General features: G+C 70.4%; 55 protein-coding genes and 1 riboswitch (2 of these 56 cut by a window edge). Of the genes, 24 read left to right on the forward strand and 31 right to left on the reverse strand.

What is annotated here, in order from left to right:
* The 4 genes from ACZ6MZ_RS31145 to hemL form a co-directional block, all read right to left on the reverse strand.
* On the reverse strand, positions 1-602 hold the 5' portion of the coding sequence (locus ACZ6MZ_RS31145) for a TlpA family protein disulfide reductase (protein WP_469355772.1). The gene continues 19 nt to the left of window position 1, outside the view; only the first 602 of its 621 coding nucleotides appear in the window; the start codon lies at positions 600-602; the stop codon falls past the left edge of the window.
* A 67-nt stretch (positions 603-669) separates the two neighbouring features.
* Entirely contained in the window at positions 670-1,923 is a 1,254-nt protein-coding gene (locus ACZ6MZ_RS31150; protein WP_469355774.1) for a polysaccharide deacetylase family protein, read from the reverse strand.
* 168 nt (positions 1,924-2,091) lie between these two features.
* Positions 2,092-2,775 carry a histidine phosphatase family protein gene (locus ACZ6MZ_RS31155; protein ID WP_384185910.1) on the reverse strand — a complete coding sequence of 228 codons (684 nt, stop codon included), beginning with the start codon at positions 2,773-2,775 and terminating at the stop codon, positions 2,092-2,094.
* Positions 2,772-4,133, reverse strand: a complete 1,362-nt coding sequence (gene hemL, locus ACZ6MZ_RS31160) for a glutamate-1-semialdehyde 2,1-aminomutase (protein ID WP_389785987.1) — start codon at positions 4,131-4,133, stop codon at positions 2,772-2,774. Before hemL ends, ACZ6MZ_RS31155 begins: the two co-directional genes overlap by 4 nt.
* 116 nt (positions 4,134-4,249) lie before the next feature.
* On the opposite strand from hemL, the gene ACZ6MZ_RS31165 reads away from it, so the two are divergent.
* Positions 4,250-4,810: a hypothetical protein gene (locus ACZ6MZ_RS31165; protein ID WP_384185913.1), complete on the forward strand. Its 561-nt coding sequence runs from the start codon at positions 4,250-4,252 to the stop codon at positions 4,808-4,810.
* 88 nt (positions 4,811-4,898) lie between these two features.
* On the opposite strand, the gene ACZ6MZ_RS31170 is transcribed toward ACZ6MZ_RS31165, so the two are convergent.
* From ACZ6MZ_RS31170 to ACZ6MZ_RS31185, 4 genes are all read right to left on the reverse strand, one after another.
* Positions 4,899-5,504 (reverse strand): HdeD family acid-resistance protein, encoded by a 606-nt coding sequence (locus tag ACZ6MZ_RS31170; RefSeq protein ID WP_389785989.1) that lies wholly within the window; start codon positions 5,502-5,504, stop codon positions 4,899-4,901.
* Between the two features lie 719 nt (positions 5,505-6,223).
* Positions 6,224-6,541, reverse strand: a complete 318-nt coding sequence (locus tag ACZ6MZ_RS31175; protein ID WP_469355777.1) for a hypothetical protein — start codon at positions 6,539-6,541, stop codon at positions 6,224-6,226.
* Positions 6,542-6,908: 367 nt separating this feature from the next.
* Positions 6,909-7,208 (reverse strand): hypothetical protein, encoded by a 300-nt coding sequence (locus ACZ6MZ_RS31180; RefSeq protein WP_389785994.1) that lies wholly within the window; start codon positions 7,206-7,208, stop codon positions 6,909-6,911.
* Between the two features lie 110 nt (positions 7,209-7,318).
* Entirely contained in the window at positions 7,319-7,732 is a 414-nt protein-coding gene (locus ACZ6MZ_RS31185) for a hypothetical protein (protein ID WP_389785997.1), read from the reverse strand.
* A gap of 144 nt (positions 7,733-7,876) precedes the next feature.
* Between ACZ6MZ_RS31185 and ACZ6MZ_RS31190 the strand changes: the two genes are divergently transcribed.
* Both ACZ6MZ_RS31190 and ACZ6MZ_RS31195 read left to right on the forward strand, forming a co-directional pair.
* Entirely contained in the window at positions 7,877-8,521 is a 645-nt protein-coding gene (locus tag ACZ6MZ_RS31190; RefSeq protein WP_389785999.1) for a hypothetical protein, read from the forward strand.
* A gap of 78 nt (positions 8,522-8,599) precedes the next feature.
* Positions 8,600-9,220, forward strand: a complete 621-nt coding sequence (locus ACZ6MZ_RS31195; RefSeq protein ID WP_389786001.1) for a hypothetical protein — start codon at positions 8,600-8,602, stop codon at positions 9,218-9,220.
* An 85-nt stretch (positions 9,221-9,305) separates the two neighbouring features.
* On the opposite strand, the gene ACZ6MZ_RS31200 is transcribed toward ACZ6MZ_RS31195, so the two are convergent.
* Positions 9,306-9,647: a MazG nucleotide pyrophosphohydrolase domain-containing protein gene (locus tag ACZ6MZ_RS31200; RefSeq protein WP_389786004.1), complete on the reverse strand. Its 342-nt coding sequence runs from the start codon at positions 9,645-9,647 to the stop codon at positions 9,306-9,308.
* 486 nt (positions 9,648-10,133) lie between these two features.
* Positions 10,134-11,051 (reverse strand): class A beta-lactamase, encoded by a 918-nt coding sequence (gene bla, locus ACZ6MZ_RS31205; protein WP_389786006.1) that lies wholly within the window; start codon positions 11,049-11,051, stop codon positions 10,134-10,136.
* Positions 11,052-11,232: 181 nt separating this feature from the next.
* On the opposite strand from bla, the gene ACZ6MZ_RS31210 reads away from it, so the two are divergent.
* Complete coding sequence (locus ACZ6MZ_RS31210) at positions 11,233-12,189, forward strand: LysR family transcriptional regulator (RefSeq protein WP_469355782.1); 957 nt, start codon at positions 11,233-11,235, stop codon at positions 12,187-12,189.
* The gene (locus ACZ6MZ_RS31215; RefSeq protein WP_469355784.1) at positions 12,186-13,088 is read left to right on the forward strand and encodes a serine hydrolase; all 903 of its coding nucleotides are present in this window, start codon (positions 12,186-12,188) and stop codon (positions 13,086-13,088) included. The genes ACZ6MZ_RS31210 and ACZ6MZ_RS31215 overlap by 4 nt, the downstream gene beginning before the upstream one ends.
* 39 nt (positions 13,089-13,127) lie before the next feature.
* Here the strand turns inward: ACZ6MZ_RS31215 and cobN are convergent, their stop codons facing one another.
* Positions 13,128-16,730: a cobaltochelatase subunit CobN gene (gene cobN, locus ACZ6MZ_RS31220; protein WP_469355786.1), complete on the reverse strand. Its 3,603-nt coding sequence runs from the start codon at positions 16,728-16,730 to the stop codon at positions 13,128-13,130.
* A 34-nt stretch (positions 16,731-16,764) separates the two neighbouring features.
* A riboswitch (cobalamin riboswitch) is annotated at positions 16,765-16,913 on the reverse strand.
* A gap of 222 nt (positions 16,914-17,135) precedes the next feature.
* Here cobN and cobG point away from each other — a divergent pair.
* The 3 genes from cobG (at position 17,136) to ACZ6MZ_RS31235 (ending at position 20,892) form a co-directional block, all read left to right on the forward strand.
* On the forward strand, positions 17,136-18,641 hold the full coding sequence (gene cobG, locus ACZ6MZ_RS31225; RefSeq protein ID WP_469355857.1) for a precorrin-3B synthase: 1,506 nt from the start codon (positions 17,136-17,138) through the stop codon (positions 18,639-18,641).
* A gap of 20 nt (positions 18,642-18,661) precedes the next feature.
* Entirely contained in the window at positions 18,662-19,288 is a 627-nt protein-coding gene (locus ACZ6MZ_RS31230) for a precorrin-8X methylmutase (RefSeq protein WP_383914189.1), read from the forward strand.
* 77 nt (positions 19,289-19,365) lie between these two features.
* Positions 19,366-20,892, forward strand: coding sequence for a precorrin-2 C(20)-methyltransferase (locus ACZ6MZ_RS31235; protein WP_469355859.1), 1,527 nt, complete (start codon positions 19,366-19,368; stop codon positions 20,890-20,892).
* On the opposite strand, the gene ACZ6MZ_RS31240 is transcribed toward ACZ6MZ_RS31235, so the two are convergent.
* The gene (locus tag ACZ6MZ_RS31240; RefSeq protein WP_469355788.1) at positions 20,829-21,641 is read right to left on the reverse strand and encodes a cobalt-precorrin-6A reductase; all 813 of its coding nucleotides are present in this window, start codon (positions 21,639-21,641) and stop codon (positions 20,829-20,831) included. The genes ACZ6MZ_RS31235 and ACZ6MZ_RS31240 overlap by 64 nt on opposite strands.
* Positions 21,642-21,658: 17 nt before the next feature.
* Here ACZ6MZ_RS31240 and ACZ6MZ_RS31245 point away from each other — a divergent pair, with 17 nt between their 5' ends.
* Positions 21,659-22,777, forward strand: a complete 1,119-nt coding sequence (locus ACZ6MZ_RS31245) for a cobalt-precorrin-5B (C(1))-methyltransferase (protein ID WP_469355790.1) — start codon at positions 21,659-21,661, stop codon at positions 22,775-22,777.
* A 58-nt stretch (positions 22,778-22,835) separates the two neighbouring features.
* Here the strand turns inward: ACZ6MZ_RS31245 and ACZ6MZ_RS31250 are convergent, their stop codons facing one another.
* The 4 genes from ACZ6MZ_RS31250 to ACZ6MZ_RS31265 all read right to left on the reverse strand — a co-directional run bounded on the left by ACZ6MZ_RS31250 (position 22,836) and on the right by ACZ6MZ_RS31265 (position 24,486).
* A complete protein-coding gene (locus ACZ6MZ_RS31250) occupies positions 22,836-23,114 on the reverse strand; it encodes a hypothetical protein (RefSeq protein ID WP_469355792.1) in 279 nt (92 codons plus the stop codon).
* Positions 23,115-23,193: 79 nt separating this feature from the next.
* Entirely contained in the window at positions 23,194-23,400 is a 207-nt protein-coding gene (locus ACZ6MZ_RS31255; RefSeq protein WP_469355795.1) for a DUF397 domain-containing protein, read from the reverse strand.
* A 31-nt stretch (positions 23,401-23,431) separates the two neighbouring features.
* Positions 23,432-23,656, reverse strand: coding sequence for a DUF397 domain-containing protein (locus tag ACZ6MZ_RS31260; RefSeq protein ID WP_469355796.1), 225 nt, complete (start codon positions 23,654-23,656; stop codon positions 23,432-23,434).
* Positions 23,656-24,486, reverse strand: a complete 831-nt coding sequence (locus tag ACZ6MZ_RS31265) for a helix-turn-helix domain-containing protein (RefSeq protein ID WP_469355798.1) — start codon at positions 24,484-24,486, stop codon at positions 23,656-23,658. The genes ACZ6MZ_RS31260 and ACZ6MZ_RS31265 overlap by 1 nt, the downstream gene beginning before the upstream one ends.
* 126 nt (positions 24,487-24,612) lie before the next feature.
* Between ACZ6MZ_RS31265 and ACZ6MZ_RS31270 the strand changes: the two genes are divergently transcribed.
* Positions 24,613-24,864, forward strand: a complete 252-nt coding sequence (locus ACZ6MZ_RS31270; RefSeq protein ID WP_469355800.1) for a hypothetical protein — start codon at positions 24,613-24,615, stop codon at positions 24,862-24,864.
* Between the two features lie 37 nt (positions 24,865-24,901).
* Here ACZ6MZ_RS31270 and cobM read toward each other — a convergent pair whose 3' ends face one another.
* Positions 24,902-25,654 carry a precorrin-4 C(11)-methyltransferase gene (gene cobM, locus ACZ6MZ_RS31275; RefSeq protein ID WP_469355802.1) on the reverse strand — a complete coding sequence of 251 codons (753 nt, stop codon included), beginning with the start codon at positions 25,652-25,654 and terminating at the stop codon, positions 24,902-24,904.
* A gap of 47 nt (positions 25,655-25,701) precedes the next feature.
* Positions 25,702-27,012 carry a precorrin-6y C5,15-methyltransferase (decarboxylating) subunit CbiE gene (gene cbiE / locus ACZ6MZ_RS31280; protein ID WP_469355804.1) on the reverse strand — a complete coding sequence of 437 codons (1,311 nt, stop codon included), beginning with the start codon at positions 27,010-27,012 and terminating at the stop codon, positions 25,702-25,704.
* A 181-nt stretch (positions 27,013-27,193) separates the two neighbouring features.
* Here cbiE and ACZ6MZ_RS31285 point away from each other — a divergent pair, with 181 nt between their 5' ends.
* The gene (locus ACZ6MZ_RS31285) at positions 27,194-27,583 is read left to right on the forward strand and encodes a DUF7144 family membrane protein (protein WP_469355805.1); all 390 of its coding nucleotides are present in this window, start codon (positions 27,194-27,196) and stop codon (positions 27,581-27,583) included.
* A gap of 75 nt (positions 27,584-27,658) precedes the next feature.
* On the opposite strand, the gene ACZ6MZ_RS31290 is transcribed toward ACZ6MZ_RS31285, so the two are convergent.
* Both ACZ6MZ_RS31290 and ACZ6MZ_RS31295 read right to left on the reverse strand, forming a co-directional pair.
* Positions 27,659-28,501 carry a CbtA family protein gene (locus tag ACZ6MZ_RS31290; RefSeq protein ID WP_469355807.1) on the reverse strand — a complete coding sequence of 281 codons (843 nt, stop codon included), beginning with the start codon at positions 28,499-28,501 and terminating at the stop codon, positions 27,659-27,661.
* A gap of 21 nt (positions 28,502-28,522) precedes the next feature.
* Positions 28,523-28,747 carry a CbtB domain-containing protein gene (locus ACZ6MZ_RS31295; RefSeq protein WP_384185959.1) on the reverse strand — a complete coding sequence of 75 codons (225 nt, stop codon included), beginning with the start codon at positions 28,745-28,747 and terminating at the stop codon, positions 28,523-28,525.
* Positions 28,748-29,078: 331 nt separating this feature from the next.
* Here ACZ6MZ_RS31295 and ACZ6MZ_RS31300 point away from each other — a divergent pair, with 331 nt between their 5' ends.
* Together ACZ6MZ_RS31300 and ACZ6MZ_RS31305 are read left to right on the forward strand one after the other, a co-directional pair.
* Positions 29,079-29,717, forward strand: a complete 639-nt coding sequence (locus ACZ6MZ_RS31300) for a histidine phosphatase family protein (protein ID WP_469355809.1) — start codon at positions 29,079-29,081, stop codon at positions 29,715-29,717.
* 150 nt (positions 29,718-29,867) lie between these two features.
* Complete coding sequence (locus ACZ6MZ_RS31305; RefSeq protein WP_469355811.1) at positions 29,868-32,654, forward strand: SpoIIE family protein phosphatase; 2,787 nt, start codon at positions 29,868-29,870, stop codon at positions 32,652-32,654.
* A gap of 71 nt (positions 32,655-32,725) precedes the next feature.
* Here the strand turns inward: ACZ6MZ_RS31305 and ACZ6MZ_RS31310 are convergent, their stop codons facing one another.
* Positions 32,726-33,295 (reverse strand): TIGR03086 family metal-binding protein, encoded by a 570-nt coding sequence (locus ACZ6MZ_RS31310; protein WP_469355813.1) that lies wholly within the window; start codon positions 33,293-33,295, stop codon positions 32,726-32,728.
* 63 nt (positions 33,296-33,358) lie between these two features.
* Here ACZ6MZ_RS31310 and ACZ6MZ_RS31315 point away from each other — a divergent pair, with 63 nt between their 5' ends.
* A complete protein-coding gene (locus tag ACZ6MZ_RS31315; protein WP_469355815.1) occupies positions 33,359-34,207 on the forward strand; it encodes a DUF6597 domain-containing transcriptional factor in 849 nt (282 codons plus the stop codon).
* A gap of 78 nt (positions 34,208-34,285) precedes the next feature.
* Positions 34,286-34,804 carry a GNAT family N-acetyltransferase gene (locus ACZ6MZ_RS31320; protein WP_469355816.1) on the forward strand — a complete coding sequence of 173 codons (519 nt, stop codon included), beginning with the start codon at positions 34,286-34,288 and terminating at the stop codon, positions 34,802-34,804.
* A gap of 39 nt (positions 34,805-34,843) precedes the next feature.
* Here ACZ6MZ_RS31320 and ACZ6MZ_RS31325 read toward each other — a convergent pair whose 3' ends face one another.
* Positions 34,844-36,100: a GDSL-type esterase/lipase family protein gene (locus ACZ6MZ_RS31325; protein ID WP_469355818.1), complete on the reverse strand. Its 1,257-nt coding sequence runs from the start codon at positions 36,098-36,100 to the stop codon at positions 34,844-34,846.
* 59 nt (positions 36,101-36,159) lie between these two features.
* Positions 36,160-36,663, reverse strand: coding sequence for an FBP domain-containing protein (locus tag ACZ6MZ_RS31330; protein WP_384185979.1), 504 nt, complete (start codon positions 36,661-36,663; stop codon positions 36,160-36,162).
* A gap of 130 nt (positions 36,664-36,793) precedes the next feature.
* Between ACZ6MZ_RS31330 and ACZ6MZ_RS31335 the strand changes: the two genes are divergently transcribed.
* A complete protein-coding gene (locus tag ACZ6MZ_RS31335; protein ID WP_386879247.1) occupies positions 36,794-37,528 on the forward strand; it encodes a Mut7-C RNAse domain-containing protein in 735 nt (244 codons plus the stop codon).
* 59 nt (positions 37,529-37,587) lie between these two features.
* Here the strand turns inward: ACZ6MZ_RS31335 and ACZ6MZ_RS31340 are convergent, their stop codons facing one another.
* The gene (locus ACZ6MZ_RS31340; protein ID WP_389786043.1) at positions 37,588-38,100 is read right to left on the reverse strand and encodes a hypothetical protein; all 513 of its coding nucleotides are present in this window, start codon (positions 38,098-38,100) and stop codon (positions 37,588-37,590) included.
* A gap of 87 nt (positions 38,101-38,187) precedes the next feature.
* Between ACZ6MZ_RS31340 and ACZ6MZ_RS31345 the strand changes: the two genes are divergently transcribed.
* The 3 genes from ACZ6MZ_RS31345 to ACZ6MZ_RS31355 all read left to right on the forward strand — a co-directional run bounded on the left by ACZ6MZ_RS31345 (position 38,188) and on the right by ACZ6MZ_RS31355 (position 40,487).
* The gene (locus ACZ6MZ_RS31345) at positions 38,188-38,538 is read left to right on the forward strand and encodes a YnfA family protein (RefSeq protein ID WP_384185987.1); all 351 of its coding nucleotides are present in this window, start codon (positions 38,188-38,190) and stop codon (positions 38,536-38,538) included.
* Positions 38,539-38,605: 67 nt separating this feature from the next.
* Positions 38,606-39,379 carry an SDR family NAD(P)-dependent oxidoreductase gene (locus ACZ6MZ_RS31350; RefSeq protein WP_389786046.1) on the forward strand — a complete coding sequence of 258 codons (774 nt, stop codon included), beginning with the start codon at positions 38,606-38,608 and terminating at the stop codon, positions 39,377-39,379.
* Positions 39,380-39,602: 223 nt separating this feature from the next.
* The gene (locus ACZ6MZ_RS31355) at positions 39,603-40,487 is read left to right on the forward strand and encodes a hypothetical protein (RefSeq protein ID WP_469355821.1); all 885 of its coding nucleotides are present in this window, start codon (positions 39,603-39,605) and stop codon (positions 40,485-40,487) included.
* An 83-nt stretch (positions 40,488-40,570) separates the two neighbouring features.
* Here the strand turns inward: ACZ6MZ_RS31355 and ACZ6MZ_RS31360 are convergent, their stop codons facing one another.
* Positions 40,571-41,764 (reverse strand): RtcB family protein, encoded by a 1,194-nt coding sequence (locus ACZ6MZ_RS31360; protein ID WP_469355823.1) that lies wholly within the window; start codon positions 41,762-41,764, stop codon positions 40,571-40,573.
* A 187-nt stretch (positions 41,765-41,951) separates the two neighbouring features.
* Between ACZ6MZ_RS31360 and ACZ6MZ_RS31365 the strand changes: the two genes are divergently transcribed.
* From ACZ6MZ_RS31365 to ACZ6MZ_RS31375, 3 genes are all read left to right on the forward strand, one after another.
* A complete protein-coding gene (locus ACZ6MZ_RS31365) occupies positions 41,952-42,839 on the forward strand; it encodes a DUF3558 domain-containing protein (protein ID WP_469355825.1) in 888 nt (295 codons plus the stop codon).
* A gap of 123 nt (positions 42,840-42,962) precedes the next feature.
* A complete protein-coding gene (locus ACZ6MZ_RS31370) occupies positions 42,963-43,697 on the forward strand; it encodes a DUF3558 domain-containing protein (RefSeq protein WP_389786104.1) in 735 nt (244 codons plus the stop codon).
* Positions 43,698-43,974: 277 nt separating this feature from the next.
* Positions 43,975-45,546, forward strand: coding sequence for a DUF2637 domain-containing protein (locus ACZ6MZ_RS31375; RefSeq protein WP_469355828.1), 1,572 nt, complete (start codon positions 43,975-43,977; stop codon positions 45,544-45,546).
* A gap of 105 nt (positions 45,547-45,651) precedes the next feature.
* On the opposite strand, the gene lysS is transcribed toward ACZ6MZ_RS31375, so the two are convergent.
* Entirely contained in the window at positions 45,652-47,442 is a 1,791-nt protein-coding gene (gene lysS / locus ACZ6MZ_RS31380; RefSeq protein WP_469355829.1) for a lysine--tRNA ligase, read from the reverse strand.
* 171 nt (positions 47,443-47,613) lie between these two features.
* On the opposite strand from lysS, the gene argS reads away from it, so the two are divergent.
* Positions 47,614-49,392 carry an arginine--tRNA ligase gene (gene argS, locus ACZ6MZ_RS31385; protein WP_469355831.1) on the forward strand — a complete coding sequence of 593 codons (1,779 nt, stop codon included), beginning with the start codon at positions 47,614-47,616 and terminating at the stop codon, positions 49,390-49,392.
* Between the two features lie 75 nt (positions 49,393-49,467).
* Here argS and ACZ6MZ_RS31390 read toward each other — a convergent pair whose 3' ends face one another.
* Positions 49,468-50,772, reverse strand: a complete 1,305-nt coding sequence (locus tag ACZ6MZ_RS31390) for a helix-turn-helix domain-containing protein (protein WP_469355833.1) — start codon at positions 50,770-50,772, stop codon at positions 49,468-49,470.
* Between the two features lie 185 nt (positions 50,773-50,957).
* On the opposite strand from ACZ6MZ_RS31390, the gene ACZ6MZ_RS31395 reads away from it, so the two are divergent.
* Positions 50,958-51,671, forward strand: coding sequence for a DUF4232 domain-containing protein (locus ACZ6MZ_RS31395; protein WP_469355835.1), 714 nt, complete (start codon positions 50,958-50,960; stop codon positions 51,669-51,671).
* An 85-nt stretch (positions 51,672-51,756) separates the two neighbouring features.
* Here the strand turns inward: ACZ6MZ_RS31395 and hemB are convergent, their stop codons facing one another.
* The 4 genes in view from hemB to ACZ6MZ_RS31415 are tightly spaced (each overlapping or abutting the next) and all read right to left on the reverse strand, a layout consistent with a single transcriptional unit that may run on beyond the window.
* Positions 51,757-52,746: a porphobilinogen synthase gene (gene hemB, locus ACZ6MZ_RS31400; RefSeq protein ID WP_469355837.1), complete on the reverse strand. Its 990-nt coding sequence runs from the start codon at positions 52,744-52,746 to the stop codon at positions 51,757-51,759.
* Positions 52,743-54,398: a bifunctional uroporphyrinogen-III C-methyltransferase/uroporphyrinogen-III synthase gene (locus ACZ6MZ_RS31405; RefSeq protein WP_389786065.1), complete on the reverse strand. Its 1,656-nt coding sequence runs from the start codon at positions 54,396-54,398 to the stop codon at positions 52,743-52,745. The genes hemB and ACZ6MZ_RS31405 overlap by 4 nt, the downstream gene beginning before the upstream one ends.
* Positions 54,395-55,354, reverse strand: coding sequence for a hydroxymethylbilane synthase (gene hemC, locus ACZ6MZ_RS31410; RefSeq protein ID WP_469355839.1), 960 nt, complete (start codon positions 55,352-55,354; stop codon positions 54,395-54,397). Before hemC ends, ACZ6MZ_RS31405 begins: the two co-directional genes overlap by 4 nt.
* Positions 55,351-55,508, reverse strand: the 3' end of a protein-coding gene (locus ACZ6MZ_RS31415; RefSeq protein WP_389786070.1) for a glutamyl-tRNA reductase. The gene runs 1,198 nt beyond the window's last position; the window shows 158 of its 1,356 coding nt (coding positions 1,199-1,356); its start codon lies beyond the right edge, outside the window; it ends in the stop codon at positions 55,351-55,353. Before ACZ6MZ_RS31415 ends, hemC begins: the two co-directional genes overlap by 4 nt.

Raw genomic sequence — 55,508 nt, forward strand, 5'->3', positions numbered from 1 at the left:
GGGTCGATCATCATGCGCAGGGCCTCCGCGTCGAGCGCCTTCAGCGCGCGGGCCGCGATCTTCCCGTCCCGGTCGAGCACGATCGTGGAGGGGACGGCCTGCGGATTGAGAGTGCCCTTGGGGAAACCGCTGACGATGAGCTTGCCCACCGGGTCGTACAGACTCGGGAAGCTGACGGCGAAGTCCTTCTCGAACGCGAGCGCGTTGCCCTTGTTCCCGTCCCGGGTGTTGATCCCGACGAACGCCACGCCCTTGGACTCGGTCTCCTTGGCGACCTTCACCAGGTGCGGCACCTCGGCGCGGCAGGGCCCGCACCATGAGCCCCAGACGTTCAGCACGACGATCTTGCCCTTGAGGTCGCCGATCGCGAGCTTCTCGCCGTCGAGGGTCTGCCCCGCGATCTCGTTCACCGGCTTGCGGTCGGCCTTCGCGACGGTGGAGATGCCACCGGTGTTCGTCACGAAGTTGGTGTCCCCACCGCCGCCCGATGTGCCACCGCCGGTGCACGCCGAGAGCGCCAGCCCCGCCGCGACGACCATGACCGGCAGAACGGCGCGGAGTCGACGGTCGGAGCGGCGTCGGGGAGAGCGGCCTGAGTTCATGTGAAAAGTTTCGCATGGGCGTTTCGGGGATCTTGCGCACCCCCCTCGATGCCCGGATAGCCCCTTGTCAGGCCGCCTTAAAGAAAGCGTTCCAACCACCGGCCGGGGACTGTCCGACCTCCAGGGTACGGAGCTTGGCGAGTACGGCGGGGTCCTGGACGTCGAGCCAGTCGGTGAACTGGCGGAACGACACCAGCCGCACATCCTTCTTGCCCGCCATGCCCTTCAGGGCTTCCTCGACGGCGTCCATATAAATCCCACCGTTCCACTGCTCGAAGTGGTTTCCGATGAAGAACGGCGCGCGATTCGATTCGTAAGCCCGGCGAAAACCGGCGAGATAAGCGCCGGTGGCCTGCTCACGCCAGCCCGGATAGCGCGAGGGAATTCCCTTGGTCGAATTCTGTGACTGATTGGCAAGGATGTTGTAGTCCATGGAGAGGACTTCGAAGGTGTGCCCGGGGAAGGGGATGCCCTGGAGAGGAAGATTCCAGATGCCCTGCAGCTTGTCCGGCCACTTCTGGGTGCCGCCGGGGGAACTGGCGTCGTAGCGCCAGCCGAGCTTCCTCGCGGTCGGCAGCAGGTGGTCCTGGCCGAGCAGACAGGGCGTACGGCCGCCGATCAGTTCCTTTCGGTAGTCGAAGGGCAGCGGATCGAGGTCGGTCCAGCCGCTGTTCGTACGCCACTCGGTGACGAAGGACACAGCCTGGTCGATCTCACTGCGCCACTGCTCCGGGGTCCAGTGGTCCACCGAGCCGGAGCCGCCGCAGAAGTGCCCGTTGAAGTGCGTACCGATCTCATGGCCGTCCAGCCATGCCTGACGGACGTTCTTGAGGGTTTCCTTGATGTGGTCGTCGGTGAGGTAGCCGATGTCGGAAGCACCGACGCGATTGTTCGGCGGCCGGTAGAGCGTCTTCTTCGATTCGGGCAGCAGATAGACGCCGGAGAGGAAGAACGTCATCGCCGCGCCATGGTCCTTGGCGACGTCGAGGAAGCGCGGGAAGAGGCCGTTGCCGACCTCGCCCGCACCGTCCCAGGAGAAGATCACGAACTGCGGCGGGGTCTGGCCGGGTTCGAGCGGGACGGGCGGGGGCGGCTGGTGCGGCTGTTTTCCTGTGTCGGAGGTGGAACCGTCCCCGATGAGCCGGACCTCTTTGCCTGTGGGACGGGCACTGCCCGTCGCGCCTCCGCCGTTACCTCCGCCCTTGCCGACCTCCGACCGGTGTGGCCCGCCCTGTCCGGTGGTGCCGCAGCCCGCGATTCCCATCGCGCCCGCGGCCCCAATTCCGGCTCCGAGCAGACCCCTTCGGCTGATGTGCCGCATACAGTTCCCATCTGCGCTCGCTCGTCCGCCTGCCGCTCATACGAGTCTTACAAGCGGCAACAGGTGGGATGACGTACCGAACACACAGGTTCCAGGAATTGTCATATCTTTACTTATGTAACGGCAGATGTGACAGAACCCGTCGACGCGGCCTGAGGCCAGGGGTGTTCAGGCTCCGAATGCCTTGGCTCCGCCCTTCACCGGCTTGGCACCGGCGAGGAGATGAGCGGGGACGAGATCGCGGGCCGGCTCGGAGTAGCCGACGGAGACGATCTTGTCGCCCTGATAGGTGAAGCTGGTCAGCGACGCGAGCGTGCACTGCCGCCGGCGCGGGTCGTGCCAGAGCCTGCGCCGTTCGACGAAGCTCCGCACGATCCAGATCGGCAGCTGATGGCTGACGCAGACCGCCTCATGACCACGGGCCGCGTCGCGCGCGGCGCTCAGGGCGCCCATCATCCGTACGACCTGGTCGATGTACGGCTCACCCCAGGACGGCCGGAAGGGGTTGGTGAGGTGCTTCCAGTTGGCGGGCTTGCGCAGCGCGCCGTCGCCGACCCCGAAGTTCTTGCCCTCGAAGATGTTCGCGGCCTCGATCAGCCGGTCGTCGGTGTCGAGGGTCAGACCGTGGGTCTTGGCGAGAGGGGCCGCGGTCTCCTGGGCGCGCTCCAGCGGAGAGGCGACGACGTGAGTGATGTCACGGTCCGCGAGATGCTCGGCGACGCGGTCGGCCATCTGCCGGCCCAGCTCGGAGAGGTGGTACCCGGGGCGGCGGCCGTAGAGGACACCGTCGGGGTTGTCGACCTCGCCGTGGCGCATGAGGTGGACGACGGTCAGTTCGCTCTGGTCGCTCATGCGGCGCTCTCCGTGTCCGGGCTCGTGTCGGGGTCCGTGTCGGGGTCCGTGGCTTCGGCGGCGGCGCGGGCGGCCGCCGGCAGTGCGGCGGCGATCCGCTCGATCGCGCGCTCGTCGTGGGCGGTGGAGACGAACCAGGACTCGAAGGAGGACGGCGGCAGATACACCCCGTCGGCGAGCATCGAGTGGAAGAACGCGGTGAAGCGGAAGGACTGCTGCTTCTTGGCGCCCGCGTAGTCGCGGACCTCGTCGGCCGTGAAGAAGACGGAGAACATATTGCTCGCCGCCTGGACGCGGTGAGCGACGCCCTCCTTGCTGAGCGCCTCGGTCACCAGCCCCTGGATCTGCCGCGAGACGGCGTCGATCTTCTCGTACGCGGCGTCGTCGAGCAGCCGCAGCTGCGCGAGGCCCGCGGCGGTGGCGACCGGGTTCCCGGAGAGCGTGCCGGCCTGGTAGACGGGCCCCGCCGGGGCGAGCCGGCCCATGATGTCGGCACGCCCGCCGAACGCGGCGGCCGGGAAGCCGCCGCCCATGACCTTGCCGAAGGTCATCAGGTCGGGCGCGACGCCGTCGATGCCGTACCAGCCGGCCTTCGACGTACGGAAACCGGTCATCACCTCGTCGGAGATGAACAGCGCGCCGTCGGCGGCGCAGATCTCCTTGAGCCCGGCGTTGAAGCCGTCCCCCGGCGGTACGACGCCCATGTTGCCCGGCGACGCCTCGGTGATCACACACGCGATCTCGCCGGGGTGCGCGGCGAAGGCCTGCCGTACGGCGTCCAGATCGTTGTACGGCAGGACGATCGTGTCGCCGGCCTGCGCGCCGGTGACGCCCGGGGTGTCCGGCAGCCCGAAGGTCGCGACGCCGGAGCCGGCCGCGGCGAGCAGGGCGTCGACATGACCGTGGTAGCAGCCGGCGAACTTCACGACCTTCGCGCGCCCGGTGAATCCACGGGCGAGCCGGATCGCGGACATGGTCGCCTCGGTGCCGGACGACACGAGCCGTACCTGCTCGACGGGGGCGATCCTGGCCACGATCTCCTCGGCGAGCGCGACCTCGCCCTCACCCGGCGTACCGAAGGACGTACCGCGGGCGACCGCCGCCTGGACCGCTTCGATGACATCCGGGTGGGAATGACCGAGAATCATCGGCCCCCAAGAACATACGAGGTCGACATATTCGCGACCGTCCGCATCGATGAGGTATGGACCGTTACCGGACACCATGAACCGGGGCGTACCGCCCACCGCGTGGAAGGCACGGACAGGAGAGTTCACGCCGCCGGGCGTCACGAGGGCCGCGCGGTCGAAAAGCGTCTGCGAAACTGGGGCGTCATAGGGGAAGCTCACGGAATCCATGGTGTCAGAGCCTCGGACGTTCTTGCGGACAGGTGTTTCACCGCACGTTCGTGGGGGAGGTCACTGTCACGATGATCGGGTTGCGCGGCCGTGGCTGCGAGTGGTCGGGTGGAGATATGCATCGCGGTGGCGGACTGGGCGAGGGGACCGATGACCTCGGTCCCGAGCCTGCCCGGCGGGGGAAGCACCGGAGACACGAGGCCCGGGAGCAGCCCACGGGGAGCAGGAGTGGTGGCCGGGTGGGGGTGACGTACAAATACTTCGGCGCGCCCGACGGTGCCACAGCCGCGCGCGTCCCCATATCCATGCGCCCTGAGGAGCTGGGCGGCGACGAGCTGGGCATGGGCGGCATGTTCACCAAGATCAAGCCCGAGACGATAGCCGCGATGGTCCTCACGGGCATACAGGGCATGCCCCTGTACAAGGTCCCCCCGCTGGAACTGGTCGTCCTCCACCCCGACTACGCGGTGGTCAAACTCCCCATGACGGTCGTCGACCCCCTGCGCGACGTGGGCGAGGAATCGGTCGGCGCGGCGGCCTTCATATGGTCCACGGTCCCGGACCGCGGCGGCCCGCGCGACGCGTTCAACGTCTACCAACTGCTCCACGAGTGGCAGGACTTCAGCCACCGCCTGCACGACGCGGGCCACCAGCCGTACTGCCTGGTCTGGCCCTGACCGAGCTGCTGCTCCTGCTGCTCTCGCTCCTCCTGCTCCTGCTGCTCCTGGCACGAGATCCCGCTGCTCGACCGCGCCACCGCAGGCGTCAGTGTGTGGTCAGGCTGCTCGCATCGGGGGGTCGGTGGCCCACCAGGGATCTGACGCGGAAGGCGTGGACCAGCTCGGCCGCACCGAGGACGACCAGCCACACGCCGGAGACCAGGGTGAGGACGGCGAGCGAACCGAACGGGGACACGATCAGCACGACGCCCGCCACGATGGTGAGGGCGCCGAAGAAGAGCTGCCAGCCGCGGGCAGGCAGCCCCTCGGTCGAGACCGCCACGGTCACCAACATGATCCCGCGCAACAGCCAGCCGAATCCGATCCACAGGGCCAGCAGCAGCAATGACTCGGCCTCCCCGCGGAAGCAGATCAGCCCGAGCAACACGCTCAGCGCCCCGGTGATGAAGTGCAGCGCCCGCATACCGCCCGGCACGTGTGAGCCGAAGGCGGCGGCCAGTTGCAGGATGCCGCTGGCCAAGAGGTAGATACCGAACAGGACGCCGACCACCAGCAGCGTCTCCCCCGGCCAGGCGAGAACGAAGACACCCAACGCAATCGCGGCGATCCCGGCGGCGAGGAGGACCTTCCAGGCGGACTGGCCGAGGGCGCCGAGGGCGCCGCCCGGTACTTCGCCGGCATGAAGGGTCATGGCACACCCCGCCTTTCGTCGCGGACAGGCCCGGAGACGTACGGATGCGACCATCCTCCGCCGCAACGAACACCCCCGCACGGCAAGAGCCGCCAAGACGGCGGCCCGTTGTACGGATGAAGTCTCCTGATCGTCCGACCCCTCGCTGGTCCGGACTCGCCGTACCGCGGGTCTAGGCGCCGGGCAGGGAGGAGGACGAACGCAGACCGTTCGAGTGACGCTCCCGCCCGGGAGTAATCAACGGAACGCGAACCCATCCGACGCATGCACTCCCATGGGGCAGCAGCACGATCATCGGGCAGCCGGAGGCCATCCGAGTTCATCCAGCCAGCGGGGCTGGGGTATCCATGGACCTGCGAGTCCGGAGCCAGATCGCCAAAAGTATTGGCACCGTCGCAGGCACAGGTCGTGGCCATCGCGGCAATCGCAAAACCCTGCGAAATCCGCAGGTCGTAGAGAGGCGCTCCCCGCGCAGGCGGGGTGGCCCGGTAAAACAGTCCCCGGTAGTGCTGCGCGTGTCCTGAAGCGTCAGTCGTCACTGTTGCCTCGGTATCGCGCCGGCTTGCCGGGGGCCTGAACCACATCCTGTCCGAGTCACTCCACCGACTAGACGTCCTCACCGACTTTGTGGCTCTTTCGGTGTTGTGGTCTATTAATCAGCCTGCATCAGATATGGGCAGAGTCAATAGGATTTGGGTAAATTTTTCATCATCCAGTACTCACGGCGAGGGATCGGAGACCGAGGGTGCCCGATGGGTGGATATCGCGGCACGATTGTCCCGTCTCGAATGATCTGGTCTGCGGGTGGGGGCTGTGACCTGCGGCTCGTACTGCTGGCGCTTGCGCTTCACCGTCCGCGCCGTGACCTCCTCGCCCAGTGCGGCCAACTCGGCAGCCTTCGCCCGCTCGCGTTCTGCCAGCGAGCGGCAGGCGGGGTCGCACTCGGACTTGACCCGGGCCCCGGCCGGGGCGTCGGGTGGCAGGCCGGTGAGAAGTTCGACCACATGCCGCGGCCACCACAAGGCGCGCTCGGCCACCGGCCCGGGCAGACGGTCCAGTAGCGCGGCCGACCCCAGCGCGGTGCGGTCCCTGGCCCCGAGGACCGCGAAATCCCTCGGCGGACTTCAGGTGAACCTGGTCGACGAGCATGCCGGCGCCGTGCGTGTCGGCCAGCCGGACCCGCATCCCGGTCAGGCCGACCACCGTGTAGGTGTGCTTCTGGAACCTGACCCGGTCGCCGAGCCGCAGCCGACCAGGCCGCGCGGAATTCACGGCCGGCCCCGGGACGCCAGGTGCACCAGGGTGTCGGTGCCCAGCGGGGCCGTCACCAGGTCCGCCGTCAGTTCGTGCCGCCAGAGCAGGTGGTAGAGCACCGGCAGCACGGCCAGTCGGTCCCCGACCTGCTCAGCCCCGGCAAGCAGGGGCAGCGGATCGGCGAAGATCTTCCTCAGCCGGTCGGCTACCGGGGCGTGATGGCAGCGGCGGTGTCGGTTGGGTCCGCGAGGTCGCCGCCCAGTACTCGCCGGTGAAGTTCTTCTGCTCCTTGAACAAGGCGAACGGCCGCACGGGCAATGCCAGTTCGAAGGGCTCTGCCCACCAGCACTCCAACGGACCGGAACGCTCGACGCCGTTGGTGTCGACGAACCCGACCTCGACGCCCAAGGCGTACTCCCAGGCGGAGGCCACCACTGCGGACCCGTCCACGAACACCTCCGCCCTGCCGGGATTGTCCCCGTCACTGCGAGGGTGGAGCACCCTGCGGACTACCGTGGCCGAGAGCCGGATACCGTCACGCGAAAGGGCGACAACCCGTCTCAAACAATCTGGTCGACGCAGGCCAGGGTAGGTCTGACCGCTCCCGTGCCATCGTCGGGGCCGGAGTTGCCGTGCCTGCGGGTCGAAGAGTTGAGGCCCATCGACGAAGCAACCCCTGCCGCGTAGGCAGATGCCTCCACCGCCATGCTCCAGCGCATGGGGAAGTAGATCAGCGGGCCGCGGGCCTCCCTGATCAGCGGACCAGTCGACCAAGGCGCGATGTCGTCCTCGTCCTCGGTGAGATCCGGCCACCGTTTCAAGAGCGCGGAGACGAAGGCCGCTATTCGCTCCACCGGGGGAACCGAAGGCTCCTCCGTGTCGATATACAGGTCGTATAGATCGGTGAAACACCGGGCCGCAGCGGCGTCATCCGCTGGCTGCTCGCCCTCCCACACAGCGAGGTCGTAACTCATAGGCGGAGCCTGCCATGCCACACCGACAGCCGGGTCAGCGACTGCCACGCAGATCGACGTGCTGTTCAGGTAGCGATATGAGTCGCCGTCGGCACCGGCTCGAGGCGGGTACTTGGTCCCGCCGAGCGGCGTAGCGTCAGCTGAGTGAATCGCTACCTCGCCGATGTACCTGGGCTTACCCGAAGGGCTCGCTCCTTTGTCCACGCGCACGGCCTCCGGGTCGAATCGCTGAAGGTCGATCAGTACCGGAAGCGCTGGCTTGAGCTGGGGATCCCCACGGCGGAGATCGACAGGGTGGCGGCCTACGCGGATCGATGGGGTGGGCTGGCCCTTCCCCCGGCTCCCCGCTATGACGGAGGCCCCAGAATCCTCTCTCCTGACACGCCACAGGGCTCGCCATCAGAAGGATGGTTCTTCGAAGCAGGGGATCAGCGAACGGCGGTTCCCTTTGCCTTCATGATCGGCCCCAGCGGTGAGTTCGGGCTTCACGGTGACCGATGGGTGCCCCTGCACGCGAGCGTCGAAGGGTGGGTGGAGTCGGTCGCGCTGGCCCACCACGCAGCCATGTGGGCCAAAGAGGTCACCAAGGTCGCTGGCGATGACGTCGACGCCTTGGACCTCGACCATCACGAGCCGGTGCCCGAGATCGCAGGGCTGGCGGACTCCTGGTGGCGAGGCACAGACTCGCTTGTGGCGATCTACAAGGGAGAGGCCGAGTGCTTCGGTGCCCGCAGATTCCAGACCGCATTCATCTACTCCGGTCTTGATCACTTGGGCATTCACGGCTAAGCGGGCTCGTGACCGCGGAACTGGCACACTGAGCGATCCGGTCTGGTCACGTGAGGGCTACGACGACATGCTGATCCCATGGCAGACAACGCCGCCCTGTTCGGGCTCATAGGAGCGGTTGGCGGGGCTGCTCTGGGTGCAGGCGCCGCCGTGATCGGACCGATGCTGCTGCACCGTCAACAAGCCCGCCTGCACCGAGACGAGGTCGGCCGTACTGAGGAGCGGGAGGACCGTGAAGCACTAACCCGACGACTAATCAATGTAAGAGCGTCGACCCGAAACTATCCGGGGTTTCTGGCAAGGAGCTATCGGGAAATTTCAGGCGGAAACCGAGTCAGCCCTGAAGTCTTCGAAAGCGACTTTGAAGCCATACATTCAGAACTCAATTCAGCGTTCGACGAAGCCCTGCTGGATGGAATCTGGTTCGCCCATGCAAGGGCAGCAAATTTCCTCATAGAGCGAAGCCCCCTCTTGACCGCACTCGGCCATAACGTTCCGGGCAGGGTCGACGCCACAACCCTAGGGCATCACTTGATCGCCGCGAGCGATCTGGTGCGAGCGTGCATAGAGCACGGGCCTCCGATCCCGGAAGGCATGCGCAGAGAGACGGAAGCGGCTCCCGTGGAACTGGAGGTCGCACGGGATGAGCTGGTTGCCTACATCAAAGGAAGGCTTAATGCCCAGTCGCAGGGGTGGTAATCACGGGGGCGGTTCGGCTCTGCGAGGACACCGGCAGCGCCTTGGGCGGTGCTCACCGCGTGGGCGGGTGGCCTTCTGGCCACGGTCACGCCGGGTCGGCGCCGGGCCTTTCTCGTGCGGTGATCGACCGGTCGAGCTCGTCCATCGTGCGACGGAACGCGGCGTCCAGATCTACGTCGTACCGGTGGGCCAGGATCAGGACCGACCAGAGGCAGTCCGCGAGTTCGTGCTCCAGAGCGGCGCGCCCGCCCGCCATCTCACGGGCGCCTTCCTGAGCCATGACGAGCTTCGCCAGATCGCCGACATCCCCGACGAAGCCGAGCATGAACTCCTCGCGGGTCCATACCCGGCCGCGTTCCCGCAGGTTCAGTTCGTCGTAGAGGTCATGAATGCGCAAGGCGCGGCGCTGGAGTTCGTCGAGGTCCATGCCTCAGCCTTTCCCGCCCCGCCCGGCACAACCTCTCGGCCCGGGGGGCGCTCAGTGCCGGTGCCGGTGCCGCAACGGGGTCGTCGCGTCGCGGGATTCGCGGCACGTCTATCCGATCCCTACGCCGTGCGACGAACGCCGACCGGCGGTGTCAGCGCGTCGCCAGCGTGACCGAGCTGGCATGACCTCACGTGCCCGGCTCATCAGCAGCGGGTCGTTGAGGGTGAGGCGGCCGACGTGCAGGCGGTCGTGTCCGTACATGGTCCTGACAGACTCCTGGTGTGCCGAGCCTGGCAAAGAATCGCAAAGGGCTCCGGAAACCCCAGGTCGCGAAGTGTGGTCCCCGCGCAGGCGGGGGTGGTCCGTTGTCGACGAAGAGGTGTGTTCGGTCGACGATGTGGTCCCCGCGCAGGCGGGGGGCTTGCTTCGTCGCGGGGGAGTGGGCGGGCGTGGCAGGTGGGCTCCGTCTGGGGTGGGGGGCTGCTGTTAGGAGAGGGTCTTGGCTACCACGGATGCTGCTTCCGCGATCAGTTTGTTGTCGTAGTCGGCGTCCTCTTTGGTGCGGTTCGACATGATCGCCAGCACGATGGGGGCGGTGTCGGGGGGCCAGACAACGGCGATGTCGTTGCGGGCGCCGTAGGTGCTGCCGGTTCCTGTTTTGTCGCCGACCAGCCAGTCCTTGGGTGTGCCGGCCCTGATGAGTTCGGCTCCGGTGGTGTTGGTGCGTAGCCACTGTGTGAGCTGTGCGCGTTCGGCCTTGCCGAGGATGTCTCCGAGGACGAACGTGCGCAGGTCCTTGGCCAGGGCGCGGGGCGTGCTCGTGTCGCGGGTGTCGCCTGGGGTCCATCGGCTCAGTTCGGGCTCGCGGCGCTCCATTTGGGTGGTGTCGTCGCCGATCTCTTCGAGTGCGGCGTCGAGGCCCTTGGGGCCGCCGAGCGCGTCGAACAGCAGGTTGGCCGCGGTGTTGTCGCTGAAGCGGACAGCGGCATCACACAGCTCGCTCAGGGTCATTCCGGTCTCTACGTGCTTTTCGGTTACGGGAGAGTGGGCGATCAGATCGTTCCTGGAGTACTTGATCACTCGGTCCATCCCGCTCAGGGAGTATTTGCGCAGCACCGCGCCGGCGGCAAATGCCTTGAAGGTGGAGGCGTAGGCGAATCGCTCGCCGTCGTTGTAGGCCACCTCGCGCCCGGTGCCGGTGTCGATGGCGTAGACACCCAGCCGCGCGTCGAACGTGCGCTCAAGTTCCTTGAACTCACGGGCGAACGGCTTCGCCGTCGCGGCGGACGGAGACGACGACGGGGCCGGGGCCGGGGAACCGGCCTGGACGCAGGCCGCGAGTGGGACGAGGGCGAGCGTGGCAAGCCCGCCGAGAGCGGCGCGCCGGGCACGGGTGTACGGCATGGGTCCAAACCTCCGGGGCGCCCCGCACGCAGGGCGTATGAGGGGATGGGGTGACACCGCCCCATCCCGGTGCGTGGTCATGAGTGCCGGGAGGACCACCCTCGCCCTCGGGCGACGATGCGGTCCAATGCGCTCATGCGCCGCTTCATGCCGATCCGGCATAGAGGCATAGAGTCGGGCCGTGGATCTGGTGGGAGCGTGTCGCGCGTTTGTCAGCGTCAGCGAGCACGGCAGTTTCACCGTCGGAGCGGCCGCTGCCCGGATGTCGCAGTCGGTGGCCAGCCGTCGCGTCGCCGCCCTGGAGGAACGCCTCGGCGAGCAGTTGATCGAGCGCACGTCGCGGCGGGTCGTCCTCACCCCCTTCGGCCGGGACATGCTGCCGGTGGCCAGACAGCTCGTACAGGCGGCCGATGTGCTGCTGCACGAGGCGGAAGTCGCCCAGCGCAAGCCGTGGCGGCTCGCGGTGCCCGCCATCTGCTCCACGGCCGGTCTCGCCCGGCTCGTCGCCGAGGCACGCGGGCTTGGTGTCACCCTCGATCTCCGCCTCGCCGCGCCGGCGCGGCGCACCGAGCTCCTCCACGCGCAGCAGGTGCGTGCCGCGTTGCTCGCGGCGCCGCCGAACGAGGCGACGTGGTCCGTGCCGCTCGGGCTCGCCGGCGCCCAGGATCCCGGCATGAGGCGCGTCCACGTCGAAACGCTGCGGATCGGACGAGCCTCCCCCGGTCCGGCCCGCCGTATCTGGATCCAGCCGGAAGATGACGTGCCGCACATCCGCGACCCGCTGACGCGCCTGCGCGACGCGGTGGGCCTGCGGCCCGCGCAGCTCGCCGCGGCCGACCTGACGACCGCCGCGGCGGAAGTCCTCTGCACCCGCGACCTGCTGCTGTGCTCCCCCGCACAGGCCGAGGAACTCGCCCTGAACTGGCGGCCCATCGGTGAGATCACGCTCAGCCGGGGGTTCGCCCTCGCCGCCTCCGCGGACGGCAATCCACAGCACATCGAAGCGCGCCTGGGCGACGCCATCGCCCGCTGCCTCGGCGCGGACGCCCAAGCGGACGCCCAAGCGGACGCCCAAGCGGACGCCCAAGCAGGCGCCCAAGCGAAAGCCAACGAAAACGCCGGAGGCGCGGCCGCGTGAACACCGAGGCACTGCTCCGCGACATGCGCCGGCAGCTGCGCGACGGCGGCCTGCACGGCTGCCTGCTCGTACGCGATCTGCACACGGGAGAAGAACTGGGGATCGAGCCGGACACCCAGCTGCCCGCCGCCTCCCTGGTCAAGGTCCCCCTCGCGCTGGCGACAGCGGAGCGCATCCGACGGGGCGAACTCGACGGAGCGGCCATGCTCGACGTGCGCCCCGGGCGGATCACCACGCCCGGTCCCACCGGACTGAGCCGGTTCCGCCACCCCGCCCGGCTCGCCATCGACGACCTGCTCTACCTGAGCACCTGCGTGAGTGACGGAACGGCCGCCGACGCGCTGTTCGGCCTCACCCCGCCCGCCCAGGTCGCCGGCATCCTCCACGAACTCGGCCTCCGCGGCATCACCGTCCGGCACGCCATGCGCGAGCTGTCCGACACCCCCGTGGAACGCTTCGACGCCGCCCAGGCCCATCTCGCCCACGCCCTCGCCATCGACGCCGGCACCAGCGGCGGCGGACATCGGGTGCCTCAGCTCGACACCACCCGCGCCAACACCGGCAGCGCGCGCTCCTACGTCGAGCTGCTCCAGGCCCTGTGGACACCGTCGACGGTCCATCCCGAAGTGGCCGCGCGCGTGCGCGGCCTCATGACCCACCACCTGCTCCGGCACCGACTCGCCCCGGACTTCAGCTCGGACGCCACCACCTGGTCCTCCAAGACCGGCACCCTCCTGAACCTCCGCCACGAAATCGGTGTCGTCGAGCACTCCGACGGTCAGGCATTCGCCATCGCCGTCCTGACCGAGTCACTCGTTCCGGCCAGTACCCAGCCCGGCGCCGACGCCCTCATGTCGCAGGTCGCCCGCGGACTCCGTGACCACCTTCGGCAGCTCTAGGCCGCGTCCAGCACATCCCTACGGGCCCGGCCCCCGGCGTCAGCCTTCGCCCTCCAGGTCGCCTTCCGTCTCCAGGAACACCTTGCGCAGCGCGTCCAGCACCGCCGGATCCGGCTTGGCCCACATGCCGCGCGACTCCGCCTCCAGGAGGCGTTCCGCGATGCCGTGCAGGGCCCAGGGGTTGGCCTGCTGGAGGAACTCGCGGTTCTCCGGATCCAGGACGTAGGTCTCCGTGAGTTTGTCGTACATCCAGTCGGCGACCACGCCCGTCGTCGCGTCGTAGCCGAAGAGGTAGTCGACCGTCGCGGCCAGTTCGAAGGCACCCTTGTAGCCGTGGCGGCGCATGGCCTCGATCCAGCGGGGGTTGACCACGCGGGCGCGGAAGACCCGGGACGTCTCCTCGACCAGCGTCCGCGTGCGAACCGTCTCCGGGCGGGTGGAGTCGCCGATATACGCCTCGGGAGCCGTGCCCTTGAGGGCGCGGACCGTGGCGACCATGCCGCCGTGGTACTGGAAGTAGTCGTCGGAGTCCGCGATGTCGTGCTCGCGGGTGTCGGTGTTCTTGGCGGCCACCGCGATGCGCTTGTACGCGGTCTCCATCTCGTCCCTGGCCGGCCGGCCGTCGAGTTCGCGGCCGTACGCGTAGCCGCCCCACACCGTGTACACCTCGGCGAGGTCGGCGTCCGTACGCCAGTCGCGGCTGTCGATGAGCTGGAGGATTCCGGCGCCGTACGTCCCCGGACGGGAGCCGAAGATACGGGTGGTGGCGCGGCGTTCGTCACCGTGCGCCGCCAGGTCGTCCTGCGTGTGCGCGCGGACGAAGTTGGCATCGGCTGGCTCGTCCAGCGAGGCGGCGAGGCGGACCGCGTCGTCCAGCAGGCCGATCGCGTGCGGGAAGGCGTCACGGAAGAAACCGCTGATGCGGAGGGTGACATCGATACGGGGACGGCCCAGCTCGTCGAGCGCGACGGGCTCCAGGCCGGTGACCCGGCGCGAGGCGTCGTCCCAGACGGGCCGGATGCCCAGCAGGGCGAGGGCTTCGGCGATGTCGTCGCCCGAGGTGCGCATCGCGCTCGTACCCCACAGGGAGAGGCCGACCGAGGTCGGCCAGTCGCCGTTGTCGGTGCGGTAGCGCTCCAGGAGGGAGTCGGCGAGCGCCTGGCCGGTCTCCCAGGCGAGCCGGGACGGGACGGCCTTGGGGTCGACGGAGTAGAAGTTACGGCCGGTCGGCAGGACGTTGACCAGGCCGCGCAGCGGGGATCCCGACGGGCCCGCCGGGACGAACCCGCCGTTGAGGGCGAGGACGGCGTGGTCGATCTCGTCCGTCGTGGCGGCAAGGCGCGGGACGACCTCGCGGGCCGCGAAGCCGAGGATGTCGGCGACGGCCCGCGCATGGCCGGCCGCCACACCCGGCACGGCGGCCGGATCCCAGTCCGCGTCCTCCATCGCCCGCACCAGCGCCCGGGCCTGCTCCTCGGCCTCGTCGGCGGTGGTACGGGTGGCAGCCGACTCGTCGAGCCCCAGGGCTTCGCGCAGGCCGGGGAGGGAGGTCGTACCGCCCCAGATCTGGCGGGCGCGCAGAATGGCAAGGACCAGGTTGACGCGCGCGTCCCCGGTCGGCGCACCACCGAGGATGTGCAGTCCGTCGCGGATCTGCGCGTCCTTGACCTCGCACAGCCAGCCGTCGACGTGCAGCAGGAAGTCGTCGAACCCGTCGTCGTCCGGGCGGTCTTCGAGACCGAGGTCGTGGTCGAGCTTCGCCGCCTGGATCAGCGTCCAGATCTGGGCGCGGATCGCGGGCAGCTTCGCCGGGTCCATGGACGAGATCGCCGCGTACTCGTCGAGCAGCTGTTCGAGACGCGCGATGTCGCCGTACGACTCGGCGCGCGCCATCGGCGGTACGAGATGGTCCACGAGCGTGGCGTGCACGCGCCGTTTGGCCTGCGTGCCCTCGCCCGGGTCGTTGACGAGGAAGGGATAGACCAGCGGCAGATCGCCGAGCGCCGCGTCGGGGGCGCACGCGGCGGAAAGACCCGCGTTCTTGCCGGGCAGCCACTCCAGATTGCCGTGCTTGCCGAGGTGGATCATGGCGTCGGCGCCGAAGCCGCCGTCCTCGCGGCCGGCCTGGATCCAGCGGTACGCGGCCAAGTAGTGGTGTGAGGGCGGCAGATCGGGATCGTGGTAGATCGCGATCGGGTTCTCGCCGAAGCCGCGCGGCGGCTGGATCAGGATCAGCAGATTGCCGCGGCGCAGGGCCGCGAGGACGATGTCGCCTTCCGGACTACGGCTCCGGTCCACGAACATCTCGCCGGGCGGCGGCCCCCAGTGCCGCTCCACCGACTCCCGCAGCGCGGCGGGGAGTTGCCCGTACCACCGGCGGTAGTCGGCAGCGGGGATACGGACCGGATTGCGGGCCAGCTGCTCCTCGGTCAGCCACTCCTGGTCATGGCCGCCGGCCTCGATCAGCGCGTAGATCAGCTCGTCGCCGTCGCCGGACGCCAGGCCAGGGACCTCTTCCGTACCGAAGTCGTAGCCCTCGGTACGGAGCCGGCGCAGCAGGGCGACGGCGCTGGCCGGGGTGTCCAGACCGACGGCGTTGCCGATCCGGGAGTGCTTGGTCGGGTACGCGGACAGCACCAGCGCGAGGCGCTTCTCCGGGTTCGGGATATGGCGCAGACGGGCGTGCCGTACGGCGATCCCGGCGACGCGCGAGGCCCGCTCGGGGTCGGCGACGTACGCCGGAAGACCGTCCTCGTCGATCTCCTTGAAGGAGAACGGGACGGTGATGAGCCGGCCGTCGAACTCCGGCACGGCGACCTGCCCCGCGGCGTCCAGCGGCGACAGACCTTCGTCGCTCTCCTCCCAGGCGCTGCGCGATCCGGTCAGGCACAGGGCCTGGAGAATCGGTACGCCGAGGGCGGCGAGGGCGCCCGCGTCCCAGGACTCGTCGTCTCCGCCCGCCGAGGCCTCGGCAGGCTTCGTGCCGCCCGCGGCGAGCACGGTGGTCACGAGGGCGTCGGCGGCGCGCAGCGCGTCGAGCAGCTCGGGCTCGGGGGCGCGCAGGGAGGCCACGTACAGCGGCAGGGCCCGGCCGCCGGCCGTCTCGATCGCGGAGCACAGGTCGTCGACGAAGGCGGTGTTGCCGCTCATGTGATGGGCGCGGTAATAGAGCACCGCGATCAGCGGGCCGCCGCCCGCCAACGGGCGGGGGGCGCGTAGGAGCGGTCCCCAGGTGGGCGCGGCGGCGGGCGGTTCGAAGCCGTGGCCGGTCAGCAGGACGGTGTCGGAGAGGAACCGCGCGAGCTGTTCCAGGTTGGCGGGACCGCCGTGGGCGAGATAGGCGTGCGCCTCGGCGGCGATGCCGATGGGGACCGTGGAGGCTTCCATCAGCTGGGCGTCAGGGGCCTGTTCGCCGGTGAGGACCACCAGGGGGCGGTCGGCGGCGAGGAGCTGGTCGATCCCGTCCTGCCAGGCGCGCAGCCCGCCGAGGAGTCGTACGACGACGAGGTCGGCGCCCTCCAGCAGCGCGGGCAGCTCGTCGAGCGCGAGCCGGGCGGGGTTGGCGAACCGGTACGGGACCGGGCCGCCCGCCGCACGGGCGCTGAGCAGATCGGTGTCGGACGTCGACAGGAGCAGGATCATGCGGCGTCTCGCCTTCCTCGGGGTCCGCGCCCCGGGCGGTAGGAAGACGGCGGGAGTTCCTGGCTCACCCGGCTGCTGCCGGGCTCACAGTGGCGGGACCGCGCCGGATTCTCACCGGGCTTCCTCCCCTGACGCCGTCTATGGCGGTGACGGGCCTGAAGACCCGTCGTCTGCATAGTAAGTGCTGCAGGTCACGGCGGGGAGGGCGCCTGGACGAACGGCCGGACGGGGGCGGGGTGAACAACCGGGCGGGGGCCGGGCGAACAACCGGAGAACGGCGGACGGAGGCTGGAGCCGACAGCTGGCCGGAGCTGGGACCGAGGCCGGACGGAGGCTGAACGGAGGCCGGAGCCGACGGCCGGGCGGGGGCCGGAACGGGCGGGGAGGGCGCGGGGGTACGTGGGTATGCTCGCCGCCATGCCGCCTACCTCGCCAACACCCGTGAACCGGGACGAAGCTCCCGTCCGGGAGCGCGGTGACGCCTGCCCAGGAGCGCTCCGGCTGCACGCCGCCGACGACGGCCGGCTGGCACGACTGCGGCTGCCCGCCGGGCTTCTGACGTACCGTCAGGCGGAGGCGCTGGCGACGGCGGCCGAGCAGCTGGGCGACGGCCGGCTGGACATCACCTCGCGGGGCAACGTCCAGCTGCGGGGGCTGGGGGAGAGCTGCGGCGGGGAGCTGGCGGAGCTGCTGTACGAGGCCGGCCTGCTGCCCTCGGAACGGCACGAGCGGGTACGGAACGTCGTCGCTTCGCCCCTGTCGGGACTGGACGGAATCCCCCGCGCGGACGTGCGGTTGTGGGCCCGGGAGCTGGACGCGCTGCTGTGCGCGAGCGAGGCCGCTACGGCGCTCTCGGGGCGGTTTCTGTTCGCGCTGGACGACGGCCGCGGTGATGTGGCCGCCCTGGGCGCGGATGTGACGTTGCTCGCACAGCCGGACGGATCAGCGGTGTTGCATACCGGGGCGAACGGGTCAGGACTGCGGGTCTCCGCAGCCGACGCCCCGCGCGCCGCTCTGCTGGCGGCGGAGACCTTCCTCACGGTGGCGGCGGCAAGCGGCTCGGGCGCCTGGCGGGTACGGGAGTTGCCCGCGGGCCATGGGCTGGACGCGGCGGTGACCACGGGGCTGGCGACGGCCGGGATCGCGACGGAGCCGGTGGCCGAGTACGGAGCGGGGTACGGGGCGGGGTACGGGGCCGAGTACCGGGCGGGGTACACGACGGAGCCCGGGGCGGCGTACGGGGCGGAGCCCGAGGCCGAGTACGGCGCCGAGTACGAGGCGGACGCGGCGCGGCCGGAAGCCGGGCCGCCCGTCCCGGGGCTGGTCCACTCCCCCGACGGGACCGTGGCGCTGTCCGTGTACGCCCCACTGGGACGGCTGAGCGTCGCGCAGTGGCGGCTGCTGCTGTCGGCAGGCGAGCGCGGGACGAACGACCGCACCCTGCGGGTGACCCCCTGGCGCGGAGTGATCCTGCCGGGCCTGGACCCCGCCACCGCCCACGACCTCCTGGACCGCCTCCGTACCGCCGGGCTGATCACGGACCCCCACTCCCCCTGGCACGGCGTCGGCGCCTGCACCGGTCGGCCCGGGTGCGCGAAGGCACTCACGGATGTACGGGCGGACGCGGCCGGAACCGTAACGGCCACCCGCCCCGGTGGACCGCCCGCAGCCCGCCCCGGTGACCTGCCCGCCACCAACCCCGGTGACCTGCCTGTCTACTGGTCGGGCTGCGCCCGCCGCTGCGGCCATCCACAGGGCAACTGGGTGGATGTCGTCGCGACCGGCGAGGGCGGCTACGACATCTCGGTGCGGGGACATCTCCTCAGGGCCACCACAGGACCAGAACTCGCCGAAGCGGTCGCGACGGCTCGGAAACCCACGACGGCACGCACCACCCCAGTGACGAGATGAGCGAGACCACAGTGTCCACAGTGTTCGACTACGAGAAGGACGGCGCGGCGATATACCGCCAGTCCTTCGCCATGATCCGCGCCGAGGCGGACCTCGCCGGGCTGCCCGCCGACGTCTCCCAGGTCGCGGTGCGGATGATCCACGCCTGCGGCATGGTCGACCTGGTGCGTGACCTCGCCTTCACGCCCGCGGTCGTGGCCCGCGCCCGCGAGGCCCTGCGCGCGGGCGCACCGATCCTGTGCGATGTCGCCATGGTCGCCAGCGGTGTCACCCGTAAGCGGCTGCCGGCGGACAACGACGTCGTATGCACCCTGTCCGACCCCGCGGTCCCCGCACTCGCCGCCGAGATGGGGACGACGCGCAGCGCCGCCGCCCTGGAGCTGTGGCGGGACCGGATGGGGGGCGCGGTGGTGGCCGTCGGCAACGCCCCGACCGCGCTCTTCCGGCTGCTGGAGATGATCGAGGACGGCGCCCCGCGCCCGGCGGCCGTCATCGGTGTGCCGGTCGGTTTCGTCGGCGCCGCCGAGTCCAAGGACGCGCTCGCCGGCCACCCCGCCGGGCTTGAGCACCTGGTCGTACGCGGACGGCGGGGCGGCAGCGCCATCGCGGCGGCGGCCATCAACGCCATAGCGAGCGAGGAAGAGTGAGCGAGAACAGCACCACGGCGGGGCCTTCGACCGGCCGGCTGTACGGAGTCGGACTCGGCCCGGGTGACCCGTCCTTGATGACCGTACGGGCCGTGCGGGTCATCGCCGAGGCGGATGTGATCGCGTATCACAGCGCCCGGCACGGCCGGTCCATCGCGCGTTCCATCGCCGCGGAGCATCTGCGTGCCGACCATATCGAGGAACCCCTGGTCTACCCGGTCACCACCGGGACCACCGACCACCCCGGCGGGTACCAGGGCGCGATGGAGGAGTTCTACGCCGAGTCGGCGGCCCGGCTCGCCGTCCATCTGGACGCCGGACGCACCGTCGCCGTGATCGCCGAGGGCGACCCGCTGTTCTACGGCTCATACATGCACATGCACAAGCGGCTGGCCGGCCGCTATCCGACCGAGGTCATCCCCGGCGTCACGTCGGTGAGCGCCGCCGCGGCCCGGCTCGGCACCTCTCTCGTCGAGGGCGAGGAGGTGCTGACGATCCTCCCGGGCACCCTGCCGGAGGAGGAGCTGACGGCCCGCCTGGCCTCGGCGGACTCGGCCGTCGTCATGAAGCTCGGCCGGACCTTCCCCACCGTACGGCGGGCGATCGAGCGGGCGGGGCGGCTGTCGGACGCGCGGTACGTCGAACGCGCCACGATGAGCGGCGAGCGCACCGGCGCGCTGGCCGATGTCGATCCGGACTCCGTGCCGTACTTCTCGGTCGCTGTCCTGCCGAGCCGGATCGGCGCGGTGCCCGTGCCGGTGCCCGGGGACGCGGGTGCGCCGAGCAACTCAGGTGAGACCAACAAGACCGGCCAGGTGGTGGTCGTCGGCACCGGCCCGGCCGGACCGCTGTGGCTCACGCCCGAGACGCGCGGCGAACTGGCCGCCGCCGAGGATCTCGTCGGCTACACCACCTATCTGGACCGCGTGCCGGTCCGCCCCGGCCAGCTCCGGCACGGCTCCGACAACAAGGTGGAGTCGGAGCGCGCCGAGTTCGCCCTCGACCTGGCGCGGCGGGGACGGCGCGTGGCCGTGGTCTCGGGCGGCGACCCCGGCGTCTTCGCGATGGCCACGGCGGTCCTGGAGGTGGCGTCGCGGGCGCCGTACGAGGACGTCCCCGTACGGGTACTGCCGGGCGTGACCGCCGCCAACGCGGCGGCGGCCCTCGCCGGCGCCCCGCTCGGCCACGACTACGCCGTGCTCTCGCTGTCCGACCGGCTCAAACCCTGGGAAGTCATCGCCGAACGCCTGCACGCGGCAGCCGCGGCGGATCTGGTGCTCGCGCTCTACAACCCCGGTTCCCGCAGCCGTACGTGGCAGGTCGGCAAGGCCCGCGAACTGCTGCTGGAACACCGCGCTCCGGACACTCCGGTCGTCCTCGGGCGCGATGTGGGCGGGGCGGAGCAGAGCGTACGGATCGTGCGGCTGGCCGACCTCGATCCGGCGCAGGTCGACATGCGGACGATCCTGCTGGTCGGGTCCTCGCAGACGGTGACCGTACGGCGGGGGGACGGGCGGCAGATCGTCTGGACGCCGCGCCGCTACCCGGAGAAGCCGCTTGCGGAGAGCCCGTCCCCGGAGAACTCTCCGAAAGCGGCGAACTGACGCAGCCAGTCCACCGCCTCGTCGGGGGTGCCCGCCACAGGCACCCCCTCCGGCACCGGAGGCCGGCGGACGACGAGCACGGGAAGACCGGCCTCGCGGGCGGCGGTGAGCTTGGCCGCGGTGGCCGCGCCGCCGCTGTCCTTGGTCACCACGACGTCGATGCGGTGGCGGTGGATGATCTCCCGCTCCCCGTCGAGGGTGAACGGCCCCCGGTCCAGCAGCACTTCCGTCCTGGCCGGGTACGGCGGCTCCGGAGCGTCCACGGACCGTACGAGGAACCACAGGTCATCGAGGTGAGCGAAGGTGGCGAGCCCCATCCGCCCGGTGGTGAGGAAGACCCTGCTCCCGAGCGGGGGCAGCGCCCGGGCCGCCTCCTCCAGCGAGCCGACCGAACGCCAGTCGTCGCCCACGGCGGGCACCCAGGAGGGCCGGCGGAGCGCCAGCAGGGGAACATGGGCGTCGGCGGCCGCCCGGGCCGCATTCCGACTGATCGTCGCGGCGAAGGGATGAGTGGCGTCGATGAGCGCGTCCACGCGGTGCTCGCGCAGCCAGCGCTCCAGCCCCTCCGCGCCGCCGAACCCGCCGATCCGCACCTCGCCGGGCGGCAGCACCGGGCGGGCGACGCGGCCGGCGAGGGACGTGGTGACGCGGATGTGTCGGACGAAGCGGAGAGGGCCGTGCAGATTCTCGGCGAGACGACGGCTCTCGGTGGTCCCGCCAAGGATGAGCACATGGAACGGTTCACTCATCGGCGGCGGGTCTCTCCATGTCTGAGGGCGTGACGGGCGGGCGCAGCGCCCAACTCAAGCACACGGGCCTGCGGCCCGGCTGGACGACGGGTGCGTGCGCGACGGCGGCGACGACGGCCGCGTACACGGCACTGCTGACCGGCGATTTTCCCGACCCGGTGACGATCACGCTCCCCCGGGGGCAGACGCCGGCGTTCACCCTGGCAGCGGAGGAACTGTCCCGGTCCCTGGCCATGGCGGGAATCGTCAAGGACGCGGGCGACGACCCGGACGTCACCCACGGCGCCCTGGTCCGCGCGACGGTACGGCTGCTGCCGCCCGGCTCCGGAGTGGTCTTCCGAGCCGGCTCCGGCGTGGGTACGGTCACCCGCCCCGGCCTCCCCCTGGACGTCGGCGAACCGGCCATCAACCCGGTCCCGCGCCGGCTGATGCGGTCCCATGTGGCAGAGGTCGCGGCCCGCCACGGCGGCTCGGGCGACGTCGAGATAACCGTCTCAGTCGACCACGGCGAGGAAATCGCCCGCTCCACCTGGAACCCGAGGCTGGGCATCCTGGGCGGCCTGTCCATCCTCGGCACGACGGGCATCGTCGTCCCCTACTCCTGCTCGGCCTGGATCGACTCCATCAGACGGGGCGTGGACGTGGCCCGCGCGGCGGGCCGTACGCATGTCGCGGGCTGCACGGGCTCGACGTCCGAGAAGACGGTGCTCGCGACGTACGACCTCCCCGAGGACGCCCTCCTGGACATGGGCGACTTCGCGGGTGCGGTACTGAAGTACATCCGCCGCCACCCGGTCGACCGCCTGACGATCTGCGGCGGCTTCGCGAAGCTCTCCAAACTGGCGGCGGGCCACCTGGACCTCCACTCGGCCCGCTCCCAGGTGGACAAGGTCTTCCTGGCGGACCTGGCGGTGGCGGCGGGCGCGAACGCGGAGTTGGCGACGGAGGTGACCCAGGCCAACACCGGCCTGGCAGCACTACAGCTGTGCCAGGCCCAGGGCATACGACTGGGCGACGCGGTCGCGACGAGAGCACGCGACGAGGCGCTGACGGTACTGCGCGGGGCGCCGGTGGAGGTGGACGTGATCTGCATCGACAGAGCGGGCACGGTAGTGGGCCGCAGCGAGCCCTTGTAGGAAGCGGGGCTCGGCGGTGGGTCAGTCGCTGAGCCAGATCAGATCGGTTCGTAACCGTTCACTTCTCGCCGCCGACCGGACCAGGCAGCGGGGCGAGCCTTCGACCGGCCTCGGCATCGGAAAGGCGCTGCTCGCGACCGGGACGGCTGTCGAACATCGCCTCCATCCACCACTTCCGTAGGACGGCGCTGATGTGGTCGCCATCTTCGGCTTGACCGATTTCCGCACAGAAAGCCGCGCGCTTGGTGGCACCGAGTGCGTTGGAGACGGCGTCGATGGTCTGGGGGATTGGGCGGACCCTCGGATCCGGGCCTTTGTATCCGGGTTGGGCGGTCACGGTGTCCTCCTCGACAGCAGCGAAGAGCCCCGTCACTCCGACGGGAGAGGGTGACGGGGCTCCGGTGGCGCGTTGTGCTTCAGGCGGCGGGAAAACCACCGTCGTTGACGGCGGTGACGAACGTGGACCAGTCCGCGGTCGCGAACATGAGGGACGGACCGCTCGGATCCTTGCTGTCCCGTACAGGGACGATCCCGGAAGCGGCCGCGACCTTCGGCGCCCACTCCACGCAACTGCCGCCGTCCGCGTTGCTGTACGTGGACTTGACCCACCGTGTGGTGCTCATCAAGAAGGGTCCTCCGTCTCGTCGGTGTGACTCAGGAAGTGAGAAACCCGCTGCTGCGTACGGCGGTGACGAACGTGGACCAGCCAGCGGTCGCGAACATGAGGGACGGGCCGCTCGGGTCCTTGCTGTCCCGTACAGGGACGATCCCGGAAGCGGCCGCAACCTTCGGCGCCCACTCCACGCAGCCGCCGCCATCGCCGTTGCTGTACGAGGACTTGACCCACTGCGCGAGGGAGAGGTCCAGGGTGGTGCTCATCAGGGAAGCGCCTCCATCGTGGATCGGATGAATGCCGCCGTATCGCGCGGCGACAGGGCGTAGGCCCGCATCAGATCGTAATCCCGCCGCCGGGTCCTGACACTCTCCGGGTCTTCCAGCAGGGTGCCCGTTGTAAGGGCCTCTTCGTAGGCCACGGAGGACCCGTGGTCCAGCGTCATCAGAGTCAACGTGCCACCTCCCAGCAGAGCGTGCTCCCCATGTTCGAAGGGCAGCAACTGAATCGTGGTCCTGGGGGTGTCTGTCAGCTCGTGAAGCCGGGCGAGTTGGTCCCGCATGACGGCAGGACCGCCGACGGATCGCCGTATGACCGCCTCGTCGAGGATCACCGAGAGGTCCGGCGAGGAGGCGCCTGTCAGCAGCGCCTGCCGACTCAGGCGAGCCGTCACCTTCTCCTCGATCTCGTCCGGCGTAGCCCTCGGATTGCTGACACGGAAGAGCGCGCGGGCGTACTCCTCCGTTTGCAGGAGCCCCGTCACGATCTGCCCCGCGAACTCATCGATGATCCGGGCCTTCGCCTCCAGCTCCATGCGCCGCCGGTACTTGTCCGGGTGGATCTCCTTGCGCGCGAGACCGTACAGCTCTTCGAAAATGCCGTCCGTGCCGAACGCCGCGTCCAGTTGGGCCGGCAGTTCCCGGGGCGGCATGTACTCCGCGGTCTCGATCCGGGACAGATGGCTCTTGCTGACGAGCACCACGCCTGCCAGGCCCTCAAGGGTTAAGCCCGCCCTCTCACGGAAATTCCGCATCTTGGCGCCGAACAGATCTCGGGCGGACCTGTCGGGTGTGAGTTCGCGTGCGGGCCGTGCCATGCGGGCACCCCATTTCTCCCAGATTTGCGGTCGGGACCGAAACGGCTTCCGAGCGTACGCCGGACGGCGGCACCATGTGAGCAACTAGTCACAGAGAGCACGCAAAAAGGCGAAAGGCAGAACGCAATGACGAGAAGTGAAGCGCGGAGGTTCCTGTCCCGGCTGTCGGAGGCGTTCGGCGTGGACGGTGTCCTCATCGTCCACAAGACCGAGGCGGGGGAAGGAGCGGACCTCGCTCCGGGCTCCGCGCTGAAGTGGCCCCCGTGCGAGTGCGGGCACCCGAAGTGCCCCGACTACGAACCCGCCGGCTCACCCTCCGAGAAGCTCAGCGCGGAGGTTGCGGAACGGAACAAGCGAAGCAGCAGGGGCGGGGTGTGAGGTGCGGGACCGCGAAGGGCGCGGCAGGGCACGCCCGTCAGCAGCTGTGCGGGCGTTCCCTTTCGGCCGAGTACAGGTGGCTGTCGCGGAACTGCTCCGCGCCCAGCGTCCGGCCGACCATGATGACCGCCGTCCGCACCACACCCGCCGCCTTCATCTGTCCGGCGATGTCGTCGAGCGTGCCGCGCAGCACCAGTTCGTCCGGGCGGCTGGCCATCGCGACCACCGCGGCCGGGCAGTCCGCCCCGTAGTGCGGCAGCAGTTCGTCCACCACCCGGTCCACATACCGCGCGGCCAGGTGCAGCACCAGCAGCGCGCCGCTGCGCCCGAGAGTCGCCAGGTCCTCGCCCTCCGGCATCGGCGTGGCCCGCTGGGCGATCCGGGTCAGGATGACGGTCTGGCCCACCGTCGGCACCGTCAGCTCACGCTTCAGCGCCGCGGCCGCCGCCGCGAACGCCGGTACCCCCGGCACCACTTCGTACGGCACACCCGCCGCGTCCAGCCGCCGCATCTGCTCCGCGACCGCGCTGAAGACCGACGGATCGCCGGAGTGCAGCCGGGCCACGTCGTGGCCCTCCTCGTGGGCCCGGACGACTTCCGCCGTAATCCCGTCCAGGTCCATCTGCGCGGTGTCGATCAGGCGCGCGTCCGGCGGGCATTCGGCCAGCAGCTCGCGCGGCACCAGGCTGCCCGCGTACAGGCAGACCTGACACGCGGCCAGCCGGCGCGCGCCCCGCACCGTGATCAGATCGGCGGCGCCGGGTCCGGCGCCGATGAAGTACACCGTCATCGTTCTTCTTCTCCTGAGGGTTGCGCCGGGAGGTCGTGCAAAGGGGCTCAAGGGGCTTTCGTGACGGCCCATTGGGTGACCGGCATGGCCTGCCGCCAGCCGGTGAATCCGCCCACCGGTACGGCGTGCGCGACGGCCAGCCGCACCAGTTCTCCGCCGAGGCGGCGGTACCAGTCGGCCAACAGCGCCTCGGACTCCAGCGTCACCGTGTTCGCGACCAGCCGGCCGCCCGCCGGCAGCGCGTCCCAGCAGGCCGCCAGCAGCCCGGGGGCGGTCAGCCCGCCGCCGATGAACACCGCGTCGGGCACCGGCAGTCCCGCCAGCACGTCGGGGGCTCCGCCCGTGACGACGCGCAGCCCCGGGACACCGAGCGCCCGCGCGTTGCGGCCGATGCGCTCGGCGCGCGCCGGATCGCGCTCGACCGACACCGCCCGGCAGGACCGGTGCGTACGCATCCACTCGACGGCGATCGAACCCGACCCGCCTCCGACATCCCAGAGCAGTTCCCCCGGCGCCGGCGCCAGCGCGCCCAGCGTGGCGGCGCGCACATGGCGCTTGGTGAGCTGGCCGTCGTGTTCGTACGCGGCGTCCGGCAGACCTGGTACGGCTCCGATGCGCAACGCGTCCGGCGCGCGACGGCACTCCACCGCCACGACGTTCAGCGGATCGCCCGCGGGCTCGGACCAGTCCTGGGCCAGGGCTTCGATATGCCGTTCCCCGCCCGCGCGGAGGTGTTCCAGGCCGAGTTGTTCCCGGCCGAGCTGCTCAAGGCCGACGTGTTCCCGGCCGAGTTGTTCAAGGACGTGCATGCGGCTCGGCCCGTACCCCCGCTCGCACAGCAACGCCGCCACCTCTGCGGGCGTCGCCGCGCCCGCGCTGAGTACCAGGACCCGGCGGCCGTCGTGCAGGGCGGCGGCCAGCCGTTCGGCAGGACGGCCGACGAGCGTGACGACCTCCGTGTCCTCCACCGGCCAGCCGAGCCGCGCGCAGGCATACGACACCGACGACGGATGCGGCAGCACCCGCAACGCCCCGGCCCCCACCACCTCCGCGAGGGCCCGCCCGATCCCGTAGAACATCGGATCCCCACTGGCCACCACACAGACCCGGCGCCCGGCGTGAGCCGCGAGCAGCCCGGGAACGGCGGGCCGCAGCGGCGACGGCCACGCCACGCGCTCCCCCGCGCACTCGTCCTCCGGGAGAAGATCCAACTGCCGGGGCCCGCCGATGAGCACCTCGGCATCGCGGAAGGCCTGCCGCGCGCCTTCGGAAAGCCCCGCCCACCCGTCCGCGCCGATCCCGGCAACGGTCACCGGCGGCGCGGGGGGCGGGGGAAACGCGGGAGACGGAAAGCTCACTGCCGTATTCCTCTGGGCTGGGAGAAGACCGACTTCGAAACTGTACGGGCCACTTCGGCCGCGGCCCCGACGGGGCAGGAGATGCGGGTGATCCACACCTATGGAACCTTGAATGGAACGCAAGGACCGGGGCCGACGAATACGTGGTCGACGGCCAGGTTTCTCACCCAGGGAGCGACCCATGGCCAAGCAGAGGCTCGCCACCGGATGGACGGTATTCGCCGCGGTCCTGATGATTTTCGGCGGCGCCATGACCATCCTCGCGGGCACTTCCGCCATCGCCAAGGACGATATCTTCCTCACGACGCGGAGCTATATCTTCTCGTTCGATCTCGTCGGCTGGGGATGGGTCCATCTGATCCTGGGCCTCATCATTTTCCTCGCGGGCTGCGCCCTGTTCAAAGGAGCGGTCTGGGCGCGCGTCGTCGGTGTCATCCTGGCGGGTCTCGGCGCGCTCTCGAATTTCCTGTGGATTCCGCGCTATCCGCTCTGGGCCCTCACGCTCCTCGCCATCGACGTCTTCATCATCTGGGCGCTGTGCGCGGGTGACCGGCGTCGTACGGAGAGGTGAGCCAGGACGCCCGGCGTCAGGAACGCCGGGCGCCCACCTGGTGTCACCGATGGCCGGCCGGTCGGGGCCCCGGTGTCAGCCGGTTGTCCCGACCGGCGAGGAGGCGCCCCCGGCGGCCGCCGCTGTGGCGCTGCGCGGATGGAGCACCCGCTCCGCCAGCGCCCCGAAGATCAGCCCGAAGGCCGTCCACAGCAGCGCCTGTACGCCGAGCGACGCGAGACGGAACTCCCAGAGCAGAGCCGCCGGGAAGGTTTCCCGAACGGCATCGGTGTTGGCGGGCAGGACGAGACAGGCCACTGCCACGACGACGACGTAACCGGCGCCGGCGACGGCCGACGCGTTCCAGTTGCCCAGCCGCGGGGCCAGCCGTCTCCCCGTGATGACGGCGATGACCGCCAGCAACACGCTGAGCAGGATCATCAGGAAGAACAGCGTGGTGCGTCGGCCGATGGTGTCCGGGTTGCCCACCGCGGGCGGGGTCGCCGGATACTTCAGGAACGGCACCAGATAGACGGTGATGAAGGCGGCTCCGGCGATCAGGGCCGCCGTTGCCCTCGGGCCGAACCGGCCGATCCGGCCCAGGGAGACGGAGAAGACCAGCGAGGCGATTCCGCCCAGGGCCACTCCGTACACCAGGACACCGGTGGCCAGTCCGAACGTCGACTGGACCGGCCTGCTGACCAGTTCCTCTTCCTCGTCCGCGGCCGCTGCTTCGCCGGCCGAAGAACCGGCCGATGAACCGGCCGGCGCCGCTGCGCCGTGCTCGTGCGCCGGCGCGGACTGGGTCTCCTCCAGCGCGATGGAGTCCCGTACGGAGGGCTCACCCACCACATAGGCCAGCGCGAAGGCGAAGAGTCCGGCGACGACGCCCGCGATCATGCCGCGGACCAGGAGAGTTCTGACGGTGGAGGCATGCATGTGCGTGATCTCCGTCAGTGGTCAGTGGCAGGGGAAGCCGAGCAGATGACGGCCGTCGTGCACCCACTCGTGCACCCCCGCACCGGAGAAGACCGACGTCGCGCCCTGCTCGGCGCCGACGAAGTACAACAGCACGAGCATCAGGGTGCCCACGAACACGGCCCACGGCAGAACCGCGCGCAGAGGAAGGGGGGTCACCGGGGCGGTGGTGGGCGAAACGACCGGGGGCGCAATGGACTGAGCCATGGCACAACCTCCTTGGGGAACTCGCGTCCCATTCGGTGGAGCTCGCACGACGGCCATCGGGTCTGACTCACCGGGCCCCTGCTGCGCTGTACGCAGCCGGCACCCGGCATACAGTGGCGCGACCGTGCCGGACTCTCACCGGACTTCCGTCCCGCCGTCGTGATATCGACGTGAAGGTACCGCGAACCGACAGGCGGGCCAAGAGGCCCTCTCCCCCGCCGGTCACCGGCGGACGGCGGCTGCCGCGGAGCGCCGAGCGCCGTACGGGCTCCGGGAGTTGGCCCCGCGTCGGGCGGGCCGGCCGGGAGCGAGGACAGCCGAGGAGAACCGTATGACCACCCGGGTGATGTTCATCTCACCGGCCATCAGCACCGCCCTGCGCGCAGCGCGCTTCGGCGAAGGCGCGGGCGATCAGGACGAGTTGGACGCCGTCGGGCTGCGGCAGGCCGAGGCCGTACGCGAGACCTTCCCCCGCGCCGCCGCGCTGTACGTCTCTCCCTCGCGGCGCTGCGTGCGGACCGCGGAGGTGCTCGGCCTGGACGCGGAACCGCTGCCCGGCCTCGCGCCGTGCGCGATGGGCCGCTGGCAGGGCAGGACCCTCGACGAGGTGGCCGCGGCGGAGCCGCAGGGGGTGGCCGTCTGGCTGTCGGACCCGGCGTCCTCCCCGCACGGCGGAGAGTCCCTGCTCGCCCTGCACACCCGCGTCGGCCACTGGCTCGACACCCTGACCGCGGAGGGCCCGGAAGGCGCGGACAGGGCGGACGGGAAGGCCCCGGACGACTCCCGGAGCCGCGTCATCGCCGTGGCCGAGCCTGACATCATCCGCGCCGCCGTGGTCCACTCCCTCGGCGCGACCCCGCAGGCGTTCTGGAGGATCGACGTACGCCCGCTGACCGTCACCGAACTCAGCGGGCGCGACGGCCGCTGGAATCTGCTCAGCGGCCGCCCGCTGTACAGCGTCGCGCCCTGAAGATCCCGTACATCACTCCACGTAACGAAACGTGACGGCTGTGGCGGCGGGAGCGCTACGGAGCGTCATCGAACGTCATGGGAAATAAGTGCCGAACAGCACTCGCCTTCCGGAGGCAGGCAGTGTAGATGTGGGTGTATGGCCCGACATATGGGCCGATCCTGGGCTCGGGTGCGTTCCGCTCGCGTGTTCTCCGGTCGGCGTCCACCGAGTCGGCGGCGTGAGCACCCACGTACGGCACACAGGTGGCGCGGACGGTTCGACCGCGAAGCCCTGCGGAAGCCGTCGTCGGAGTGGCGCCGCCGCTCCTGGTTGAACGTGCACAGCGTCGCCGGGCAGGTATTCATCCTGCAGCTGGTGATCGTGGTGCTGCTCGTCGCCGCCTCGCTCACCTCGCTCCTCCTGCTGTCCCGGCACGACACCACGACGGAGGCGCGCAACCGCTCACTCGCCGTCGCCACGACCTTCGCGAACTCGCCGGGCATCGTGGAGGCGCTGCACGCCCCCAACCCGACCACCGTGCTCCAGCCACGGGCCGAGGCGGTCCGCCAGAGCTCCGGGATGGACTTCGTCGTCGTCCTGACCACGAAGGGCATCCGCCTCACCCACCCCAACCCCGACCGCATCGGGCAGCACTTCGTCGGCACCATCGGTCCGGCGCTGGAGGGGCACAGCGTCACCGAGACCTACCCGGGGACGCTCGGCCCTTCGATACGGGCGGTAACCCCCATCAACGACTCGCAGGGGAAGGTCGTCGGTCTGGTCTCCGCCGGGATCACGGTCAAGAAGGTCAGCGGCCTCGCCAACGACGAGCTGCCGATCCCCATCGGCGCCGCGGCCGCCTCGCTGGCCCTGGCCATGGGCGGAACGGGGCTGGTGAGCAGACGGCTGCGCCGCCAGACCCACGGTCTGGACCCCATCGAGATGACGCGCATGTACGAGCATCACGACGCGGTCCTGCACTCCGTACGGGAAGGCGTGATCATCGTCGGCGGCGACGGCCGGCTGATGCTCGCCAACGACGAGGCACGCCGTCTTCTCGACCTGCCCCCGCATCCGGAGGGCCGGCCCATCACCGACCTCGGCCTGGACCCTCATGTGGCCGAACTGCTGGCTTCGGGGCGCGTCGCCACCGACGAGGTGATGGTGACAGGAAAGCGGCTCCTCGCGGTGAACAACCGGCTCACGGACCGTAATGGCGGACCGCCCGGCAGCGTCGCCACGCTCCGCGACTCCACCGAGCTCCGCGCGCTCACCGGCAGCGCGGAAGCGGCGCAGGAACGCCTGAAGCTGCTGTACGACGCCGGCGTGGAGATCGGCACCACCCTCGACGTGGACAGGACCGCCGAGGAGCTGGCCCGGGTGGCGGTCCCGCGCTTCGCCGACTTCGTCACGGTGGATCTCGCGGAGCCCGTCCTGCGCGGCGAGGAGCCGTCGCGGCTGAGCGGCTCCGAGATGCGCCGTGCGGCTGTGCTCGGCATCCGCGACGATCACCCCTTCTATCCGGTGGGCAGGCTGTTCTCGTTCATCTCGTCCTCGCCGCAGGCGTGGAGCCTGGAGAACGGGCAGGGAGTCGTCGAACCCGACCTCAGCCGGGCGACCGGATGGCAGTCCCAGGCCCCGAACTGGACGAGCAAGGTCGTCGACTACGGCATCCACTCGCTCGTCACCGCGCCGCTGCGCGCACGGGGCGTCCCCCTGGGCATGGTCAACTTCTGGCGTTCCGAGAAGCCGGAGCCCTTCGAGGAGGACGACGTCTCCCTCGCCGAGGAGCTGGCCTCCCACGCGGCGGTGTGCATCGACAACGCCCGGCGCTACACGCGCGAGCACAGCATGGCGGTGACGCTGCAGCGCAGCCTGCTGCCCCGGGTGCTGCCCGAGCAGGACGCCCTCGATGTCGCCTACCGGTATCTGCCGGCGGAGTCGGGGGTCGGCGGCGACTGGTTCGACATCATCCCGCTGCCCGGCGCCCGGGTGGCGCTGGTCGTGGGGGATGTCGTCGGTCACGGTCTGCACGCGGCCGCGACGATGGGGCGGCTGCGTACGGCGGTCCACAACTTCTCCACGCTGGACCTGCCGCCCGACGAGATCCTCTCGCATCTGGACGAACTGGTCGCGAGCATCGACCAGGACGAGACCATCGGGAACGCCGGGGGCAACGGTTCGCTGGTCACGGGAGCCACCTGCCTGTACGCGATCTACGACCCGGTGACCCGGCGCTGCTCCATGGCGCGTGCCGGCCATCCGCCGCCCGCGCTGGTCCGGCCCGACGGGAGTGTCGAGTTCCTCGATCTGCCGGCCGGGACGCCGCTGGGGCTGGGCGGGCTGCCGTACGAGACAGCCGAGGTGTGGCTGCCGGAGGGCAGCGACCTCGTGCTGTACACCGACGGGCTCATCGAGGACCGCAGCCGGGAGATCGACGAGGGACTCGAGCTACTGCGGGGTGCGCTGGCCCATCAGAACCGGACCCCGGAGCAGATCTGTACGGCGGTGCTCGACGCGCTGCTGCAGACCAGCCAGAGCGACGACATCGCGCTGATCGTCGCCCGTACCCGCGTGCTGCGTCCCGACCAGATCGCGGAGTGGGAGGTGCCCGCCCACCCCTCGGAGGTCGCCCATGTGCGCGCTTCCGTGGTCCAGCGGCTGGAGGAGTGGGGTCTCGCCGAGGCGGCGTTCACCACGGAGCTCATCCTCAGCGAACTGATCACGAACGCCATGCGCTACGCCACCGGGCCGATCCGGGTGCGGCTGCTCCATGACCGCACCCTGATCTGCGAGGTCTCGGACTCCAGCAGCACGTCGCCCCACCTCCGGTACGCGGCGGCGACGGACGAGGGCGGCCGCGGTCTGTTCCTCGTCGCCCAGTTCACCGAACGCTGGGGCACCCGCTACACCCCCGACGGCAAGGTCATCTGGGCCGAGCAGCCGCTGCCCTGAGGCCGTCGGGGCCGCTCCCGGCCACGCTGCCCCCACCAGCGCACGCCCCGGCCCCCCGCCCGGGGCGTGCGCTACGGACGGGTCCAGTGCGGATCGCGGCCCGTCGCGGCCAGCAGCACGTCGAACGGGCTCGCGTCCTCCGCCACCGGTACGGGCTCCCCGAACACCCCCATCGAGCGCGCCGTCGGCGCCAGCGCCGCGAACTCCTCCCCGAGCATCGCGACGAGCGCCGCGTCCGGCTCGTACGGCTGCCCCGTCGCACGCGCCAGATCCCACCCGTGCACGGTCAGGTCGCCGAGGACCATGGCGCCCACGGTCCTGGCCGGCAGCCCCATGCTCCCCGAGGTGCCTTCCTCGGCGCCCGGCGCGTCCCAGGCCTTGATGAGCCGTAGGGTCTCGTCGGCGAACCGGTCACGCCACTCTCCCGTCAGATGCTCGGGGGCGGCGCCGAAGTCGGCGTCCTTCTTGGCGGCCAGCGCCTGGAAGTTCACGACCACCTGGAAGAGATGGTCGGCCAGGGCGTGTACGTCGTACTCACTGCACGGGGTCGGCGCGGTGAGCTGGTCGTCGGTGAGGGCGCGGATGACAGTGACGGCACGGTCGGCCGCCACCTCCAACAGTGTGCTGATCTTGTCGCTCATGTTCTGACCGTATGAACCGACGGCACGGCGCGTCTTGAACAAACGCGACATAGGATCCGGGGCATGGCAGGTCCACGGCGTGACACCCGGGGCATCGTCGACGCCCCCGAGCTTTTCGCGCGGGTACGCTTCCGCCGCCGCGAGCCGGCCCCGGACCTGCGGCCGTATCTGGAGCACTACTGGCTGATCGACTGGGATCTGGCGCAGCCGTACGCCTCCCATGTAGTGCCGCATCCCTGGGTGAACGTGGTCTTCCAGCGGTTCGGCGACGGTCCGGGCAGCGCGCCCTTCGCGGAGGTCGCGGGCATCGGTCTCGACCTCTTCACACAGAAGCTGGAGGGGCGCGGCCGGGTGTGCGGGGTGCAGTTCAGGCCGGGCGGCTTCCGGCCGTTCGCGCCGCGGTGGCCCGTATCGCGGTGGACGGGGCGGCGGGTGCCGCTCGGCGAGGTCATGCCGACGACGGACGCGGACCTCTCGGCGGTGCTCGGCCCCGCCGAGGCCGAGGAGGACGCGCGGGTGGCCGCGCTCGACGCGTATCTGCTGCGCGCCGGCCCGCGGCCGGATCCGCGGGCGGAGCACGCCATGGCCCTGGCCGACCGGATCAGGACGGACCGGACGATCCGGCGCGTGACGCGGCTCGCCGAGGCGGAAGGGGTCTCGGCGCGCTCGCTGCAACGGCTGTTCGCCACGTATGTGGGGGTGGGGCCGAAGTGGGTCATCCTGCGCTACCGCATTCATGAGGCGCTGGAGCGCGCGGAGGGGGGCTCCGAGGGCTCGGCGGAGCCCGGCGCGGAGGTCGACTGGGCGCAGCTAGCCGCCGATCTCGGCTACAGCGATCAGGCACATCTCGTACGGGCCTTCACGGCGACGGTAGGGGTACCCCCGACGGCGTACGCCCGCCCTGGCTCCTAGGTCCTGTACGGGTCACGGACGGTCGCCCGTAGCACCGGTCCGGGCCGGATGTCAGACCCCCGTCCTACAGTGCGTGACATGGAGATCAACGCACCGCGGGTAGGACTCGAACCATGGTCGGAGAGCGATCTCGATCTGCTGCGCGCGGCGAACGCGCCGGAGCTGATGAACCATCTCGGCGGCCCCGAGACCGAAGAACAGCTGCTCAAGCGGCACAGACGGTACGTGGACCTGAGCGCCGACCGGACGGGCAAGGGCAGGATGTTCCGGGTCGTGCTGCTGCCGGACGACGAGGCCGTCGGCACGATCGGGTTCTGGGAGCAGACCTGGCAGGGGCAGCAGGTGTACGAGACGGGCTGGGCGGTGCTCGCCGCGTTCCAGGGGCGGGGCATCGCGGCGGCCGCGACCGCGGCCGTCGTGGAGCAGGCGCGGGCCGAGAAGAAGCACCGCTATCTGCATGCCTTCCCGTCCGTCTCCAATCCCCCGTCGAACGCGCTCTGCCGCAGGGCGGGGTTCTCGCTCCAGGACGAATGCGAGGTCGAGTACCCGCCGGGCCACGTGATGCACTGCAACGACTGGCGACTGGAGCTCATCTGACGGTCGGCGCCCTCAGCCGACGGTGGCGGCGAACGGGGCTCAGTCGACGGGGGCGGCGAACGGGCCTCCGGCGCCGAAGACCGCCTCGGCGAAGCGTTCGCCGATGCGGCGGTGGCCGGCCGTGTCCGGGTGGAGGCCGTCGGGCAGCGGCAGCTCGGCGTAGTCCACCTCGCCGTACAGCGCACGGCCGTCGAGGTAGTGCAGGTTCGGATCGTCGGCAGCCCGCTGGGCGGTGATGCGGGCGAGCTCGTCCCGGATGACGTTCAGCGTCAGCCGCCCGGGCTCCGACGGATCGCCCAGCGCCCGGAACCGCAGCCTTCCGCCGTCGAACTCGGGTGCGATCGGGCCCGGGGTGTCCTCCTGGAAGGGGCACAGGATCGGGGAGACGACCAGCAGCGGCGTATCAGGGTGCCCCTCACGGATGGTGTCGAGGAAGCCGTGGACCGCCGGGCCGAAGGCGCGCAGCCGCATCAGGTCGGCGTTGACCAGGTTGATGCCGATCTTGACGCTGATCAGGTCCGCGGGGGCGTCCCGCAGGGCGCGCGCGGTGAACGGGTCGAGCAGGGCGTTGCCGCCCAGGCCCAGGTTGGTCAGCTCCACACCGCCGAGGGCGGCGACCAGCGCGGGCCAGATCTCGGTGGGGCCGTCGGCGTTGGAGCCGTGGCTGATCGAACTGCCGTGGTGCAGCCACACCCTGCGGCCGCTCTCCGGCGCCGCCTCGACCGGGGCGTCGGTGCGCAGGGCTATCAGCTCGGTGATCTCCGTGTGCGGCAGCCAGATCTCGATGTCCTTCTCACCGGCGGCCAGGCCGGCGAACCGGGCGGTGCCGGGCGGGCCGGGGCTGATCTCGGCAGACTGGGTGGCCAGGTCGACGGTGAGAACGTTGCCGCCGGCCACGCTGGTGCGGCCGGCCCGGCGACCGTCGACGAGCAGGTCGTACAGCCCGTCCGGCCGGGGCGGGGCGCCCGGGTAGACGGTCTTGGTGGGGAGCACGTCCAGCTCGACGACACGGGCCCGGGTGCGGAAGGCCAGCCGTACTCCGGAGGGCTGGGTCTCGACCCTCGCCAGGTAGGCGTCGGGGAATTGACCGCGGGCCCGGGCGGGCAGCCGGTGCGGCAGCACGCCCCGCGCGGTGCGTTCCACCTCCAGAGCCCCGCGCAGCAAGCGGGCTTCGACGGGGGTGGTGATCCACCCGCTCGCGCCGGCCGGCGTGCGGTCGTCGGGGGCATCGTCAGGGACGTCGCCGGGGGCATCGTCAGAGACGTTGTCAGGGGCGTCGCCGGGCGGGAGGCTCATGATCGCAGCCTGCCAAGGGGATCCCCGATCCGCACCTGCATTTTCCGCCCGCACGGGGCTCACGCCTCGGTGATCCTGGCCACGAAGGCATCCAGATTGCCCGACATCCGCGCGAGGCGCTCGTCCAGGGTCAGGGACTCCTCGTACCGCCCGGAACGCAGCTTCGGCTGCCGCTTGCCCCGCACATACAGGGGGCAGGCGAGGTCCGCGCAGACATAGATACCGACCGTGTTGCCCTCGCGGCCCCGGGCGCCCGCCAACGGAGCGGCCAGCAAGGTGACCCCGGAGGAAGCGTGACCCGTCAGACAGATCTGGCACAGACTCGACTTCATCGCACTGGTGCGGCCCACGGAGGGCACCCGCAGGGATATCCCCAGCGGACCCTGCGCCCCGGACAGCACGAGATGTGCCCGCAGCGGCGCCCCCGGATCCACCCACCCCAAGAAGTCCAGGTCCCCCCAGGGCAGTTCGGCGAAGTCGAGCGGCAGCCGCAGCCGCGCCGCCTCGCCCTTCGTGCAATTCACGAAGGATGAGCGGATCTGTTTCTCGGTGAGTGGTTCCACGGGCATCGACCCTATGCCCGCCCCGATCGGCCCGCATCGCAATATCCGCGTGACCCTCCGGGTCGCGGCCGACGCCACCACGCCCGGAAAGCCCTGGCTCCTTCGCCACCTCCAATGACATCCTGACGAGGTGAACGGACCCGAGATCCAGATCGATTTCGCCCCTGAGCTGCGCCTCTTCGTCGCGGCCGAGCGGCGCCAGGGACGTACGGCCCTCCTCACCGACGGCTCGTCCACGCTCGGCCATGCCGTCGAATCCCTCGGCGTCCCGCTCACCGAAGTCGGTCCGCTGCTGGTCGACGGCCGCGACGTACCCGTCTCCCACATCCCCGCCGCGGGCGAATCCGTGGAGGTGCGGGCCGTGGAGCGGCCGCAGCGGGTGCCGGGAGCGCCCCTGCGCTTTCTGCTGGACGTACACCTCGGCACGCTCGCGCGGCGACTGCGGCTACTGGGCATCGACGCGGCGTACGAGAACGAGGACCTCGGAGATCCCGCGCTGGCCACCCTCTCCGCTGCGGAGCGCCGGGTGATGCTGTCTCGCGACCGGGGGCTGCTGCGGCGGCGCGAGATCTGGGCGGGGGCGTACATCTACAGCGACCGCCCCGACGACCAGCTCCGGGACGTACTGGAACGCTTCGCGCCCGCCCTCGCGCCATGGACCCGCTGCACCGCCTGCAACGGCGAGCTGGGCCCGGCCGACAAGGAGTCCGTCCAGGAGCAGCTGAAGGACGGCACGCAGCGTTCGTACGACGTCTTCGCGCAGTGCACGGCGTGCGGGCGGGTGTACTGGCGGGGCGCGCACCACGCCCGGCTGGCGGCGATCGTCGAGGACGCCGTACGCGAATTCGGCGCCGCCGCGGCGTAGCCACCGCCGACGCGGGCGTTGGCCGACGCGGGCCACAGCCAACGAGAGCCACAGCCGGCTCAGAAGGCGTACGGATCCCCCGTGTCGGGCGTCAGTACCCGGTGCTGATGGTTCTCGGGATTGCGGTCGCTCGCGCCGCCGTTCCACGCGGTGTCGATCCGTACGACCACTTCGGCGGGGCTGCCGGCCGTCCTGAGGTCGAGAGCGATCTCACGGCCCCGCCCGTCCGCCCGGAGCTGCCCCGTACGGCACAGCACGGTCCGGTCGCCGCCCCAGAGGCAGTCGGCGGGCAGCGGCTGGCCGGCCGCCAGAGGGGCCGAGAAGTCCAGCCGTACGGTCGCGTCCGTCAGCCCGGACGGGCCGTGATTCTCGGGCCGGAGCCGGACCGCCAGCTGCCCGCTCCACAGCGACGCGTGCCCGTGGTGCGCCACATCGGCCTCCGGCGCGACGGCCCTGTCCGCACCCGTGACGCCATCTCCACCCTCGGCGCCGGCGGCTCCGGCACCCGCGCTCATCACCACCGCCGTGGTGGCGGACACCCCCACCAGCAGCGCTTTGCTCATCACACCCATAGCGGGAAGGTACCGATCATCACACCGCAATCCCGGCCACCCGTCGGCCCGACGCGCCTCCGATCACCCACATGGCAGGCTGTCCCCATGCTCGTGCTCCGCTCCGCCGCCCTCTTCCTCGTCGCCGCGCTCTTCGAGATCGGCGGCGCCTGGCTGGTCTGGCAAGGGGTACGCGGCGACGGCACCGGCGGCGGACGTGGCTGGATCTGGATCGGCGCCGGAGTCATCGCCCTCGGCGCCTACGGCTTTGTCGCCACGCTCCAGCCGGACGGCGAGTTCGGCCGCATCCTCGCCGCGTACGGCGGGGTCTTCGTCGCCGGCTCGATCGTCTGGGGCATGGTCGCCGACGGCTACCGCCCGGACCGCTGGGACGTCACAGGAGCGCTGGTCTGCCTGGCCGGTATGGCGCTGATCATGTACGCACCGCGCGGCCACTGACCCGCCGGGGCCGTGATCCGAACACCTATCCTGGCCTGACATCGATCACACGCGCGAGGAGTACGTCATGACCGCCGCGGGGAACCCCATCGCCGTCATCACCGGAGCGAGCAGCGGCATCGGCGCCGCCACCGCCCGACAGCTCGCCGCCGCCGGCTACCACGTCGTCGTCACCGCCCGCCGCAAGGACCGTATCGAGGCGCTCGCCGCGGAGCTCACCGCCGCCGGCCACCGCGCCACCGCCTACGCCCTCGATGTCACCGACCGCCCGGCCGTCGACGCCTTCGCCACCGAGCTCGGCGGCTTCCCCTCCGTGGACGTCCTGGTCAACAACGCCGGCGGCGCCCTGGGCGCCGACCCGGTCGCGACCGGCGACCCCGCCGACTGGCGTCAGATGTACGAGACGAACGTCCTCGGCACGCTCAACCTCACCCAGGCCCTGCTTCCCGCCCTCACCGCGAGCGGCGACGGCACGGTCGTCATCATCTCCTCCACCGCCGGCCTCGCCACCTACGAGGGCGGCGCGGGCTACGTCGCCGCCAAGCACGGCGCCCACGTCCTCGCCGAGACCCTCCGCCTGGAAATCGTCGGCACCCCGGTCCGGGTGATCGAGGTCGCCCCCGGCATGGTCAAGACGGAGGAGTTCGCGACCACCCGCTTCAACGGCGACACCGAGAAGGCCGCGAAGGTCTACGCGGGCGTGGCCGAGCCCCTCACCGCCGACGACGTGGCCGACACCATCACCTGGGCGGTCACCCGCCCCAGCCACGTCAACATCGACCTCCTGGTAATCCGCCCCCGCGCCCAGGCCTCCAACTCCAAGGTCCACCGAGACCTGTGACGCGCCGGGCCCGAGCGACGCGACACCCACCGCCCGGACCGCGCCCACACCGGACTCGTCCGCGCATCCGTCTAGGCCACTCGTTCGAGTGGTCGAGCCGCATTGGCCTGCACGAAGGGGCTGTTGAGCCTACGTTCGACTGCGTCACCGCACACAGAACGGCCCCTGGCCGGGATTGCCCTCCCAGCCAAGAGCCTGACCATCCAGGAAGCGAGACTTCCCCATGGCTGGACGCGAGCCTAGCGCGCACCAATGCACCCTTGATGACGTTCTCAACGTCGACACCACAAGGTTCATGGACCTTGAGGAACCCAGCTACGCCTATATGTTCGGCTTCTTGCAGGCCGATGGGCACTTGGCTCAAGAGGCAGGCCGGAAAGGCCGGCTCACCGTCGAGATCAATGTCCGCGACGTCGAGATCCTCGGTGAGTTCCAGCAGCTGACGCCGTACAACAGCTCCATCAGGGAACGCACACGATCCACGAATTTCGCCGAGACCCATCATTCGGCGACGTGGACCCTGTGTTCCCTCGAAGCCAGGACCACGCTCAATCGGCTCGGCCTGCCCTACGGCCGGAAGTCCAAGAAGATCACTCCGCCTCGTGTCCCGTTCTCCCGCCGCGACTACCTGCGGGGCACCATCGATGCGGACGGCTCTGTCGGCTACACCGGGCAGGGCTATCCGTTCATCTCCCTGACAACGGCCAGTACAGCCGTCGGCGCCTACCTCTGCCGCTACGCGCGGCAATTGACCGGCGCCGAGCGCATCATCAAGCGCAATTCCCGGGACGCGATCTACAACGTCGTCTACACCAAGGAAGCGGCCGTGCGACTGGCCGAAGATCTCTACTACCCGGGCTGCCTGGCCCTGGAGCGCAAGCGGACCGCCGCGGCGTCGCTCGACTCGTGGACGCGCCCGGCCGGGATGAGGGTCGCACCACCGCGTCAGCGTTGGAAGGACGGGGAGGACCGCGTCCTGCTGGAGTCCGGAGATGCCACGGAAGCCGCCCAGCTGCTCGGCCGGACCGTGGCGAGCTGCGCCCTTCGTCTCTGGCGCCTGCGAAGCGGCCGGATTCCGATGCCTCCACCGGAGCCACTCGCACAGTGACGCGCGCCGAAAGGCCGGCCCCAGGCGGAAAGCCTGGGGCCGGCCGGCCCCCGTTGCATCGAGGCGCGCTGCCCCCGTACTCCTCAGCCCTTTACGCAGATGGCCTGCTTCAGCTTCTCCACCACCTCGACCAGGTCCCGCTGCTGGTCGATGACCTGCTCGATCGGCTTGTACGCGGCCGGGATCTCGTCCACGACGCCGGAGTCCTTACGGCACTCCACACCCCGCGTCTGCTCCTCCAGGTCCCTCGTCGAGAACTGCCGCTTCGCCGCGCTGCGGCTCAGGCGACGGCCGGCGCCGTGCGAGGCCGAGTTGAAGGCGGCGGTGTTTCCGAGACCCTTGACGATGTATGTGCCGGTGGCCATCGAGCCGGGGATGATCCCGTAGTCACCGGAGCCCGCACGGATCGCGCCCTTACGCGTGACCAGCAGGTCCATGCCGTCGTACCGTTCCTCGGCGACATAGTTGTGATGGCAGCTGATTTCCTCCTCAAAAGTGACCCGGGCCTTCTTGAACTCCTTCCGGATCACATCCTTGAGCAGCCCCATCATGATCGCGCGGTTGTGCTTCGCGTATTCCTGCGCCCAGAAGAGGTCATTGCGGTAGGCCGCCATCTGCGGCGTGTCCGAGACGAAGACGGCCAGGTCACGGTCGACCAGCCCCTGGTTGTGCGACAGCTTCTGTGCCACACCGATGTGGTGCTCGGCCAGTTCCTTGCCGATGTTCCGGGAGCCGGAGTGGAGCGTGAGCCATACCGATCCCTGGGAATCGAGACTCACTTCAATGTGGTGATTTCCGGATCCGAGCGTTCCCATCTGCTTCGTGGCACGCCCCTGACGGAATTTGACCGAATCGGCCACTCCGTCGAACCGCCCCCAGAAGTCGTCCCACCCCGCCGTCGGGAAGCCGTGCAGCCGGCCCGGGTCCACCGGGTCGTCGTGCATTCCGCGGCCCACCGGGATGGCCTGTTCGATCTTGGAGCGCAGGCGGGACAGGTCGCCCGGCAGATGGTTCGCCGTCAGGGAGGTCTTCACCGCGGACATTCCGCAGCCGATGTCCACCCCCACCGCCGCCGGACAGACCGCGCCGTGCATCGCGATCACCGAGCCGACCGTCGCGCCCTTGCCGTAGTGCACGTCCGGCATCACGGCGAGGCCCTTGATCCAGGGCAGGGTGGCGACATTGCGCAACTGCTGCATCGCACCGTCGTCGACCGACGCGGGGTCCGCCCACATACGGATCGGGACCTTCGCCCCGGGCAGCTCTACATACGACATGGTTCCTCAATTCCCCCGAAAAGTCTGATAACGCAAAAACCGGAGCCAGGGCGGTCAAAGGAGACAGCCGACCAGCGTCGACGGCGTTGCGTGCGATAGACATTGTGTCCATCGACCGCCATCGGGCGGCAAACGGTTTTCGCGTGGCACCCCGCGCGGAACCCCGTACAGAAGGGAGCCCGGGACCGTGCAGCCAAAGGCGCGAAGGGCTTACGTACCCGGCCTGGCGGCGCTCCTCGTGGCGGTTGTCGCCGGCTGCTCGGCCGGCAGCGACGGCGACAGCTCCGCCACCGACGCCAAGCCCGGCAGCCCCACCCCGTCCGCGGCGCCGCCCGGCAAGTACCGCACGCTCAACGAGCCCTGCGGCTCCGTGCCGCGCGCGACGCTCAAGGAGCTGCTGCCCGGGGCCGCCTCGCTCCCCGAGGACCAGCAGGAGAAGGTGTACGGGGGCACGGCCTCGGTCACCTACGACACCGACCGCCGTGTCGGCTGCAGCTGGAAGGCCGATTCCGCCGCCGCCTCGCACCAGCTGGTGATCGACCTCGAACGCGTGGTGTCGTACGACCCGGCCGTGAGCGACGACGACCGGGCGCAGGATGTGTACGCGAAGAAGGAGAGCGTCGCGGCGCTGCCGTCGCCCGACGACCCCCGCGACGAGAAGGCGTCACAGCAGCCGAGCGGCTCGCCCCCCGCGTCGACGGAGGCGGATACAGAGACGGACTCGGGCAAAACGACGCAGAACGGCCCTGGTTCCGACTCCGGTCCCGATTCCGATGCCGCCGGCGAGTCGACCACCCCCTCCACGTCCCCGTCCGACACCGTGCCGGCCGAGGGACTTGAGCCCCGCCGGCTGGACGGCCTCGGTGACGCCGCCTTCCTGGACGACGTCCTCGCCCGGTCCGGGTCCGCCGCTCAGCACCGCACCGTGAGCGTGGTGTTCCGCACATCGAATGTGATCGTGACCGTCCGGTACACCGAGCAGGCCGCCCATCCCGCCGAGATCCCCGACAGCCAAGAACTGCAGGACAGGGCACGGGGGCTGGCCCGGAAGCTCGTCGAGCAGCTCAACGAATAGCCGTCTCCGATCGCGCCGCGGATCCTCCGCCGACGGAGGACGGAGTCCGGTCCCCGGGCCCGCGGACCCGGCTCGGCGGTTACCGTGGCCGATCGGACCGTACGACCAATGACTGAAGGAACCATGCGCCGATCAGCCTCGCGACTCACCCGCATACTCGCCTGCGCAGCCGTTCCGGTGATGCTCGTCGCCGCCGGCTGCTCGTCCGATTCCGACAGTGACGCGGACGGCTCCGCCTCGCCGAGCGCCAAGCCGTCCGCCTCCGTCGCGCCCGCCAAGTACAGCGAGCTTCCCGACGCGTGCAAGACGATCGGCCGCAAGACGATCGACTCGCTCGTCCCGAAGGCGAAGGTCAAGGGTGGTACGTCCGGTAAGTCCAGTGATGTCGCCAGTCGCGGTAGTTGCTCCTGGAACGGCCTTGACGACAAGGGCGTCAAGGGCTCGCAGTACCGCTGGCTCGTGGTCTCGCTCGTGCGGTACGACTCCGATGTGAGCCTCGGCAGCGGCGCGAAGCGCGCCGGCACGTTCTACGCGAAGCAGGTGGCCGACGCGCAGGCCACGGAGGGCGCGAAGGACGTGAAGTCGGCTCCGTCGAGCGGTATCGGTGACCAGGCGACGACGGTGACGTACAGCCTGAAGAAGACGGACGAGGAGTTCTCGTACGCCACGGTCGTGGCCCGTACGGAGAACGCGGTGGTCACGCTCACCTACAACGGCGCGGGTTACGCGGGCGCGAAGTCCCCGAGCATCGCCGATATGACGAAGGACGCGGCGACGGCGGCCAAGGAGGCAGTGGCGGCGGTCGCCGGCGGCTCCGGGAAGGCGCCGGCCGCCAAGGAGAGCTCAAAGGCTTCGTAGCCGCGGGCGCAGGCGCGGGCGTAGGCGGGGGCGTAATCGCGGGCGTAGGCGGGGGCGTAATCGCGGGCCCAGTCGGAGGCCGTTTTCTCCGCTTTTCCGTGGGGCCGGGCCCTTCCCGCTGGGCCGGGCCCGGCTCCCCGCGCCACGCCCCGCGCACACATGTGCCAGGCTGTGCCCGCCAGATGTCGGGTCGTCGCGTACCGGTTGTCACGTACCTGACGTCGAATACGGGGTCGAACACGGTTCGGATACGGGTCGAATACGGGAGGGGTCGCGGGTGGCCGCGATGCAGCTCACACGCACGCACCGGATACTCATCGGGGTCGTGGTCGCCGGAGCGGTGGTCATCGCCGCGATCGGTTTCGCGGGGTCGTACGCCGCCGTCCGCGAACTCGCGGAGGAGAAGGGCTTCGGGAAGTTCTCGCTGGTCTTCCCGATCGGTATCGACGCGGGCATCTGCGTCCTGCTCGCGCTCGACCTCCTGCTGACCTGGATCCGTATCCCCTTCCCGCTGCTGCGCCAGTCGGCATGGATTCTGACGACCGCCACCATCGCCTTCAACGGCGCGGCCGCCTGGCCCGACCCGCTGGGCGTCGGGATGCACGCGGTGATCCCGCTCCTCTTCATCGTCTCCGTCGAGGCCGCGCGCCACGCGGTCGGCCGGATCGCGGACATCACCGCCGACAAGCACATGGAAGGCGTACGGCTCACCCGCTGGCTGCTGTCGCCGATCCCCACGTTCAAGCTGTGGCGCCGGATGAAGCTGTGGGAGCTGCGTTCCTACGAGCAGGTCATCAAGCTCGAACAGGACCGGCTCATCTACCAGTCGCGCCTCCAGGCCCGGTTCGGCCGCAACTGGCGCCGTAAGGCGCCCGTCGAGTCGCTGATGCCGCTGCGGCTCGCGAAGTACGGCGTACCGCTCGCGAACACCGCTCCCGCGGGTCTGGCCGCCGCCGGTATCGACCCGGCACTGCTGCCGCCCGCGCCGGCGCCGGCCGAACTGCCCAAGGGCCAGGGCGAGATACCGGCGCAGGCACAGCCGCAGCTCCCGGACCGGGCCCCGGTCCAGGCCGAGGCTCGGTCCGAGACCCAGGCAGAGACCCGGCCCGAAGCCCCGGTCCAGGCTCCGGCCCAGGCCCACCTCCAGGCACCGGCTCCGGCCCAGGCCCCGCTCCACGCGCAGATACCGGCCCAGCGCGCCGGCGAACAGACCCAGGCCGCCCACCCGGCCCAGGCCGCTCCCTCCGGACAGGGCCCTGGACAGTACCCAGGACAGGCCGCCGGGCAGGGGCAGGACGAGTGGCAGCAGGCGGCTCCCGCGCCGCAGTCGAGCCCGTGGTTCGCGGCCCCGCCGGTGGCGGAGGGGGCGTACGAGGGCGCGTACAACCCGACGTACATCGAGGGCCTGGAGCCCACGCCGGTGATGATCCCCTCGGGCCCCGGCCGCAGCCGCCCCCTGGGTGGTGTGCCCGGTCAGCGTGCGGAGGGGCCGTACCCGGGCATGGAGCAGGCACCGCAGCAGCAGTACGCGGGCCCCGGCCCCGACGGCCAGCTGCCGCCGGAGGCCGACCTCGACGACCTGCCCGCCGACGATCAGCCCGAGGAACTGCCCGTCCCCGGCCTGCCCGACGGCGTCACCCGCGAGGAGGCGTACCTCAACGCCTTCCGGAAGTACGTCAGTGAGCGCGGCGACTTCCCCAATAGCCGCCAGTTCGGGCTGTACTTGATGGACCTGTACGGCGTCACGGGGCGCACCGGCGGTCCGCTGACCGAGAGTTCGCTCCGGCCCTATCTGAAGGACTTCCGCTACCGCTACCAGTCGGATCTGGACGCCGAGCACATCGCGTAACCCCATCGGGCACTTCGCCCGATCACCTCGCCCGACCCCAGTCACACGTACGGCGAAGGGCCCCCACCCGGCTGAACGGATGAGGGCCCTCCCCATACCCGCGGATCAGGCGCCGAGCAGCTTCCTCACCCGGTCCGCCCCCACCGCCAGCAGCAGCGTGGGCAGCCGCGGTCCGGTGTCCCGGCCGACCAGCAGCTGGTAGAGCACCGCGAAGAAGGACCGCTGCGCGATCTTCAGCTCGGGGGTCGGCTTGGCGTCCGGCGCCAGGCCCGCCATCATCTTCGGCACGCCGTAGACGAGCGTCGTCAGCCCGTCCAGCGACCAGTGGCTGTCCAGACCCGCCAGCAGCAGCCGGAGCGACTCCCGCCCCTGCTCGTCCAGCGAGTCCAGCAGCTCGTGGTCCGGCTCGGCGCGCACGATCGTGCGGGCCTCCGCCGGCACCTGGCTGGTGATCCAGTTCTCCGCCCGGTCGAGCCGCGGCCGCACCTCGTCCAGCGAGGTCAGCGGACGGTCCGGGTCCAGCTCGCTCAGGATCCGCAGCGTCTGCTCCTCGGCACCGGCCGTGATGTCCACGACCGAGGCCAGCGTGCGGTACGGCAGCGGGCGCGCCGTACGCGGCAGCTCACCGGCCGCCGTGCCCGTGGCGCGGGCGTACGCGGCGGCGTCGGCCGGCAGTACGGTGCCGTCGGCGACCTTGCGCTCCAGCGCGTCCCACTCGTCGTACAGCCGCTGGATCTCCTGGTCGAAGGCGATCTTGAACGACTGGTTGGGCCTGCGCCGCGCGTACAGCCAGCGCAGCAGCGGCGCCTCCATGATCTTCAGAGCGTCGGCCGGGGTGGGCACCCCGCCCTTGCTCGACGACATCTTCGCCATCCCGGAGATCCCCACGAAGGCGTACATCGGGCCGATCGGCTGTACGCCGTCGAAGACCTCGCGCACGATCTGCCCGCCGACGACGAACGACGACCCGGGCGAGGAGTGGTCGACGCCCGAGGGCTCGAAGATCACGCCTTCGTACGCCCAGCGCATCGGCCAGTCGACCTTCCAGACCAGCTTGCCGCGGTTGAACTCGCTCAGCAGCACCGTCTCGGTGAAGCCGCACTCCGCGCAGGCGTACGTCAGCTCGGTCGTCTCGTCGTCGTACGCGGTGACGGTGGTCAGGTCCTTGCCGCAGCCGCCGCAGTAGGGCTTGTAGGGGAAGTAGCCCGCAGAGCCGCCGCCGTCGTCCTCGGCGGCCGCGCCCGAGCCCTCCGCGGCCTCCAGCTCGGCTTCCTCGACCTTCTTCTGGCCCTGCTTCTGCCCCGCGCCCGTCGCGCCCGTCCCGCCCGCTGCGGACTTGTCCTTGTCCTTCGTCCGGTAGCGGTCGAGGATCGCGTCGATGTCCGCGCGGTGCTTCATCGCGTGCAGGATCTGCTCGCGGTACACCCCCGAGGTGTACTGCTCGGTCTGGCTGATGCCGTCGTACTCGACACCCAGCTCGGCCAGCGACTCGGTCATCGCGGCCTTGAAGTGCTCGGCCCAGTTCGGATACGCCGATCCGGCCGGGGCGGGCACCGAGGTGAGCGGCTTGCCGATGTGCTCGGCCCAGGAGGTGTCCGTACCAGGGACGCCCGCCGGCACCTTGCGGTACCGGTCGTAGTCGTCCCAGGAGATCAGATGCCGGACTTCGTACCCACGCCTGCGGATCTCGTCCGCGACCAGGTGCGGGGTCATGACCTCGCGCAGATTCCCCAGGTGGATCGGTCCGGAGGGGGAAAGCCCCGACGCGACAACGACCACAGGGGGACCGGCGGCCGCGTGTTTCGTGCCAGACGCACGTCGCTCCGACTCGGCGATGACATCGTCCGCGAAACGGGAGACCCAGTCGGTCTCGGTGCTCTGAGCCACGATCGGCACGTCCTTCTTTCTCGTACGCCGGACAGCTGCGCCGGACAAGTGCGCCGGACACGATGGGCGAGGACCGGCGACAGCCATTCTCCCAGGTCCCTCCGACAGAGCGAAAACGGATTGAAACCCCATGGGATACTGGGGAGGAATCCCCGCACCCGACAGGAACGGCACCAGCCCATGGCCTCGGTCACTTCCCTCGCTTCGACCGTCGATCAGCGCATCGCGGACGCCCTCTCGGCAGCCCTGCCGGAGGCCGGCTCCGCGGACCCGCTGCTGCGACGTAGCGACCGGGCCGATTTCCAGGCCAACGGCATCCTGGCGCTCGCGAAGAAGCTCAAGGGCAACCCGCGCGAGCTGGCGACGCGGGTCGTCTCGTCCCTGCCCGCCCATGATGTGATCAAGGACATCGAGGTCTCAGGACCCGGCTTCCTCAACATCACCGTCACGGACCGGGCGATCATCGAGACCCTCGCGGCCCGCGCGGCGGACGGCCGGCTCGGTGTTCCGCACGCGGAGCGGACGGGCACGACCGTCATCGACTACGCGCAGCCGAACGTGGCCAAGGAGATGCACGTCGGGCATCTGCGGTCCGCCGTGATCGGCGCCGCGATGGTCGAGATCCTGGAGTTCATGGGCGAGAAGGTGATCCGGCGCCATCACATCGGCGACTGGGGCACCCAGTTCGGCATGCTCATCCAGTATCTGATCGAGCATCCGCACGAGCTGGACCACACGGGCGAGGGCGAGGGCGCGGCGGAGGTCTCCGGCGAGGAGGCCATGTCGAACCTCAACCGCCTCTACAAGGCGTCGCGCGCGGTCTTCGACTCCGACGAGGAGTTCAAGACGCGCTCCCGCGACCGGGTGGTGGCCCTCCAGGCCGGCGACGAACAGACCCTTGCCCTGTGGCAGCGGTTCGTCGACGAGTCGAAGATCTACTTCTACTCGGTCTTCGACAAGCTGGACATGGAGATCCACGACCCCGACATCGTCGGCGAGTCCGGCTACAACGACATGCTCGAGGAGACCTGCCGCATCCTGGAGGAGACGGGCGTCGCCGTCCGCTCCGAGGGCGCGCTCTGTGTCTTCTTCGACGACGTGAAGGGCCCCGACGGCAACCCCGTACCGCTGATCGTCAAGAAGACCAACGGCGGCTACGGCTACGCGGCCACGGACCTCTCCGCGATCCGGGACCGGGTGCGGAACCTCGACGCGACGACCCTGCTGTACGTGGTCGACGCCCGCCAGTCGCTGCACTTCAAGATGGTCTTCGAGACCGCCCGCAGGGCCGGCTGGCTGAACGACGAGGTGAAGGCCGTCCAGTTGGCGTTCGGCACGGTGCTCGGCAAGGACGGCAAGCCGTTCAAGACCCGTGAGGGCGAGACCGTACGGCTGGTGGACCTGCTGGACGAGGCGGTCGAGCGGGCGACGGCGGTCGTACGGGAAAAGGCCGAGAAGGCGGGGCTGGGCGAGCAGGAGATCATCGAGAACGGGCAGTACGTCGGTATCGGCGCCGTGAAGTACGCGGACCTGTCGACGTCGGCGGTACGGGACTACAAGTTCGACCTGGACCAGATGGTCTCGCTGACCGGTGACACGTCGGTCTACCTCCAGTACGCGTACGCCCGTAACCGGTCCATCCTGCGCAAGGCGGGGGACGCCACGCCCGTCGCGCACCCGGAGCTGGAACTGGCCCCGGCCGAGCGGGCGCTCGGTCTGCACGTGGACCAGTTCGGCGAGGTGCTCGGGGAGGTCGCGTCCTCGTACGAGCCGCACAAGCTGGCGGCGTACCTCTACCAGCTGGCGTCGCTCTACGCGACCTTCTTCGAACAGTGCCCGGTGCTGAAGGCCGAGACGCCCGCGCAGGTCGAGAACCGTCTCTTCCTGTGCGACATCACGGCCCGCACGCTCCAGCAGGGCCTGGCGCTGCTCGGTATCCGGGCCCCCGAGCGTCTCTGACCGGCCGGTCTCCGACCCGCCGGCCTCTCCGGCTCGCCGGCCTCTCCGGCTCGACGGCTCGGCTTCACCGGACAGTCAGCCGGTGGCGGCCGTCTGCCACTCGGTGCCGCCCGGCGGATAGTCGTACGCGGGGCGGCCCCGGGATCCGCTCGTACGGAAGGGCTTGCCCCGGTCGTCCACGCGGAGCGTGCCGGACCGGTCGCCACTGGACCACTCCAGCTCCAGATACCAGCTGACGTCGCGCGCCATGGAGCGCGCGTGGATGTACAGGACCTCCGGGTCCTGCTCGCTCACCTTGTACGGGAAGTCCCGCTGCCCGGACCGCGGTACGGAACTGGGCCGCCCCGCGTCCAGATCGACGTCGAAGGACTTGGTGGAGACGTTGCCGCCGCAGCCGACGCCCATGGCGTAGTCGGTCCAGGCGAGCGGGGCACCGCTCCTGACGATGCGTACGCGCAGGGCCTGCAGGACGACCGTGTCGCTGCCGGTGCCCTGCGCGGTGAGTTCGATGAACTGGCCACCGCTCGCCACCCCGCCGAGCGCGCCGACCCAGCTGGACGCGTCCTGCTCGGTGGGCGGCGGGGGGACCTGCGTCGCGGGGCGGTTGATGAGGTAGTGCTGACTGCACGGGTCTTCCCAGGCGTACGGCCGGGTGGACACCACCACCGGTACCGCGTCGCCCGCCGCGCCCCCGCCCGAGGTGTGGCCGGAGGAGGGCGCCCGGCTCGCGCCGCTGGAGGCCGGCGGGCTGACGCTGTCTGAGGGGGACACGGAGGGCGAGGCGGACGGTGATTCCTTGCCCCGCGCGCCGGAGGGCGGTGTGCTCTCCCCGGCGTCCTTGCCCGGAGGGTTGGACACCACCGCGGCGACGGAGTCGTCCTTGGCGGAGAGGGCGGCCCGGCTGCCGATGGCGATGGCGGGGACGGCGACGGCGACGACCGCCACGGCGGCGAGGACAAGACGCAGGCGTTTGGCACGCGGGGCGGCGGGCTCCGCGACGGCAGGCTCCTCAACAGCGGGCACCCCAACCGCAGGCTCCACGGCGGGCACCTCGACGGCAGGCTCCTCAACAGCGGGCACCTCCACGGCGGGCACCGGCTCCGGCTCGGCGGGCTCCGCCGACCTCCCTCGCCTTCTCGCCTCATCCGCCAGGATCCACCGCCGGTGCAGCGCGACAAGCTCCTCGGCCGTCGCCCCGCACAGCCGCCCGAGCCGCTCGACGGGTGCGAACTCAGCCGGTACGGCATCCCCGTTGCAGTAACGGTGCAGCGTGGACGTACTCACATGAAGCTTCCCCGCGAGAACGCCGTAGCTCCGTCCCGAGCGGTCCTTCAGCTCCCTGAGCACTGCCGCGAAAGCCTCGGCCTCGGTCGTCGCCACCCGCTGTCCCCCTCCTCGTACGTCCCAGGAACGCGTTCCAGGCACACGGCATCCCCGCAGGTCAGAGTGTGCGCAGGCGTTCCAGCTTCCCTCATTGTCCCCTGCTGATTGCGGCCTCTTCCGACCGCCCCACACAGTGAGTGCAGCACAGACCGCACCGCACATCGAAACGGGGAGACACCCTCATGCGCATCATCCGTAACCGTGCCGCCGCAGCCGCCGCCACCGCCCTCGTGGCCACCCTCGCCCTCACCGCCTGCTCCGGCGGCGGCGTTACGAAGGACGCGGATTCAGCGACCGCCCCCGCGGCCTCGGTCACGCCCCCCGAGCAGCAGGCCCCCGCCCAGCAGTCGAGCAGCAAGCAGACCCAGGAGCAGAGCCAGAGCCAGAGCCGGAAGCCGGACACGAGCAACACCGGGACCGACAAGGACGGCAAGGGCGGCAAGGGCGGGACTGGCGGGAAGGGCGGCAGCACGCAGTGGATCCCCTGCACCGGGGACACCACGAAGGTCACCGTCACGAAGGTGAGCCGGCCCATCAACCACCTGCTGCTGACCGCCACCAACACCGGCAACAGGAACTGTGACGCCTACTCGGCGCCCCTCCTCCGTTTCGACGAGGCGCAGGCCGCCACCCAGGTCATCGACGCCAGCCGGCCGCAGGCCGTGGTCACCCTCGCGCCCGGTGAGTCCGCCTACGCCTCGATCATGCTGTCCGGCGAGGGCGACGGCGCCCACGGCTACACCGCCACGAACCTGACCGTCTTCTTCGACAGCCGCGACGGCCAGGGATCGGTCGGCTCCGGCACCCACATCAAGCTCCCGGCGGGTACGTACACGGACGACGACGCGGCCGTCAGCTACTGGCAGTACGAGATGAACGACGCGCTCACCTGGTGACCCGGCACAGCGGCGCGGCTCGGCTGAATCCTTCCAGCCGAGCCGCGCCGTCCGAACAGATCAGAGCTGATCAGATCGGAGCTGATCAGAGCTTCTCCGCGACCTCCGTCGCCCAGTACGTGAGGATCACGCTCGCGCCCGCGCGCTTGATGCCCGTCAGGGTCTCCAGGATCGCCGCGTCGCGGTCGATCCAGCCCTTCTCCGCCGCGGCCTCGACCATCGCGTACTCGCCGGAGATCTGGTACGCCGCGACCGGCACGTCCACCTCGTCCGCGATACGCGCGAGGATGTCCAGGTACGGCAGCGCCGGCTTGACCATCACCAGGTCGGCGCCTTCTTCGAGGTCGAGCGCCAGCTCCCGGAGGGACTCCCGCACATTGGCAGGGTCCTGCTGGTAGGTCTTGCGGTCGCCCTTCAGCGAGGAGCCCACGGCCTCCCGGAAGGGACCGTAGAACGCCGACGAGTACTTCGCCGTGTACGCGAGGATCGACACGTCCTCTTTGCCGATCGTGTCCAGCGCGTCGCGGACGACCGCGACCTGGCCGTCCATCATGCCGCTCGGGCCCACCACATGGACGCCCGCGTCGGCCTGGACCTGGGCCATCTCGGCGTACCGCTCCAGCGTGGCGTCGTTGTCCACCCGGCCGTCGGCGTCCAGCACACCGCAGTGGCCGTGGTCGGTGAACTCGTCCAGGCAGAGGTCGGACATGACGAGCAGTTCGTCACCGACCTCCGCCTTCACCGCGCGGATCGCGGTCTGCAGAATCCCGTCCGGGTCCGTGCCCGCCGTCCCCGTCGCGTCCTTCTTGGCCGCCTCGGGGACACCGAAGAGCATGATCCCGGAGACACCGGCAGCGACCGCCTCCGCCGCCGCTTTGCGCAGGGTGTCCAGCGTGTGCTGGACGACCCCGGGCATGGTGGAGATCGGGGCGGGCCGGCTGATCCCCTCCCGTACGAAGGCCGGGAGGATCAGATCCGCCGGGTGCAGCCGGGTCTCGGCGACCATCCGCCGCATCACCGGATTGACCCGCAGCCGCCGGGGCCGCGAACCAGGGAAAGAACCGTGCGAACTCACGTACGCCTCCTGCGCGATCCGGGCCGGCGCTCGCTCGGCCTGGTGACGTGTTCACCCGCCTCGACGGCCGCGGCCCGGCGCGCGGCGCCGAACGCGGCGAGCGCCTCGGCCAGCTTGTGGACCGACGGCTCGGGCGAGAGGACGTCGACGCGCAGACCATGCTCCTCGGCGGTCTTCGCCGTCGCGGGGCCGATACACGCGATCACCGTCACGTTGTGCGGCTTGCCCGCGATACCGACCAGGTTCCGCACGGTCGACGACGAAGTGAAGAGTACGGCGTCGAAGCCGCCGCCCTTGATGGCTTCGCGGGTTTCGGCCGGTGGCGGCGACGCGCGCACGGTGCGGTACGCCGTGACGTCGTCGACCTCCCAGCCCAGCTCGATCAGACCCGCCACCAGCGTCTCCGTGGCGATGTCGGCTCGTGGCAGGAACACCCGGTCGATCGGGTCGAACACCGGGTCGTACGGCGGCCAGTCCTCCAGCAGCCCGGCCGCGGACTGCTCACCGGACGGCACCAGGTCGGGCTTCACACCGAAGTCGACCAGGGCCGCGGCCGTCTGCTCGCCCACCGCGGCGACCTTGATCCCGGCGAAGGCACGGGCGTCGAGCCCGTACTCCTCGAACTTCTCCCGCACCGCCTTCACCGCGTTGACCGAGGTGAAGGCGATCCACTCGTAGCGGCCGGTCACCAGGCCCTTGACCGCGCGCTCCATCTGCTGGGGCGTGCGGGGCGGCTCGACCGCGATGGTCGGGACCTCGTGCGGGACCGCGCCGTACGACCTGAGCTGGTCGGAGAGCGAAGCGGACTGCTCCTTGGTGCGCGGGACGAGGACCTTCCAGCCGAACATCGGCTTGGACTCGAACCACGACAGCTGGTCGCGCCGGGCGGACGCGCTGCGCTCACCGACCACGGCTATGACGGGCTGGTGTCCCTCCGGGGAGGGCAGCACCTTGGCCTGCTTGAGCGTCTGCGCGATGGTGCCGAGGGTGGCGGTCCAGGTGCGCTGACGCGTCGTCGTACCGGCGACGGTGACGATCATCGGGGTGTCCGGCTTGCGGCCGGCCGCGACCAGCTCACCCGCGGCGCCGGCGACCGACTCCAGGGTGGCGGAGACGACCACCGTGCCGTCGCTCGCGCCGACCTCGGACCAGCAGCGCTCGCTGGCGGTCCTGGCGTCCACGAGACGTACGTCCGTGCCCTGCGCGTCGCGCAGCGGCACCCCGGCGTACGCCGGGACACCGACCGCGGCGGCGATGCCGGGGACGACCTCGAAGGGGATGCCGGCGGTGGCGCAGGCGAGCATCTCGGTGCCCGCGTCGCCGTCGAGCCCGGGGTCTCCCGAGACCGCACGGACCACCCGCTTGCCGCCCCGCGCGGCCTCCATGACAAGATTGGCCGCATCCCTGATCGCTGGGATTCCGGCGGCTGTTGACGCATCGTCAACAACCGTCAGTGCAGGCGTGCTCACACCCGCCCTGGCATGGCTGCGTACAACATCGAGCACATCCGGCTCGGCAATCAGTACATCCGCTCCCGCGAGCGCCTCGACGGCGCGGAGTGTCAGCAGACCCGGATCTCCGGGTCCGGCACCGAGGAAGGTGACGTGCCCCGATGCGGAGTAGGCCGGACGGTCAGAGGTGGTGGGGCTCAAAGTGCTCGCTCCCCCATAAGACCGGCCGCACCCTTGGCGAGCATCTCGGACGCGAGTTCGCGACCGAGCGCGATGGCGTCGCCGAGCGACGTGGGTACGGGACCGGTGGTGGACAGCTGCACCAGCGTCGAGCCGTCGGTCGTGCCGACGACGCCGCGCAGGCGCATTTCGTTGACAACCTGTCCGTCGGCCAGCAGGTCGGCCAGCGCACCCACAGGTGCGCTACAGCCGGCCTCCAGGGCGGCGAGCAGGGATCGCTCGGCGGTCACGGCGGCCCGGGTGTCCGGGTCGTCGAGCTCGGCGAGCACTGCGGCGAGGTCCACGTTGACCGCGGCGCACTCGACTGCGAGAGCCCCCTGGCCGGGGGCGGGCAGAACCATGTCGACCGACAGGAAGTCGGTCACCTCACCGATCATGCCGATGCGGTGAAGGCCGGCGGCGGCGAGCACGACGGCGTCGAGCTCCCCGCTGCGGACATAACCGATCCGGGTGTCGATGTTCCCCCGGATCGGGACGGTCTCAATGGTGAGGCCGTGGCTGCGGGCGTACGCGTTCAGCTGCGCCATCCGGCGCGGCGACCCCGTACCGACGCGGGCGCCCCTGGGCAGCCGCTCGAAGGTCAGCCCGTCGCGCGCGATCACGACGTCGCGCGGGTCCTCGCGGCGCGGCACGGCGGCCATCGTCAGATCGTCGGGCTGGGTCGTCGGCAGGTCCTTCAGCGAGTGCACGGCGAAGTCGACCTCACCGGCCAGCAGCGCGTCACGCAGCGCGGTGACGAAGACGCCCGTGCCGCCGATCTTCGCGAGGTGCTCGCGGGAGGTGTCGCCGTACGTGGTGATCTCCACGAGCTCCACCGGCCGCCCGGTCAGCTCGCGCACCGCCTGCGCCACCTGCCCGGACTGGGCCATGGCGAGTTTGCTGCGTCTGGTTCCGAGCCTCAGTGCCTTCTCGGTCATACTCGCCCTCTGCCTACACCATCGGTGTCATTCAGGTCGGCCCGGCTGACGGCGGCGACCGTCTGCGGGTCGAGGTCGAAGAGTTCTCGCAGCGCGTCCGCGTATCCGGCGCCGCCGGGCTCGCTGGCGAGCTGCTTGACCCGCACGGTGGGCG

The organism is Streptomyces sp. NPDC042201, assembly GCF_055582185.1.

Bases quoted from the DNA above. Each gene is read 5' to 3' on its own strand.
- cobG (WP_469355857.1), top strand. From the start codon at position 17,136: ATGCTCGCCGCCATGCCGCCTACCTCGCCAACACCCGTGAACCGGGAC.
- ACZ6MZ_RS31260 (WP_469355796.1), bottom strand. From the start codon at position 23,656: ATGAGCACCACCCTGGACCTCTCCCTCGCGCAGTGGGTCAAGTCCTCG.
- ACZ6MZ_RS31150 (WP_469355774.1), bottom strand. From the start codon at position 1,923: ATGCGGCACATCAGCCGAAGGGGTCTGCTCGGAGCCGGAATTGGGGCC.
- ACZ6MZ_RS31340 (WP_389786043.1), bottom strand. From the start codon at position 38,100: ATGGGTGTGATGAGCAAAGCGCTGCTGGTGGGGGTGTCCGCCACCACG.
- argS (WP_469355831.1), top strand. From the start codon at position 47,614: ATGGCCTCGGTCACTTCCCTCGCTTCGACCGTCGATCAGCGCATCGCG.
- ACZ6MZ_RS31265 (WP_469355798.1), bottom strand. From the start codon at position 24,486: ATGGCACGGCCCGCACGCGAACTCACACCCGACAGGTCCGCCCGAGAT.
- hemL (WP_389785987.1), bottom strand. From the start codon at position 4,133: ATGGATTCCGTGAGCTTCCCCTATGACGCCCCAGTTTCGCAGACGCTT.
- ACZ6MZ_RS31300 (WP_469355809.1), top strand. From the start codon at position 29,079: ATGACCACCCGGGTGATGTTCATCTCACCGGCCATCAGCACCGCCCTG.
- ACZ6MZ_RS31270 (WP_469355800.1), top strand. From the start codon at position 24,613: ATGACGAGAAGTGAAGCGCGGAGGTTCCTGTCCCGGCTGTCGGAGGCG.
- ACZ6MZ_RS31200 (WP_389786004.1), bottom strand. From the start codon at position 9,647: ATGGACCTCGACGAACTCCAGCGCCGCGCCTTGCGCATTCATGACCTC.
- ACZ6MZ_RS31255 (WP_469355795.1), bottom strand. From the start codon at position 23,400: ATGAGCACCACACGGTGGGTCAAGTCCACGTACAGCAACGCGGACGGC.
- ACZ6MZ_RS31295 (WP_384185959.1), bottom strand. From the start codon at position 28,747: ATGGCTCAGTCCATTGCGCCCCCGGTCGTTTCGCCCACCACCGCCCCG.
- ACZ6MZ_RS31310 (WP_469355813.1), bottom strand. From the start codon at position 33,295: ATGAGCGACAAGATCAGCACACTGTTGGAGGTGGCGGCCGACCGTGCC.
- ACZ6MZ_RS31235 (WP_469355859.1), top strand. From the start codon at position 19,366: ATGACCGTACGGGCCGTGCGGGTCATCGCCGAGGCGGATGTGATCGCG.
- ACZ6MZ_RS31315 (WP_469355815.1), top strand. From the start codon at position 33,359: ATGGCAGGTCCACGGCGTGACACCCGGGGCATCGTCGACGCCCCCGAG.
- ACZ6MZ_RS31285 (WP_469355805.1), top strand. From the start codon at position 27,194: ATGGCCAAGCAGAGGCTCGCCACCGGATGGACGGTATTCGCCGCGGTC.
- ACZ6MZ_RS31325 (WP_469355818.1), bottom strand. From the start codon at position 36,100: ATGAGCCTCCCGCCCGGCGACGCCCCTGACAACGTCTCTGACGATGCC.
- hemC (WP_469355839.1), bottom strand. From the start codon at position 55,354: ATGACCGAGAAGGCACTGAGGCTCGGAACCAGACGCAGCAAACTCGCC.
- ACZ6MZ_RS31355 (WP_469355821.1), top strand. From the start codon at position 39,603: ATGGCTGGACGCGAGCCTAGCGCGCACCAATGCACCCTTGATGACGTT.
- ACZ6MZ_RS31240 (WP_469355788.1), bottom strand. From the start codon at position 21,641: ATGAGTGAACCGTTCCATGTGCTCATCCTTGGCGGGACCACCGAGAGC.
- cobM (WP_469355802.1), bottom strand. From the start codon at position 25,654: ATGACGGTGTACTTCATCGGCGCCGGACCCGGCGCCGCCGATCTGATC.
- ACZ6MZ_RS31345 (WP_384185987.1), top strand. From the start codon at position 38,188: ATGCTCGTGCTCCGCTCCGCCGCCCTCTTCCTCGTCGCCGCGCTCTTC.
- ACZ6MZ_RS31395 (WP_469355835.1), top strand. From the start codon at position 50,958: ATGCGCATCATCCGTAACCGTGCCGCCGCAGCCGCCGCCACCGCCCTC.
- ACZ6MZ_RS31350 (WP_389786046.1), top strand. From the start codon at position 38,606: ATGACCGCCGCGGGGAACCCCATCGCCGTCATCACCGGAGCGAGCAGC.
- ACZ6MZ_RS31185 (WP_389785997.1), bottom strand. From the start codon at position 7,732: ATGAGTTACGACCTCGCTGTGTGGGAGGGCGAGCAGCCAGCGGATGAC.
- ACZ6MZ_RS31360 (WP_469355823.1), bottom strand. From the start codon at position 41,764: ATGTCGTATGTAGAGCTGCCCGGGGCGAAGGTCCCGATCCGTATGTGG.
- ACZ6MZ_RS31290 (WP_469355807.1), bottom strand. From the start codon at position 28,501: ATGCATGCCTCCACCGTCAGAACTCTCCTGGTCCGCGGCATGATCGCG.
- ACZ6MZ_RS31195 (WP_389786001.1), top strand. From the start codon at position 8,600: ATGGCAGACAACGCCGCCCTGTTCGGGCTCATAGGAGCGGTTGGCGGG.
- cobN (WP_469355786.1), bottom strand. From the start codon at position 16,730: ATGATCCTGCTCCTGTCGACGTCCGACACCGATCTGCTCAGCGCCCGT.
- ACZ6MZ_RS31320 (WP_469355816.1), top strand. From the start codon at position 34,286: ATGGAGATCAACGCACCGCGGGTAGGACTCGAACCATGGTCGGAGAGC.
- ACZ6MZ_RS31370 (WP_389786104.1), top strand. From the start codon at position 42,963: ATGCGCCGATCAGCCTCGCGACTCACCCGCATACTCGCCTGCGCAGCC.
- ACZ6MZ_RS31165 (WP_384185913.1), top strand. From the start codon at position 4,250: ATGCATCGCGGTGGCGGACTGGGCGAGGGGACCGATGACCTCGGTCCC.
- ACZ6MZ_RS31305 (WP_469355811.1), top strand. From the start codon at position 29,868: ATGGGCCGATCCTGGGCTCGGGTGCGTTCCGCTCGCGTGTTCTCCGGT.
- ACZ6MZ_RS31155 (WP_384185910.1), bottom strand. From the start codon at position 2,775: ATGAGCGACCAGAGCGAACTGACCGTCGTCCACCTCATGCGCCACGGC.
- bla (WP_389786006.1), bottom strand. From the start codon at position 11,051: ATGCCGTACACCCGTGCCCGGCGCGCCGCTCTCGGCGGGCTTGCCACG.
- ACZ6MZ_RS31245 (WP_469355790.1), top strand. From the start codon at position 21,659: ATGTCTGAGGGCGTGACGGGCGGGCGCAGCGCCCAACTCAAGCACACG.
- ACZ6MZ_RS31170 (WP_389785989.1), bottom strand. From the start codon at position 5,504: ATGACCCTTCATGCCGGCGAAGTACCGGGCGGCGCCCTCGGCGCCCTC.